The organism is Saccharothrix sp. CB00851 (assembly GCF_001905065.1).
GTDB lineage: Bacteria > Actinomycetota > Actinomycetes > Mycobacteriales > Pseudonocardiaceae > Actinosynnema.
Map to the genome: position 1 here is coordinate 15788 of NZ_LWLC01000039.1, position 56710 is coordinate 72497.

Consider the following 56710-nt stretch of genomic DNA (forward strand, 5'->3'; position numbering starts at 1 on the left):
ATCGAGAAGAGCGACCCGAAGCGGCTGTTCGGCCGCGACGTCGAGGCGCAGACCTGGTCGCTGGACCTGTGACGCACCCCGGGGCCGCCCCCGCGCGGGACGGCCCCGGGTCCTCACCGGTGTCGCGGTGTCACGGCTTGTACCAGGTTTGGTTCGCCCAGCCGTTGCAGTCCCAGATCTGCACCTTGGTTCGTGGCCGCGCTGCGCGAGCGGGACATCGCGACCCTGTTGGTCCTGATCAGGCGCTACGCCGGGTGCAGCCAGAACGACCTGGCGGGCGTCACCGGCATCACGCAAAGCCGGATCAGCGAGTACATGCGCGGGCGGCGGCTGCCCACGCTGGACACCATCGAGCGGATCGCCGACGGCATCGACATGCCGCCCGACTGCCGCGGCCTGCTCGGGCTGGCGCCACACCGCCGCTGACCGCAGGTTCGACATGGTCGAACGGGCAGGCGCTAGAGTGATCTCGTGCCCGGTCCCATCCAGTCCATCGAACGGGCAGCCGCGGTGTTGCGGCTGCTGGCCAGTGGTGCGCGGCGGATGGGGGTCGCGGAACTCGCCCGAGCCCTTGAGCTGCCCAAACCGACCGTGCACGGCATCCTGCGCACGTTGCAGCTGGTCGGGTTCGTGGAGCAGTCGCCGGACACGGGCAAGTACCAGCTCGGCGCGGCGCTGTTCCACATCGGCAGCAGCTACCTCGACGGCAACGAGCTGCGCACCCGCGCGCTGAACTGGTCGGACTCGCTGGCCTCGCGCAGCATGGAGAGCGTCCGCATCGGCACCCTGCACGAGAACCAGGTCCTGGTCGTGCACCACGTGTTCCGCCCGGACAACTCGCGCCAGGTGCTCGAAGTCGGCGCGTTGCTCCCCTCGCACGCCAGCGCGTTGGGCAAGGTCCTGCTCGCCGACGACCCCGTGGGTCTCACCGACGAGGAACCGCTCAAGGCGTACACGGCCGCCACGATCACCGACCTCGACCTGCTCGGCGATGCGTTGGAGCAGGTCAGGCAGCGCGGTTGGGCGTCGGACATCGAGGAGCTGGTCGACGGCGAGGTGTCACTGGCCGCGCCCATCCGGGACCGGCGGGCGGTGACCGTGGGCGCGGTCGGGATCTCCGGGCCCGTCGAGCGGCTGTGCGACGAGCACAAGCAGCCGCGCACTGATCTCGTGTCCTACGTCCGCGAGGCCGCGCGGTCCATCTCGCGCGAGCTCGGCGCCATCCCCTGGTGACGTAGGCGTCTCAGGAGGGTTGACATCTTGTGAGCGGCGGCACAGGATTCACGCGCACCGTACGACATTGTCGAACGGCATTCAGGCCAGAGAGGGCGCGCGGATGACCAACCAGTCGATCTTCATCGGTGAGTTCCTTGGCACCGCACTGCTGTTGCTGCTCGGCAACGGCGTCGTCGCGGGCGTGGTGTTGGCGAAGTCGAAGTCGAACGGCGCGGGCTGGGTGGTGATCACGTTCGGCTGGGGGTTCGCGGTGCTCGCGGGCGCCTACGCGGTCGCACCGCTGTCCGGCGCGCACCTCAACCCGGCCGTGACCGTCGGCCTGGCGATCCACAACGGCGACTGGAGCACCGTCCCGCTGTACGTGGGCGCGCAACTTCTCGGTGCGTTCACCGGCGCGGTCCTGTGCTACCTCGCCTACCTCGGCCAGTTCCGGGCCAACACCGGCGAAGTGCTCGGCGTCTTCGCCACGGGTCCCGAGGTCCGCCACCGCGCGCAGAACCTGACCACTGAGGTCATCGCCACGTTCGTGCTGGTGTTCGTCATCCTGGCGACCGGTCAGACCAAGGGCCTGGAGACCTCGGGCACCGGCGTGCTGATCGTGGCCCTGCTGGTGGTCGGCATCGGCATGTCGCTGGGCGGGCCGACCGGCTACGCCATCAACCCCGCGCGCGACCTCGGCCCGCGGCTCGCGCACGCCGTCCTGCCGATCCCCGGAAAGGGTGGATCGGACTGGGGCTACGCCTGGATCCCCGTGGTCGGTCCGCTGCTGGGCGGAGCATTGGCCGGGCTCGTCGACATCGCCGTCTACTGACATCGCCGTCTACTGGCACCGCCGTCCACCCGACACCTCCCCCTACCGACACCGCCGTCTACCGAGGAGCGTCCATCGTGAGCACCTACATCGCCGCAATCGACCAGGGCACCACGTCGTCGAGGTGCATCGTCTTCGACCACGGTGGCGCGATCGTGTCCGTGGCGCAGAAGGAGCACCGGCAGATCTTCCCCAAGCCGGGCTGGGTCGAGCACGACGCCGAGGAGATCTGGGCCAACGTGCTCGACGTCGTGCACGGCGCCCTGCAGAAGGCGTCGCTGACCGTGCACGACCTGGCCGCCGTCGGCATCACCAACCAGCGCGAGACCACGCTGGTGTGGGACAAGGCCACCGGCAAGCCCGTGCACAACGCGATCGTCTGGCAGGACACGCGCACCGACCAGCTGGTCAAGGAGCTGGGCGAGCAGAACCGGTTCCGGGACAAGTGCGGCCTGCCGCTGGCCACCTACTTCTCCGGGCCGAAGGTCCGCTGGCTGCTCGACCACGTCGACGGCCTGCGGGAGCGGGCCGAGCGCGGCGAGGTGCTGTTCGGCACCATGGACACCTGGCTGATCTGGAAGCTCACCGGCCGCCACGTCACCGACGTCACCAACGCCAGCCGCACCATGCTGATGAACCTGGAGACGCTGGACTGGGACGACGAGCTGGTCGACGCGATCGGCGTGCCCAAGGCGATGCTGCCGGAGATCCGCTCGTCCGCCGAGGTCTACGGCACCGCGACCGGCACGCTGGAGGGCGTCCCGGTGGCGTCCGCGCTCGGCGACCAGCAGGCGGCGCTGTTCGGCCAGACCTGCTACTCGCCCGGCGAGGGCAAGTGCACCTACGGCACCGGCAGCTTCCTGCTGGTCAACACCGGCGACAAGCCGGTCGTCTCGGAGAACGGCCTGCTCACCACGGTCGGCTACAAGATCGGCGACCAGCCGGCCGCGTACGCGCTGGAGGGTGCGATCGCGGTGACCGGCGCGCTGGTGCAGTGGTTCCGGGACAAGATGGGGCTCATCGGCAGCGCACCCGAGATCGAGACGCTGGCCCGGTCGGTCGAGGACAACGGCGGCGCGTACTTCGTGCCCGCGTTCTCCGGCCTGTTCGCGCCGCACTGGCGGTCCGACGCGCGCGGCATCATCGCGGGCCTGACCGGCTACATCGACAAGGGCCACATCGCGCGTGCGGTCCTGGAGGCGACCGCGTGGCAGACCCGCGAGGTCGTGGACGCGATGAACGCGGACTCGGGCGTGGAGCTGACCACGTTGAAGGTCGACGGCGGCATGACGGCCAACAACCTGCTCATGGGCTTCCTGTCCGACGTGCTGGACGTGCCGGTGGTGCGGCCGATCGTCGCCGAGACCACGTGCCTGGGCGCGGCCTACGCGGCCGGTCTCGCGGTCGGCTACTGGTCGGACACCGAGACGCTGCGCGAGAACTGGCACAAGGCCGCCGAGTGGCTGCCCACGATGGACGCGCGGACCAGGGACAAGGGTTACCGGAAGTGGAAGAAGGCGGTCGAGCGGACCGTCGGCTGGATCGACGAGGACGACAACGATGAGTGAGCAACGGGCCAGGGCGCGCGAAGCACTGGGACACGGCGCCTTCGACCTGGTGGTGATCGGCGGCGGCGCGCTGGGCATCGCCACCACGTGGGCGGCGGCCCGGTCGGGGCTGCGGGTGGCGCTGGTCGAGGCGGGCGACTTCGCGGGCGCCACGTCCAGCGCGTCGTCCAAGCTCGTGCACGGCGGCCTGCGGTACCTGGCGATGGGGCCGGGCGCGGTGCCGATGGTGCGGGAGAACCACGCCGAGCGGCGCGCGTTGGGCGACCGCCTGGCACCGCACCTGGTCCGGCCGCTGCCGTTCCTGGTGCCGGTGTACCGGGGTGGGCCGCACTCGCGGTCGGTGCTCGGGGCGGGCGTGGTGCTGTACTCGGCGCTGTCCGGGTTCGGTGACGGCGTGGGCAAGGTGCTGTCGGCGCGGCGGGCCGTGGAGCACGTGCCGCACCTGCGGACGGACGGCTTGCGCGGGGCGGCGCTGTACTACGACCACCAGATGAACGACGCGCGGGTGGCGATCACGGCGGCACGTGCGGCGGCGGAGGCCGGTGCGGTGCTGCTGAACCACGTCGAGGTGGTGGGGCTGCGCAAGCGCGGCTCGCTGGTGACCGGGGTCGAGCTGCGGGACAAGGTCGACGGCGGTGAGTTCGCGGTCGACGCGTCGGTGGTGGTCAACGCGACCGGGCCGTGGCTGGACTCGGTGCGGCGGATGGAGGACGCGGCGGCGGCGCCGAGCATCCGGTTGTCGAAGGGCGCGCATCTGGTGCTGCGGACGGAGGTGCCTTGGCGTGCGGCGATGACCATCCCGGTGGACGACGTGCGGGTGTCGTTCGCGATCCCGTGGGAGGGGCAGCTGCTGCTGGGCACGACGGACGAGGTGTACGAGGGCGATCCGGCGGACGTCCGGTGCTCGCAGGCGGATGTCGACCAGATCCTCGGTGAGGCGTCGGTGGGCATCTCGGCCGAGGCACTGGACCGGTCGCGGTTGACGTACGCGTTCGCCGGGTTGCGGGTGCTGCCCAGAGGTCCGGGTGACAGCGGGTCCGGCGACACCAGCCACGCCAAGCGCGAGACCGTGATCACGCGCGGGCGTGGCGGGATGATCAGCGTGGCGGGCGGGAAGTGGACGACGTTCCGGCGGATCGGGGCTTCGGTGCTGGCGCGGGTCGGCGAGGCGCTGGGGCGGGACCTGTCGCGGGCGTTCGACGGCGTGCCGGCGGCGTTGCCCGGGGCGGCGTTGCCGGAGCGGGTGTCGGCGCAGTTGGGACGGGAGCTGCCGTTGGTGCCGGATGACGTGCTGCGGCACCTGGCCACGCACTACGGGACGGTGAGCCACGAGGTGCTGGCGCTGGCGTCGGACGACCCGTCGCTGCTGGACCGGGTGCACCCGGACGGGCCCGACATCTGGGCTCAGGTGGCGCACGCGCAGCGGTACGAGTGGGCGACGGAGGTGGACGACGTGCTGCGGCGGCGGACCACGGTGGTGGTGCGCGGGCTCGATACGCCGTCGGTGCGTGAGCGCACGGGCCGGTTGCTGGCCAAGGCGATCGCATAGGCAGGGCCACCACAAGCGAAAGCCCCCGGTGTGCGCCGGGGGCTTTCGCGTGCGTCGCGCTATGCCTTGTCGTCGTTCGGCGGCAGGTTGACGTCCGTCACGGGCTTGCGCTTGGTGCCCTTGGCGGGTGGTTCGTCGGCCTTGGCCCCGTCGGCGGGTGCCGCGTCGTCGCCCGGGAGGAGGGCGGCGAGGGCGGCGCCGGTGATGCGGCGGAACGCACGTCGTGGACGGGAGCGTTCGAGGACCGCCACTTCCAGCTTGCCGCGGTCGAGGAGGTCCGGTTTGCCGTTGCCGGTGGTGGTGCTGCCGGAGCTGAGGGCCTTCACCGCGGTGCGGACGGCGTCGGCCAGTGGCTGGCCTTCGGTGTAGGCGTCCTTGAGCGCGGTGCCCGTCGCCTCGGCCTGGCCACCCATCACCACGTACTGCGGCTCTTCCACGATCGAGCCGTCGTAGGTCAGGCGGTAGAGGGTGTCCTGCTCGGGGTCGGTGCCGACCTCGGCGACGCAGATCTCCACCTCGAGGGGCTTGATCTGCTCGGCGAAGATCGAGCCCAGGGTCTGGGCGTACACGTTCGCCAGCGAGCGGCCCGTGACGTCGCGCGGGTCGTTCTGGTAGCCGCGGATGTCGGCGAACCGGATGCCCGCCTGGCGCAGGTTCTCGAACTCGCTGTAGCGGCCGACCGCGGCGAACGCGATGCGGTCGTAGATCTCGGACACCTTGTGCAGGGTCGCGGACGGGTTCTCCGCCACGAACAGCACGCCGTCGGCGTACCGGAGCACGACGACGCTCCGGCCTCGGGCGATGCCCTTCCGGGCGTACTCCGCGCGATCGCGGAGGATCTGCTCGGGTGAGGCGTACAACGGCATCGTCACTGCTGCGGCTCCCGGGCTCGGCGGATGGGGATGGGGATCGGCACGGCGCTCAGCCCGCCGGATTGGCCTTGCGGCCCTCGACGACCGACTCGGCCAGCGCGGCGGCCCGCTCGTCGGACAGGTGCGCCGCGCCCTCGGCCGTGATCGTCACGACCACCGGGTAGATCTTGCGGATCACGTCCGGGCCGCCGGTGCCCGAATCGTCGTCCGCCGCGTCGTACAACGCCTCGATCGCGGTCCTGGTGGCGGCCTCGGCGTCCGCGTCGGGGTCGTAGAGCTTCTTCATCGCCGACTTCGCGAACAGCGAGCCGGAGCCGACGGCCTGGTAGCCCTGCGACTCCTCGTACCGCCCGCCCGTCACGTCGTAGGAGATGATGCGGCCCGCGCGGTCCGGGTCGGGCGCGGCGGTGTCGAAGCCCGCGAACAGCGGCACGACGGCGAGGCCCGCGAGCGCGGCGTCCAGGTTGCCCTTGATCATCGCGGAGAGCCGGTTCGCCTTGCCGTCCAACGACAGCGAGACGCCCTCGATCTTCTCGTAGTGCCGGAGCTCGACCGCGTAGAGCCGGACGATCTCGACCGCGATGCCCGCCGTGCCCGCGATGCCCACCGCCGAGTAGTCGTCGGTGATGAACACCTTCCTCATGTCGCGCTGGGCGATCACGTTGCCCATCGTGGCGCGCCGGTCGCCCGCGATCACCACGCCGCCCTTGAACGTGAGGGCCACGATGGTGGTGCCGTGCGGAGCCTGCACCGCGCTGCCCTCGGGCAGCTTGCGGCTCGACGGCAGCAGTTCGGGAGCCTGGGCGCGGAGGAAATCGGTGAACGACGACGACCCCGGCCTGAGGTAGGCCGGGGGCAACGACGCGGCCGGGTAGTGCCCGGTCGAGCTGTGGTCCATGTGTGCGTTTCTCTCCTGTCCCGCCGGCGGCTTCTTACTCGCCGCCCTTTTGCACGTACGCGCGGACGAAGTCCTCGGCGTTCTCCTCGAGCACGTCGTCGATCTCGTCGAGGATGGCGTCGACGTCCTCGCCGAGCTTCTCCCGGCGCTCCTGGCCGGCCGCGGCCGCGCCGTCGCCGTTCTCGTCGCCGTCACCGCCGCCTTGGCGCTGAACCTGTTCCTGGGCCATGTCGACCTCCCGGTCTTCGGGTCCTGCGAGTTAAACACTACCCACCAGGTACGACATCCGGTGCCTGCCACTCGGGTCTGTTGATCAGCCCCTGGTGAGCGCCTCCACCAGCTGCTCGGCCGTGTCGGATGCCTCCAGCAGCGCTCCGACGTGCGCTTTCGTGCCGCGCAGGGGTTCCAGGGTGGGAATCCGGACGAGTGATTCACGACCGAGGTCGAAGATCACCGAATCCCACGACGCGGCGGCCACCGAAGTGGGGTAGCGCTCCAGGCACCGACCGCGGAAGTACGCCCGGGTGTCCTCCGGCGGCGCGAGGATCGCCGCCCGCACCTCCTCCTCGCTGACCAGGCGTTTCATCGAGCCGCGGGCCACCAGCCGGTTGTACAGGCCCTTGTCCAGCCGCACGTCGGAGTACTGCAGGTCGACCAGCGACAGCCGGGGCGAGCCCCACGCCAGGCCGTCCCGCGCGCGATAGCCTTCGAGCAACCGCAGCTTCGCCACCCAGTCGAGGCGGTCGGCGCACTCCTGCGGGTCGCGGGCCAGCGCGTCGAGCACCTCGCCCCACACGCGCAGCACGTCCCGGTCGCCGTAGCCCTCCTGCTCGACGAACGCCGCGGCGCGCTCGTAGTAGGCGAACTGCAGGTCCAAACCGGTGAACTTGCGCCCGTTGGCCAGCTCGACCTTCGTCTTGAGCGTCGGGTCGTGGCTGATCTGGTGCACCGCCCGGACCGGCTCCTGCAGCCGCAGGTCGTCGAACCGGCGGCCGGCCTCGATCATGTCGAGCACCAGCGACGTGGAGCCGCACTTGATGTAGGTGGAGTACTCGGCGAGGTTCGCGTCGCCGATGATGACGTGCAGCCTGCGGTACTTGTCCGCGTCGGCGTGCGGCTCGTCGCGGGTGTTGATGATGCCGCGCTTGAGCGTGGTCTCCAGGCCGACCTCGACCTCGATGTAGTCCGAGCGCTGGGACAGCTGGTAGCCGGCCTCCTCGCCCGCCGCGCCGATGCCGACGCGGCCGGAGCCGACCACGACCTGCCGTGACACGAAGAACGGGGTGAGCCCGGCGATCACCGCGGTGAACGGCGTGCTGCGCTGCATCAGGTAGTTCTCGTGGGTGCCGTAGCTGGCGCCCTTGCCGTCCACGTTGTTCTTGTACAGCTGCAGCCGGGGCTGGCCGGGGACGGTGGCGGCGCGCATCGCGGCCTCCTCCATCACCCGCTCCCCCGCCTTGTCCCAGATCACCGCGTCGCGCGCGTTGGTGACCTCGGGCGCGGAGTACTCGGGGTGCGCGTGGTCGACGTAGAGCCGCGCGCCGTTGGTGAGGATGACGTTGGCCGCGCCCAGGTCCTCGACATCGCTGTCGCCGGGGTGGCCGCCGGGCGTGCCGAGGTCGAAGCCGCGCGCGTCGCGCAGCGGCGATTCGACCTCGTAGTCCCAGCGCGCCCGGCGCGCCCGCGGTATGTCGGCGGCCGCCGCGTAGGCCAGCACGACCTGTGTCGAGGTGAGCACCGGGTTCGCCGTCGCGTCACCCGGCACCGAGATGCCGTACTCGACTTCGGTTCCCATGATCCGCCGCATGTACGCAGACTACGACCTTCCACCGACACACCGCCCGGACGCAGGTCACGTTTCAGCCGGCCGCGAGTCCGGCGGCGGGCCTGATCCGGGACGCGCCGCGGGCCGGCCCGAACGCCGCGAGGACCGCCAGGAGCACCACTCCCGTGCCGCCGACCAGCAGCGGCGCCACGGCTGCCGTCGGCCAGGCGAACACCCCGACCGCGGCCAGTGCCAGCTCGGCGTAGACGAGGCCGAACAGACCCCCGCCCAGGACCCCTACCAGCGCCAACAGCACCGCTTCGGCCACCACGCCACCTTGCAAACCACCCTTCGTCACGCCCAGCGCGCGCCGCAACGCCATCTCCTTGCGCCGTTCCTGCACGGAGATCGTCAACGCCGTGCCGATACCGGTCACGGCCACCGCGACGGACAGCCCCAGCAGCACCATCAGCATCACGATCCCCAGGTCGAGGTAGCGCTGGTTCTGCGCGTTCGTCTCGGCCCTGGTCTTCACCAGAACGGTGGGCGAGTCGGCCAGCGCCGACCGCACGCCCGCCTCGTAGGCGGCCGGGTCCGCGCCCGGTTCGAACGCCACCAGCACCTTCGACGCGGGTGCCAGGTCCGGGTCGGCCAGCACCACGTCGGCGTCGTCCAGCAGCGAGCCGGTGATCGTGCCGACGAACGTGGCGGTGCGCGGCCCGCCGGGCAGTCCCTCGATCGTGAACGGCCGGCCGAGTTGGGCGCCGAACCGCTCGGCGTACCACTCGTCGAGCATGACGGTGCCCGGCGCGAAGTCCTTGGCGTCGACGTTCTGCCTGATCAGCCAGTCACGCAGGCGTTCGGGGTCGGCGCCGACGACCCAGGTCGGGAACGTGCGGCCCTCGCCGTCCGACTGCTCGGCCTCGACGCCGTGCACCACGACCGTGGCCGCCGCTTCGGGCCGGTTGGCCGCCGCGCCGACAGCACCTGTGAGCGCGCGCCCGCCGGAGTCCGCCACCACTGCGTCGGGCCGCGGCTCGTTGGCGAACTCGTCCTCCATGCGCTGGGCCGAACCGACCGTGACCGCGAAGAACGTGACCATGGCGGCGGCCAGGAGCAGCGGCATCGCCACCGACGCGGACCGCTGCGGCACCCGCCGCACCTCGGCCGCGGCGAGCTTCCACTGCGCGCCGCCGAAGCGGCTCGCGACCGAGCCGAAGATCCGGCCCAACGCGGGCACGACCACCGGTCCGAGAACGCCGAACAGGCCGAACACGGCGATGATGCCGGAGAACAGGATCAGGAAGATCGCCGCCAGCGAGCCCCAGGCGAGCACCGCGAGCGCGGCCAGGACGGCGGCCGTGACGACCAGTGCGATGCCGAAGATCCGCCGACGGCGCACCACGGCCCGGTCGGGCGTCTGGCCTTCGGACGTCCGCAGTGCGGCGAGCGGCGAGATGCGTGCGGCGGCCAGCGCGGGCCGGACCGCGGCGAACGCGCTGAGCGTGGCCGCCGTGACGACGCCGATCACCAGCTGGCCGACCGTGGGCAGCAGCGACGGGCTCAGCTCCACCGCGCCGAGCAGCGAGGACAGGCCGGTGCCGTCGAACAGCCTGGCCAGCAGCCACGCCACCGACCCGCCGAGCACCGCGCCCACCAGGCCCGCGACCACGCCGGTGAGCAGCGCTTCCAGCAGGTTCGCCCAGACCAGCGGCCCTCGGTGCGCGCAAAGGCAGCGCAGCAGAGCGGTGTGCCGCTGGCGTTGCGCGTAGACGGCGCGGTAGGTGGCCGAGGCGACGAAGACGGACGTGGCCAGCGCGAGGATGCTGAACGGCAGCAGCACCGCCGCCAGGTCGTTGTTCGACGGCTCCGCCGCGATCGCCGCCCTGGTGTCCACCTGGAAGCCCGCGCCCGCGGCCCGCGCGACGGCGTCCCGGTCACCGCCGACCACGTAGATCGCCTCGACCCGGGGCTCGCCGCCGAGCTTGGCGGCCAGGCCCTCGCCGACCACGATCATCGGCTCCTCGGCGAGCGAGCCGCGCTTGGTGATGCCCCGGACGACGACGTCCAGCGGCTTGCCCTGCGCGTCGGCGAGCCGCACCGAGGCGCCCGGCTTGAGGCCGTGCTCGTGGGCGGTGACCCGGTCGACCGCGATCTCGCCGTCCGGGCCGGGCGAGCGGCCCTCCAGGATCGGCACGCGGTGCAGGTCCTCGCGGTCCGGCTCGATGTCGGCGGTGGCCCGGCGGTCGGTCGCCCGGCCGCCTTCGTCGAGCAGCAGGTCGGCGCGGACCTCGCGGATCGGCTGCGCCACCGTCACCCCCGCGACCTGCGCCACCCGATCGGCGGTCGCCTGGTCGAGAACCCCTTCGCCGCCGTAGAGCGGCGGGCGGACGACGAGGTCGACGCCGGCGGGCACGGCGGGCGCGCCCTCGTCCGTGGCGCGGACCATCGCGTCGCTGAGCATCAGGGCGGCCAGCAGGCAGGCGACGCCGACCACCAGGGCGACACCGGGCAGCACGGCGCGACCGGGCCGGTTGCGGAACTCGGCGACCGCGAGCCGCAGGGATGTGGGCACAACTCCTCCTCGTGACGCGAACGCCACGACGGTAGGAAGCGGCGGCGTCGGCGAGCGTCGGCCCGAGGTAGCACGGGTCGGTACGACCTGGGGAGGATCTTCACGTGGAGCACGTAGTGGTGGTGGATCCCGACGGCACGCCCATCGGCACGGCGACCCGCGCCCGGATGCGCGCGGAGGGCCTGTGGCACGCGTGTGCGGCGATCGTCGTGCGGTCTCTGGACGGGACGCGGGTGTACGTGCACCGTCGCACCGACAGCAAGGACGTCTACCCCGGCCTGTACGACCCGACGTGCGGCGGCGTCGTGGCGGCCGGGGAGACGCCGGACGAGTGCGCGGTGCGGGAGCTGGCCGAGGAGCTGGGGATCTCGGCGGTGCCGGAGTTCCGGTTCAGGACGCCGTTCGTGGACGGAACCATCCGCTACGTCGCGCACGTTTACGACGTGCGCAGCGACGGACCGTTCACCCACCAGCCCGAAGAGGTGGCGTGGGGCGGCTGGATGGACTTGGACGAGGTGCGGGCTTTGGCGGAGGACCCCGGGTGGCCGGTCGTGCCGGACGGCCGGGCCCTGATCCGGAAGTGGTTCCCATGGGCATGATCTTCGCGATGTCGATCCCCGGCCTCGCCCTCCTGCTGCTCGGCCTCGCCGCCGGTGAGCGGGTGTGGCAGGCGGTGCGCCGGCGCAAGGGCCACCCGGTCGTGACCGCGACCGCGTTCGACGAGTTCACCACCGTGTTCCAGGGCGGCAAGCACATCGAGCTGCGGCAACGCCAGGTGGCGCTGATGCTGGGCGAGGACGAGGAATCCGGCGCCCCGCCACGCGGACCGGTCGACCTCGATTCGGGCAACGTCCGCCTCGCCCGCCCCGCACCCGACTCACCGGCTTAGCCCTCCCGCGCGACACCGGCGCGCCACCGGGCACGCGCCTGGCGCCCACGGCGAGTCGGCGCGGCACGGCGCACGCCCGACACCAACAGCGAGCCGCTACGGCACGACACGTCCGGTGGGTCACGGCGCAGCCCTGATCGAGGTGCTCACCAAGCCGCAGCCGGGCGCCACGGTCGGGGGCGTGGTCACTCCCAGGGCAGTGACGCCCGAGTGGCCCAGTACTGCTCGGGCGGCTCGGCGCAGGCCGCGAGTTCATCCGGTTCCAGGCCCACCTCCCGTGCCTTCAGGTTGGCGTGCAGTTGTTCGGGGCTGGCGGCTCCGGAGAGGACGACGTCCGCCCACGGTTGGGCGCGCACCGCGGCCAGCGCGATGGCGTCCGGGCCGACGCCGTGCCGCTCGGCCAACTCGCGCACGGCCGGCGGCGGGTCGACGGCCAGCCTGCCGTTGGCCACGCCTTCCTTGACGAAGACCTCCGCGCCGGACTCCTTGGCGAACGCCAGCGCCGGCCCCACCGAGGTCTCCAGGACGTTCCAGGTGGACTGGACGCTGTCGAACAGCCGCCGCCCCTCGACGGTCAGCTCCAAAGCCCGCCGCACCACCTCGCCCTGGTGCGGGCCTGAGGTGGAGAACCCGAGCCGGACCCCCGAGTCCCGCAGCCCGCCCAGGGCCAGGAGCAGGTCGGGGTCCCCGAACAGCCGGCTGTCGGACGTCAGCGAGTGCACGTTGTAGAGCCCGACGTGCGCCCCGAGCAGTTCCTCGGTCTCCCGCCACTGCCGGGTGAACTGCTCGACCGAGTGCTCCTTCACCTCGTGCGTGGCCACGTCCCGACGCCAGTCGGCGACGTAGGCGTAACCCCACTTGCTGGACACCTGGACGTCCTGGTGGCCACGGGTGGCCAGCCACTGGGCCAGGAACTCCTCCGCCCGACCGTAGGAGCGGGCCGCGTCCACCCGACGCACCCCCGCCGCGTAGGCCGCGTCCAGCACGGCGTGGCACTGCGCACGCATCGCGTCCACGTCCCGGTGATCGGGCAGCGCGTGCTCGCGGCCGAGGTTGATGTAGGCGGGGCGGCCGAGCGCGGCCAGGCCGAGGGCGAAATCGGGCACGTCCGACACGGTAACCGCCGGCCCCGGAAGGCCGCCCGATCAGCACCACCCCCTCGACCCGGGCCCGGCACGACGCCGGATGCGGAAGGTCATGCGTCACGGCGCAGCAGGGCGACAGCGCCCGCACCGAGTGCCAGCACCACGTAGGCGACCATCACCAGACCGGCTTGGACCGGCGACAGCGGCGTGCCCGACACCTCGCCGGACAGCTGTGGTGCGAGCGAGGGCACCATCACCGAGTACACGCGCTCGTTCCAGGGGGCCGGCAGGATCAGGGTGAGCGAGGGCAGGACGAACAGCAGGGCGCACAGGGACACCAGGACGCCCGCGGTGGAGCGGAGCAGGAAGCCCAGGCCCAGGCCGAGCAGCCCGAGCAGGACCAGTGACGCGGTGTTCGCCAGGAGGATGGGCAGGGCCTCGGTGAACGACGTGTAGGCCGAGATCGGGGCCGGGCGGTCGCCGGTGATCAGCTCGCCCGCCTGGTAGGCGAGGAAGGTCGCGGCCAGGCCCACGACCAGGGACGCGCTCGCCACCACGACGGTCTTGGCCAGCAGGTACGCCTTGCGTTGCGGCACGGAGACCAGTGCGGTTCTGATCATGCCGCTGCCGTACTCCGAGGTGATCGCCAAGGCGCCCAGCACGCCCAGGCAGAACTGGGTGAACGGGATCACCATCACGCCCGGGTCGGCGGCCCCGAACTTCTGCTGGAGGTCCGGCGGCGAGGTGTCCCAGTCAGCGGTCATCAGGTACGACACCAGTGCGCCGCCGAGCAGGGACACGGCGATGGCGACCAGGATGTAGGTGGTCGAGCGGACCGAGCGGAGCTTCAGCCACTCGGAGTTCAGGACGTCGGTCATCGGAAAGTCTCCTTGCTGCGCTGGTCCGCGCTGTCTTCGCTGGTGCGTCGAGGTGGTGAGTCCGGGAAGGCGCCGCGCGGGGTCGCCGGTGGGTGTCCGCCGGAGGCATACGGCACGGGGTGGAGCCCGTGACGCATGGTCGAGGCGGCGAAGTCGCAGGCATCCGGCCCACGCACAAACCGGGCAAAAAGCACCGGCCGATGCCGACCGGAGGCATACGGCACGGGGTGGAGCCCGTGGCGCGTAGTCGGGGCAGCGGTGTCGCAGGTGTTCGGCCCGTGCGCGAGGCGGGCGATGAGGGCCGGCGCTTGCCGGGTGGCGGTCATCGGATGCGTTCCTTGGTGCGGTACTCGACGCTCTCCTCGGTCAGTTCGAGGTAGGCGTCCTCCAGGGAGGCGCTGCGCGGGGTCAGTTCGTGGATCGGGATGCGGTGGTGGGCGGCCAGGTCGGCGATGTCCGGGGCGTCCATGCCGTGCACCAGCAGGGCGCCCGAGTCGGCGCGGGTGGTCGCGCCCGCACTGGTGAGGACGGTGGTGAGCGCGTCCGGCGAGGGCGTCCGGACCAGGACGTCCTTCTTGAACTTCTCCTGGAGGTCCTGCATGGAGGCCTCCAGGATCAGCTTGCCCCGACCGATGACGATCACCCGGTCGGCGGTCAGGGCCATCTCGCTCATCAGGTGGCTGGACACCAGCACGGTGCGGCCCTCCGCAGCCAGGTCGCGCATCAGGTGCCTGATCCAGCGGATGCCCTCCGGGTCCAGGCCGTTCACCGGCTCGTCGAACAGCAGCACGCCGGGGTCGCCGAGCAGTGCGGCCGCGACACCCAGGCGCTGCTTCATGCCCAGTGACAGCGACCCCACGCGTCTCTTCGCCGCGCCGGCCAGGCCGACCTGCTCCAGGGTCGCGACGACCCGGCTGTCCTTGATGCCGTTGCTCCTGGCCAGCACGCGGAGGTGGTCGTAGGCCGAACGGCCGCCGTGCACCGCGCCGGCGTCGAGCAGGGCGCCGACCTGGTGCATCGGCCGCCGGATCCCCGCGTAACGGCGACCGTCGACCAGCGCCTCGCCGCTGGTCGGCCGGTCCAGGCCGAGGATCGCCCGCATGGTGGTGGACTTGCCCGCGCCGTTGGGGCCGAGGAAGCCCGCGACATAGCCGGGTTTCACCTCGAACGAGAGGCCGTCCACGGCCCTCGTGGCGCGGTAGCGCTTGGTCAGTTCCCGCACTTCGATCATGGGGAGGAGCTTGCCGGGGCGAGGCGTGGAGCGGATCGGACCGGGGTCTGCGATTTCACATCGGACCGTGGTCCGACGCCTCCGCCCGCCCCGCCGATTACCGTGCCGACCGTGAGGTCACGAGTCCTGCGGATGCTGCCGACGGCCTACCTGTACGCGCTGGACGTCGCCACCGCCGTGCTGCTGGTCGGGGTGTACCTGGACTTCGCCGAGCAGAACCACGTGCCACCGTGGCTCGGGTACCCGGTGGCGGTGCTGGTCGGCGCGCCGCTGTCGCTGCGCCGCGCGCGTCCCCTGCTCACGCTCGGGATCGTGCTCACGGCGCAGAACGTCGCCACGATCGCCCACATCACGCTGGAGCCCTACAGCGCCACGGCGTTCGCCATGTACATGGTGGCTTCGACCTGCTCACAGCGGGTGGCGGTGGGCGCGCTGGCCACCGCCCTCGGCTCGGCCTGGGTCGTGGTGCTCTTCAGCGAGAAGTGGCCGGAGTCCGCCGGGCTGTGCGTGTTCCTGGCGCTGGTGGTGTGCGCCGCCTGGGCGTTGGGGCGCACCACCCAATTCCGCCGGTCCTACGAAGCCCGCGAGGCCGCCGAGGCGTCGGTGAAGGCCGTCGCCGAGGAGCGCATGCGGATCGCCCGCGAGCTGCACGACGTCGTCGCGCACAGCCTGAGCCTGATCACGGTCAAGGCCGGTGTCGCCGCCCACGTGGCGCCGACGCAGCCCGAGCAGGCCCAGGAGGCGCTGGAGGTGATCGAGAAGGCGTCGCGAGGCACCCTGGTCGAGATGCGGCGGCTGCTGGGCGTGCTGCGGTCGGAGGACGCGGAGGCCGAACTGGCACCCATGCCCGGTATGGGTGATCTGCCCGAACTGGTGAAGCGCGCGTCGCTGGCCGGGGTCGACGTGTCCCTGTCGGTGTCCGGCGAGCTGCCCGACGGGCTGGGGCTGACCGTCTACCGGATCGTGCAGGAGTCGGTCACCAACGTGGTCAAGCACGCCGCACCGGCCGCCTGCGAGGTGTCGATCGTCGTCGGGGAGGCTTCGGTCGAGGTCCGCGTGGTCGACGACGGGCCGGGGGAACGGGTGTTGGCCGGTCGTCGCGGAGGGCACGGGTTGATCGGGATGCGGGAACGGGTGGCGGTCTACGGCGGGACGTTCTCGGCGGGCCCGCTGGCCGGTGGCGGGTTCGGGGTGCGCGCCGAGGTGCCGCTGTCGTGATCGACGTGGTGGTCGTGGACGACCAGGCGCTGCTGCGCGGCAGCTTCCGGGTGCTCGTGGACTCGGCGCCGGACCTGCGGGTGGTCGGCGAGGCCGGTGACGGCGCCGAGGCGGTGTCCGTGGTGCGGGCGACGTCGCCGGACGTGGTGCTGATGGACGTCCGGATGCCGAACCTGGACGGGATCGCGGCCACCCGCGAGATCAGCTCGTTCGCCGCGGCACGGGTGCTGATCCTGACCACGTTCGACCTGGACGAGTACGTGTACTCGGCGTTGCGGGCAGGCGCGAGCGGGTTCCTGCTCAAGGACACTCCCCCGGCCGACCTGCTGGCCGCGATCCGCGTGGTGGCCGCCGGCGACGCCTTGCTGTCACCGTCCGTGACGCGGCGCCTGGTCGCCGAGTTCACCCGCCTGCCCACACCCCGCTCGATCCGCCTCGACGGGATCACCGAGCGTGAGCAGGACGTGTTGCTGCTGATCGCCCGCGGGTTGTCCAACGCCGAGATCATGCGCGAACTGCACCTCTCGGCCGGCACGGTGAAGACCCACATCGGCCGCCTGCTGCACAAGCTCCAAGCGCGTGACCGGGCGCAGCTGGTGATCGCCGCCTACGAGTCCGGCCTGGTCACCGCCCGCTCCTGACCCCCGACACGCGGAAAGCCCGCCCGGCGCGTCGACCGGGCGGGCTTTCCAGGCGGGTTACCGGCTGGCAGTGCGGTCCTACAGGTACTGACCGGTGTTCGTGGCCGTGTCGATGGCCCGACCCGACTCCTGGTTCTTGCCGGTCACGAGCGTGCGGATGTAGACGATCCGCTCGCCCTTCTTGCCCGAGATCCTGGCCCAGTCGTCCGGGTTGGTCGTGTTGGGCAGATCCTCGTTCTCGGCGAACTCGTCCACGATCGCGTCCAGCAGGTGGCGCACCGACAAGCCCGGCTGCTTGGTGTCCAGCAGGCTCTTGATGGCCGCCTTCTTCGCGCGGTCGACGATGTTCTGGATCATCGCGCCGGAGTTGAAGTCCCGGAAGTACAGGACCTCCTTGTCACCGTTGGCGTAGGTGACCTCCAGGAAGCGGTTCTCCTCGGACTCCTCGTACATCCGCTCGACCGTGTGCTGCACCATGCCGTCGATGCAGGCCACCGGGTCGCCGCCGAACTCGGCCAGGTCGTCGGCGTGGATCGGCAGGTCGGGCGTGAGGTACTTGTTGAAGATGTCCTTCGCGCCCTCGGCGTCCGGACGCTCGATCTTGATCTTCACGTCGAGCCGGCCCGGCCGCAGGATCGCCGGGTCGATCATGTCCTCCCGGTTGGAGGCGCCGATCACGATGACGTTCTCCAGGCCCTCGACGCCGTCGATCTCGCTGAGGAGCTGGGGCACGATCGTGGTCTCGACGTCGGACGACACGCCGCTGCCGCGGGTGCGGAAGATCGAGTCCATCTCGTCGAAGAACACGATCACCGGGGTGCCCTCGGACGCCTTCTCCCGGGCCCGCTGGAAGATCAGCCGGATGTGCCGCTCGGTCTCGCCCACGAACTTGTTGAGCAGCTCGGGGCCCTTGATGTTGAGGAAGTAGCTCTTGGCCTCGCGGTGGTCCTCGCCACGGGCGGCGTGGACCTGCTTGGCCAGGGAGTTCGCCACCGCCTTCGCGATGAGCGTCTTACCGCAGCCGGGAGGGCCGTACAGCAGCACGCCCTTGGGCGGGCGCAGCTTGTACTCGCGGAACAGGTCGGCGTGCAGGAACGGCAGCTCCACGGCGTCGCGGATCTGCTCGATCTGCCGGTAGAGGCCACCGATGTCCTCGTACCGGACGTCGGGCACCTCCTCCAGCACCAGGTCCTCGACCTCGGCCTTCGGCACGCGCTCGTAGGCGAAGCCCGCCTTCGAGTCGACCAGCAGGGAGTCGCCGGCCTTCAGCGGCGAGTCCATCAGCGGCTGCGCGAGCCAGACGACCCGCTCCTCGTCGGCGTGACCCACGACCAGGGCACGGCCGATCGAGCTGTCGGCGGTCTCGGACTGCAACACCTCGCGCAGCGTGCAGACCTCGCCGGTGCGCTCGAAGTCGCCGCCCTCGACCACGGTCAACGCCTCGTTCAGGCGCACCGACTGGCCCAGGACCAGCGACGACGTCTCCACCGCCGGTGAGACCGAGACCCGCATGCGACGGCCGGAGGTGAACACGTCCACCGTGCCGTCGTCGAACCTGGCCAGGAACACGCCGTAGCCGCTGGGCGGCTGCGCGAGGCGGTCCACTTCCTCGCGCAGGGCGAGCAGCTGGCTCCGCGCTTCTCGAAGGGTGTCGATGAGCTTCGTGTTGCGCTCGGTCAGTTGGCTGACGCGCTCCGTCGCCTCCGCCAACCGCTGCTCCAGCAGGCGGACGTGTCGTGGGGATTCCGTCAACTTGCGGCGCAGCAACGCGATCTCGTCCTCCAGGAACCTGATCTGCGCTGTCAGCTCACCAGAGTTGTTGCCCTTGTTCAGCTCGCCACCCTCATCGGGCTGGCTGCCGGGATGACCGTGCTGCATGTCGGCACCCTCCTCCCGTGTTCGTACGACAACGGTACCGGCGATCACCGACAAAAGCCGCCACCCAGCGGGTTCCCGGGCGTCGTGTGATCACACAAACCGCCCGCTCGGCCGGACCAACTGCTCCATACCGGTGTCTGCCGGAACCTCCTACCCGCTACCGTGCGTCCCATAACGAGTCCCACGCGCGTAGTCCGGGCAGTGTCCACTGCCACCAGCGGAAAGTTCTAGGAGAACGTGATGTCCGTCCCGCCGCAGCAGCCGGGTCCCTACGGTCAGCAGCCGGGTCAATTTGGCCAGCAACCAGGTCAATTCGGCCAGCAACCGGGGTACGGCCAGCAGCCCGGCGGGTACCCGCCGCCCGGCCAGGGCTTCCCACAGGGTGGGCAGCAACCCGGCTACGGGACGCCTCCGGGTGGTTACCCGCAGCAGGGCCAGCCCGGCCCCGGCCAGCAGCCGTACGGCCAACCCGGCCAGTTCAACCAGCCCGGTTACGGCCAACCGGGTGGTTTCGGTGGCGACCCGTACGGCACGCCGCCGAAGAAGAGCCCCCTGCCGTGGATCCTCGGCGGCGTCGGTGCCGTGGTCGTGATCGCGGTCGTGGTCGTGCTGGTCATGACCATGGGTGGGGGCGGCAACAGCTCGCCCAAGGACGCCGCCGACAGCTACGTCGCCGCCGTCAACTCCCGCGACTTCGACAAGCTCAAGACGCTGACCTGCACCGAGAAGCACGGCACGATCGACGACATCAAGAAGGCGACCGACCCGGGCGCCTTCGCCGCCGAGCTGGAGAAGGAGCTCAAGGACCTGCCTCCGGAGTTCAAGAAGCAGGTCGAGGAGGCCCAGAAGGCGGCGAAGGACATCAAGGTCAACCTGACCCTCGACAAGGTCGAGGAGAAGAGCGACACGGAGGCCACCGCCACCATCTCGGTCAAGTTCTCGGGCGTGCCCGACAGCATGAAGGAGTTCGTCAAGGACGACACCGACACGCTGCCGTTCAAGAAGACCGACGACGGTTGGGTCGCCTGCCCGACCGCGTGACCGACCCCGTTCGACGCGAAACGGCCCCGCACACCTCGTGCGGGGCCGTTTTGGCTGGTCAAAGCCTTGGTCAGCCCTTGGACGGCCGGCGCTGCGGCCGGGGCGGGGTGACGCCGTCGGCCAGCCTGCGGGTGGTCAGCAGGAACGCGGTGTGCCCGATCATCCGGTGCTCCGGCCGCACGGCCAGGCCCACCACGTGCCACGGCCGCACGAGGGTCTCCCACGCGTGCGGCTCGGTCCAGTGCTGCTGCTCCCGGATCGCCTCCGTCACCTTCGACAGCTGCGTCGTGGTCGCCACGTACACGACCAGCACGCCGCCCGGGATGAGGCTGCGCGACACGGCGGGCAGCACGTCCCACGGCGCGAGCATGTCCAGCACGACCCGGTCGACCTCGCCCTCGTGCGCGGCCACGTCGCCCACGGTCAACGACCAGTTGCCCGGCCGCTCGCCAAAGAACTGCTCGACGTTGCGGATGGCGTGGTCGGCGTGGTCCTGGCGCACCTCGTAGGACGTCACGCTGCCCTTCTCGCCGACCGCGCGCAGCAACGAGCAGGTCAGCGCGCCCGAACCGGCACCCGCCTCCAGCACCCGCGCGCCGGGGAACACGTCGCCGTACATGACGATCTGGGCGGCGTCCTTGGGGTAGATCACCTGGGCGCCACGCGGCATGGACAGCACGTAGTCCGACAGCAGGGGCCGCAGCGCGAGGAACGACGTGCCGCCGACGGAGACGACCACGGACCCCTCGGGCTGCCCGATCAGCTTGTCGTGCGGCAACGCGCCGCGGTGCGTGTGGTACTCCTTGCCCGGTTCGAGCACGATCGTGTAGTGCCGTCCCTTCGGGTCGGTCAACTGCACCCGGTCTCCCGGTTGGAACGGACCACTGGCGGTGCTCACCGCGGCGAACCTCCTGCTAAAACGCGTGTCAACAGCGCACGATGGTCGCACGGAGGCCGCACACGGCCCGTAGCGGCCCACCAGCCGACCGCGCTTTCACTCGCCCTGGTCGCCGACCTTCTCCCTGGTCCGACCGCTCAGGCCGCCCTTCGCCAGCTCGGTGACCGTGTGGTACACCGGCCAGCCCAGCAGCCAGATCACACCGACGAGCGTCATGGTGCCCATCTGCCCCCACAGCGCCTGCGTGCGTTCCGGCGTGGCCACCACGTACATGAGCAGCAGCATCACCAAGCAGGCGATCGCCCACGCCACCGCGAACTTGCCCCACTCGCGCCACTCGTAGCGGACCTTCGCCAGGCCGTGCCTGGGCGGTTTGACCGGGGGCGGGCCACCGGCGAACCGGTGGGCGACGCGCTGGTCGGCCCACCGCATCATGCTGTGCCCGAACGCCACGCTCACGCCCAGGTAGATCGCGGCGAGCCCGTGCACGCTCGACGCCTCTCCCCCGGACCGCAGGTCGAACACGGTGGCGACGAGCAGCACCACGTCCACCACCGGAGTGCAGACCAGCAGCACCGCACCCAGCTTGCGCATCCGCAGCACGTACCGGGCCAGCAGCCCGGCACCCAGCACCACCCAGAAACCGATCTCACAAGCCACGATGAGGACGACCAACGGTTCAACCACGTCCGCAATCGTGCCGTCCGGGGATCTTGGGCGCGTCGGCGGAGAGACCGACCCCGCGTCATCAGTTCGTAGGACGCCCCGCGCCCGGCCCTGTGCTGTGATGGCGGGGTGACGCTGCGCCCGGGACACCGAGACGTGCTGGTCGCGGTGGCCTTCTTCGCCCTGGGGCTGCTGGTCCACCGGCTCGGCCTGGACCAGGTGATGGGCAGCCGGGACGGGCACGTCCCGATCGGCACGCGCGTGGCGCTGCTCGCCGTGGCGTGCGCCGGCCAGGCGTTCCGCCACCGGGCGCCGCTGGTGGCGCTGGGCGTGGTCGGCGCTGCCGCGGCGGTGGACCTCTACCTCGGCCTGAGCGCGCCGATGATGATGGTCTGCGTCGATGTGCTGTTCGTGGCCACGCTGAACGGTCCGCGCCGGCTGCACCAGGTCCTCGTCGGCGCGGTGGCCGTGGCGACGGTCGGCATCACGGCGGCGGTCGCGGCAGCGGGTGACTGGCGGCAGTCGTTCTACACCGGGTTGCAGGTGTTCTCGCTGCTCGTGGTGCCGGTGTGGTGGGCGACGAACGTGCGCAGGCACCGGGAGAGCGCCGAGCAGATCGCCCGCATCGCCGAGCTGGACCGGCGGGCCGCGGTGAACGCCGAGCGCAACCGGATGGCCCGCGACCTGCACGACGTGGTGGCCGGGCACATGTCCGCGATCGCGATCCAGTCCGAGGCGGTGCTGTCGCTGCGCTCGGGAGACCCGGAGACCGCTCGCACGGTGCTCAAGTCGGTGCGCGAGAACAGCGTGCGCGCGTTGGCCGAGATGCGGACGATGATCGACGTGCTGCGGGCCGACGAGCCGGTGGACGAGCCGGTGGCGGTGCGGCTGGCGGACGTGGGCAGGCTGGTCGACTCCGCCGCCGCGACCGGGCTCGACGTGGAGTTCCGAGGCGGTGACGTGGGCGAACTGCCGGTGGGCGTGGACGTCGCGGCGTACCGGATCGTGCAGGAGGCGTTGACCAACGCGGTGAAGCACGCGCCGGGTGCGCGCGCGTCGGTGGTGCTCGAACGGCAGGTCAGGCGGTTGGTGGTGGTCGTGCGCAACGACGTGGTGGACGGTTCGCGCGGCGCCGGGACGGGAACGGGGTTGGTGAGCATGGCCGAACGCGCCCACCTGGTCGGCGCGGTGTTCTCCGCGGGCCGCGACGGCGACTGGGTCGTGCGGGCGGAGTTCCCGCTGTGATCCGGGTGGTGGTGGCCGACGACCACGCGGCGATCCGGGCCGGGCTGGTGATGATCCTCGGTGACGCGGACAGGGTCGAGGTGGTGGGCGAGGCCGCGGACGGCGCGGAGGCGGTGCGGCTGGCGAAGCGGCTGGAGCCGGACGTGGTGCTGATGGACATCCGGATGCCCGGCGTGGACGGCATCGAGGCGACCAGGCAGCTCAGCGGCGTGTGCGACGTGCTCGTGCTGACCACGTTCGACCTGGACGAGTACGTGCGCGGCGCGTTGCGGGCCGGTGCGGCGGGGTTCCTGCTGAAGTCCGTGGAGTCGTCCGCCCTGGTGGACGCGGTGCGGCAGGTCGCGGCCGGTGACGGTGTGCTGGCGCCGAGCGTGACGCGGCGGGTGATGCGGGAGTTCGCCTCGTCCGTGCCGCGATCACGCCCGGCCGGGTTGGACACGTTGACCGAGCGTGAGGTGGAGGTGCTGCACTGCCTCGGTGAGGGGCTGTCGAATCACCAGATCGGACGAAAGCTGCACATCGGTGAGACGACGGTGAAGACGCACGTGTCGCGGGTGCTGACGAAGCTGGACCTGCGGTCGCGGGTGCAGGCGGCGATCCTGGCGCAGGAGGCGGGCCTGCTGGACGGTCCGGGCGAGGACCGGGTCAGCGGCGGTCCAGCGCGGCCTTGAGGTCTTCGCGGCGCAGCACGCCCGCGGGCCGTCCTTCGAGGTCGACGACCAGGTACTCCCAGGCGGCCGTGCCGTGCACGCGTTCGACCACCTCGGCGCCGGTCTCGTTCTCCAGCAGCACGGTCTCCGGCCGGATCGGCACGGCGGCCTGCTCGGCGGGCGCGTGCGGCGAGGTGCTGGCCAGCCGGCGCGCCATCTCGCGGTCGAGCAGACCCGCCGCGACGCCGTCCGCGCGGACCAGGACCACGCCCCGGCCGGCGGACGCGGTGAGCGCGCCCGACACCGGGCTCTCGGCGGGCAGTTGGAGCACGGGCCGGACGAGTTCGCCCAGCGTGAGGCCGTCCGGCCAGGTGCTGCGGCGTTCGGCGGTGAACTCGCCACGCGCGCCCGCCAGCACGAACCACGCGGTCAGCAGGCACACGCCGAAGCGGAGCCAGCGGTCCTCGGCGCCGTCGAGCACGCCCCAGACGGCCCAGACGACGAGCAGCGCGGCCACCACGCCGCCACCGATCACGGCGGCCTTCGTGCCCGCCGCACGGCGGCCCGTGACGGCCCAGACGCCCGCGCGCAGGATCCGGCCGCCGTCCAGCGGGAGGCCCGGGAGCAGGTTGAACACCGCGACGGCGGCGTTGGCGAACGCGGTCTGGGCGATCAGCAGCCAGACCGCGTCGGGTTGCGGGATGGCGGACGCGGCCAGCGCGAACACGCCCGCGAGCACGATGGAGACGATCGGCCCGGCGACGGCGATGGCGCCCTCGTGGCCGGGTCGGGTCGGGGTGCGCATCACCTCGGACACGCCTCCGAGCAGGAACAGGCGCAGCCGCCGCACGGGCAGGCCGAGGCGCAGGGCGACCAGGCTGTGGCCGAGTTCGTGCGCCAGCACGGAGAGGCCGAGGAAGATCGCGAACGTGGCGGCGAGCAGCACGCCGGTGAGTCCACCGGTACCGGGCGCGATGCGGCCGACCAGCGGCGCGTAGAGCACCACGATGGCCGCCGAGCCCAGCCACCACGAGGGCGCGAGCAGCACCGGTATCCCGGCCGCGCGGAACAGCGGCAGCCCGCCGTCCCGGCCGACTTGCCGCCGCCAACTCCCCGTCGTCGCCACGTGCCGAGCCTAGGCGGCCGGGTGTATCAGGGCTGTGTTGGATCAGGGCCGTGTCGGGCCGGACGGGTCGCCGATCCGGGCGCGCAGGCCGTCGAGGATGAGGTCCAGGCCGAAGCCGAGCGCCTCGTCCTCACCGCCCCCGGCGGCCTCCGTCAACGCCGCCTTCGTCGCCGGGTAGCGGTCGCCCCGCTCGCGCACGACCTCGGCCAGGATCGCGCCGAACTGCGTCGCGGCGTCGCCGCCCGGCGTGGTCGCCGACTGCTGGGCGATGTTGCGGACGTGCCCCGCGAGCACGGCCAGCACGTCCATCCGCTCGGCGCCGCCCAGGCCGGTGCCGTCGAGCAGGGCCAGCGCGGCTTCCATCCAGGCCAGTTCGTTGGGTCCGACCACCCGCGGTCCGGTGGTGGCCTCCAGCACCCACGGGTGCCGCACGAAGCCCGGTAGCAAGGCCAACGCCCACGAGCGCAGCCGTGCGCACCGGTCGGCGCCGTCCAGGTCGGCGGGCGGGGTGCCCATCGCGAGGTCGGCCATGAGCGCGACCAACTCGGCCTTGCCCGGCACGTACCGGTACAGCGACATCTTCGTGAAGCCGAGTTCGGCGGCGACCCGTTGCATGGACACGGCGGCGAGTCCTTCGGCGTCCGCGACCGCGATGCCGGTGCGGGCGATGAGGTCGTGGTTGAGCGCGGGCTTGGGGCCGCGACGAGGGCCGGGACGGTCGCCCCACAGCAGGTCGAGGCTGCCCGTCAGGTCCATCGCCCCCTCCGGCGTTGCCGTCGCGGAAAACTGCGACCGGGGCGCGTTCGTGGTCTTCAAGTCACCGGTCCTGGACCACGACCGGCGTGACGTGGCCGCGCAGCGGCGGCTGCTGGTCGAGGCGTTCGGCGGGATGGGGTGGGAGACGCCCCGGCTGCTGGCGACCTTGGAGCACACGTCGGAGCTGTACTTCGACTCGATCAGCCGGGTGGACGTCCGGCCGTGGTCACGGGGCCGGGTCGCGCTGGTCGGGGACGCGGCCTGCGGAGCCACCATCGGCGGCATGGGCACGGGCACCGCCGTCGTCGGCGCGTACGTGCTGGCGGGCGAGCTGGCTGCGGACGGCGACCACGAGGCGGCGTTCCGCCGTTACGAGGACCGGATGCGCGACTACGCGCGGCGGTGCCAGAAGGGCGGTGACCGCACGGGCAAGTTCCTGGCGCCCGGGAGCGCGTTCGGCCTGCGTGCGCGCAACACCCTGCTGGGCAACCGGTTCCTGCTCGCCGTGATGCTCAAGGCGGGCAAGGACATCACGAACAAGATCGACCTGCCGGACTACGCGCGCGCCGCCGCCTGACACCCCGAGGTTCGAACCCGATCTTGTCGGGGGGTTGGCCTAGGGTGTCGTCCCATGGCAGTGCCGACGATCACCGAGCGCCCTGTTCGCAGGCCAGCGCTGTCGCCCTCGCGCGCGGGCGACTTCAAGCAGTGCCCGCTGCTCTACCGCTTCCGCGCCGTCGACCGGCTGCCCGAGAAGCCGACCAGGGCGCAGGTGCGCGGCACGGTGGTGCACGCGGTGCTGGAGGACCTGTTCGGGCTGCCCGCCGCCGAACGGCTGCCGGAGACGGCGCGGGCGCTGGTCGGCCCGGCGTGGGAACGGGTGCGGGCCGAGCGGCCGGAGTTCGCCGAGCTGTTCGCCGAGGGCGATCCCGAGCAGGAGCAGTGGCTGGCCTCGGCGCAGGAGCTGCTGGACGGCTACTTCGGGCTGGAGGACCCGCGCCGGTTCGACGCCGACGCCCGTGAGCTGCTGGTGGAGTGGGAGCTGCCCTCGGGGGTGCTGCTGCGCGGGTACATCGACCGCGTGGACGTGGCGCCGACCGGCGAGATCCGGGTGGTCGACTACAAGACCGGCGCCGCGCCGCGCGAGGTCGGCGAGGCCAAGGCGTTGTTCCAGATGAAGTTCTACGCGCTGGTGCTGTGGCGGCTGCGCGGCGTGGTGCCGCGCCAGCTGCGGCTGATGTACCTGGCCGACCGGCAGGCGTTGGCCTACCAGCCGGACGAGGCGGAGCTGGCCCGGTTCGAGCGCACGCTGGAGGCGATCTGGGACGCGATCCTGCGCGCGGCGAAGTCGGGTGACTTCCGGCCGAACCCGAGCAGGCTGTGCGACTACTGCGACCACAAGGCGTTGTGCCCGGCGTTCGACGGCACGCCGCCGCCGTACCCGGGCTGGCCGGAGCCGGACGCCGGGGTGGAGACCGTGCTGGACCGGGCCGACTGACGAGGGTTCTGCTTCATGGACGCGTTCTACGAGTTGCTGGACGACGACAGGTTCGCCGCCACCGGGCACACCACCGGGCCGTGGGGCAATGACAGCCAGCACCTGGGCCCGCCGTCCGCGCTGCTGGTGCGGGCGTTGGAGCGGTGCGCGCCGCGGCCGGAGGCGGTGCTGTCGCGGGTGGGGTTCGAGGTGCTGGGCCCGGTGCCGGTGGCCGAGCTGACCGTGACCGCGTCGGTGCTCCGGCCGGGGCGTTCGGTGGAGCTGCTGACGGCCGAGCTGGCGCACGAGGGCCGTCCGGTGCTGCGGGCGAACGCGTGACGGATCGTGGCGGGCGACACGGCGGCCGTGGCGGCGGGCGAGGGCGAGGGGCTCGTCCCGCCGGCGGAGTGCGAGCCGATGACGATCCCGGAGCACTGGCAGGGCGGCTACCTCGCCGCCATGGAGTGGCGTTCGGTGACCGGCGGCATCTTCGCACCCGGTGACGCGGTGGTGTGGGCGCGGGCGCAGGTGCGCGTGGTGGCCGGTGAGGAGCCGAGCCCGGCGCAACGCCTGTTCACCGTGGCCGACTCGGCGAGCGGCGTGTCCAGCCGGCTGGACATCCGCACGTGGTACGCGATCAACACCGACCTGACCGTGCACCTGCACCGGGAGCCGGTCGGCGAGTGGTTCGCGCTGGACGCGCGGACGGTGATCGGGCCGTCGGGCGTCGGCGTGGCGAGCAGCGTGCTGCACGACGGGCACGGGCCGGTGGGGCGCAGCGCGCAGTCGTTGTTCGTGCGGGAGCGCTAGAGCACCGCGAGGTCACGGCGCGGCCACGCCCGCCTCGCCGTCGTGCGGCTCCCTGTGCGGGACCGTGGTCGCCGGCGGGTGCATCGCGCGGCCGGGAGCGAGTGCGTCGTCCAGGTCGCGGGGATTCGCCGTGATGCGCTGCCACGCGAAGCGCTGCGATCCGTTCCGCGGTCTGAGGTGGACGGCGCGGCGGCCGGGGGTCGTGACCTGCTCTACGCGTGGGTCTCCTGCGGGGGCGGTTGACCCGGCAGTCGCTCTGCCCCACACCCCGTCAACCAGGCCCACGGTCGCAGCCGGCACGCGTCGCGCGCACCATGGGGCCATGAGGTTCGCGGACCGCTTCGACGCCGGCCGGGTGCTCGCCCGGGCGCTGGCCGACGAGTCGTGGACCGATCCCCTGGTGCTCGGCCTGGCGCGCGGCGGCGTGCCGGTGGCGTTCGAAGTCGCCTCGGCGCTCGGTGGTGAGCTGGGCGTGGCGGTCTCGCGGAAGATCGGCGCGCCCGGTCACCCCGAGTACGGCATCGGCGCGGTCACCGCGGAGGGCGAGCCGATCTTCGACGACGACGCCCTGCGCGTGCTCGGCCTGACCCGCGAGGACCTGGCCGAGGCGTGCGAAGCCGAACGGCGGGAGGCCCGGCGGCGGCTGGAGCTGTACCGGGACGGCCCGGTGCGGCTCGAAGGCCGTGACGTGCTGGTCGTGGACGACGGCCTGGCCACCGGCGTCACGGCCCGCGCCGCGCTGCGAGAAGCCCGGGCAGAGCACCCCCGGCGGCTGGTGCTCGCGGTGCCGGTGGGCGCGGCCGACTCCGTGCGCGCCCTCCGAGCGGACGCCGACCTGGTGGTCTGCCCCCACCCGCGGACGGACTTCCGCGCGGTCGGCCGGTTCTACGGGCACTTCGACCAGACGACGGACGACCAGGTCGTCGAGCTGCTACGTGGTCAGACCGCGCGGTAATGCTCGACCGTCGGGAACGGGTCGTAGAAGTGGTGCAGCAGCGCCTTCCACCGCGGGTACAGCGGCCCCTGCCGGAAGCCGACCGTGTGGTCCTCCAGCCGTTCCCACCGCACCAGCAGGAGGTAGCGGGACGGGTGCTCGACCGAACGCCGCAGGTCGAGCGAGACGAACCCGGGCGACGCCGAGATGACCTCGCGGGCCTGCTCGAACGCCCGCTCGAAGTCCGCCTCCAGGCCGGGGCGGACGTCGAGCGCGGCGACTTCCAGGATCACAGGTGCTTGTAGACGTCTGCGAGGGTGAGGCCGCGACCGAGCATCAGCACCTGCACCCGGTACAGCAGCTGGGAGACCTCTTCGGCCAGGCGCTCGTCGGACTCGTGCTCCGCGGCGATCCAGACCTCGCCCGCCTCCTCCAGCACCTTCTTGCCCTGCGCGTGCACCCCGGCCTCCAGAGCCGCGGCGGTGGCGGAGCCCTCAGGGCGGGTGCGTGCGCGTTCGCTCAGCTCGGCGAACAGCTCGTCGAAGGTCTTCACGGGGTCTGATCCTCCCATCCCCCGAACGGCCGCAGGAACCCAGGCCCCGCGGGGATCAGATCCCGTAGTGCGGGCTGGTGAACGGCCACGCCTCGGCGATCCACTTCGGCACGAACGCGTCCAGCGCGCGCTCCAGGTCGGTGCCCACGTGCGCGTCCACGACCCACCACGAGATCTGCGCGTCGTCGGCGCGCTCGGGGTCCTCGACCGGGTCGATGTAGACGCAGCCGAGCAGCTCGGTCTCGTCGGCGTTGAACAGCGCGTAGTTGAACGACTCGTGCGCGTCCTGCTCGCGTTCGTGCCGGGCCAGGTCGACGCGGTCCTGCTCGTGGGTCATGTCGGCGAGCGGCCAGCCCCACTTCTCGCCGTACAACGACCACAGCCGCTCCCGGGAACCCATCACCGCGGGGTAGTCGATGTCCACATCGGACTCGCGGATGGGCCGCAGGTGGTGTTCGGCGTCGAGCGGAACGCGGGTCGGGTGGGCGTAGTCAGCGGGCAGCCAGGGCATGCGCGGATTCTGCGCGGGCGGTACCGGAACCGCCAGCGAAAAACCGTTGGCGCGACTTCGGTCACACCGTGACACTGCACCGATGACCGATGGGCTGGTGCTGCGGACCGCGCGCCCGGACGACCTCGACCAGATCGGCGCGCTGCTGGTCGAGCGAGGTGAGCCGGCGGACGCCGTCGACCACCGCCTGGTGGTCGAGGACCCGGACGCGGGCTGGGAGTCGTGCGCGGTGGTCGTGGACGGCGACAAGGTCGTGTCCACCGCGACCCTGCTGGACGAGACGCTGGTGCTCGACGGGGTGCAGATCCCGGCGGGCCAGGTGGAACTGGTCGCCACCGACCGAGCTTACGAGGGTCGCGGGCTGGTGCGCGCGCTGATGGGGTGGGCGCACGAACGGTCCGCCGCACGCGGCCACCTGGTGAACGTGATGCTCGGCATCCCGTACTTCTACCGCCAGTTCGGCTACACGTACGCGATCCCGATCTCGGCCACCCGACCGGTCACGGGGCGTCCCGACGGCGCCGGGCACGCGGTGCGCGAGGCGGGCGTCGAGGACATCCCGGTGATGGCCCGGCTCCAGGACGCCGAGCAGGCGCGGGCCGACCTGCGGATGCCGCACTCCCACGGCCTGTGGCGGTGGCTCGTGGCGCGGGACGGCAGCACGGAGTGGCTGGTGGAGCGGGACGGCGTGCCGGTCGCCACGGGTCGCACCACGCCGCCGGAGGAGGGCGTGCGGCTGGCGGAGGCGGCGGCTGTGGACGAGGCGGCGGCGCACGCGCTGCTCGCGTTGACCGAGGCGACCGAGGTGACGGAGCGGCCGGGGTCGGTGGCGGGTGAGGCGTTGGAGCCGTTCCTCGGGCCCGCGCCGGAGGAGGCGAACTCGCACTACGTCCGGATCGGCGACCCGGTGGCGCTGCTGGAGCACCTGCGGCCGGTGTTCGGCTGGCGGTTGGCGGACGGCGGTTTCGGTGACGGGGAGGGCGAGGCGGTCGTGTCGTTCTACCGGTCGCACGTGCGGCTGCCGTTCAAGGCGGGCGAGGTCGGGCCGGTCGTGGTCGGCGGGACGATGCAGGCGCCGGGCGCGGCGGGCGGCGCGGGCGTGGCGCCGGACATGCTGGCGTCGCTGTTGTTCGGCCCGCACGGGCTCAAGGGCCTGACCGCGCGGTTCCCGGACGTATACCCGGGCCCCAACGCCGACCTGATGTGCACCCTGTTCCCGCCGGTGCGCAGCGACATGATGACGTTCTACCTGTCCTGACGTCCCTGGCCCCGGCGCACTAGCCGCCTTGCGGGTAACCCGCGAACTCGACGCCCATCGCCACGCCGGCGAGCACGAGCAGCGCGCCGGCGGCGGTGAGCGCGCGGCGGTAGCCGGTGTCACCGAGGCGGCGGCGTCCGCGGGCGACGAGCACGGCGATCACGACCTTGCCGCCGACCAGGGTCAGGTAGAAGCCGATCACCAGCGCCGCGCCCGCGGCCGCCGACGCGCGCCACGTGGTGATGGTGAGCGGTCCGAGCGCGGTCGCCCACGCGATCCACGGGTGCGGGCTGAGCAGGTTCACCAGCACCGCTCGACGCAGGGCGAGGGCTCCGGCGGCCTTCGCGGAACCGGAATTGTCGTACCCCGCCGGTAGAATCGAGTTCAGGGTTCCCCTGGGCGGCGACCCCTGCGCAGCGTGGAACTCGGGCGAGGCCGGTTCGGGGGTTGAGGGGCGATCGGTCAGTGACGCCGATCGGGCCTCACGGACGGTCTGCACGCCGGTCCACACCACGAACACCGCGCCCACGACGCCGAGCACGCCCAGCGCCCGCGCGGGCAGGCGGTCCAGCAGGAGCAAGGTCACCGCGACCACCACGGCGTCCGACAGCAGCGGCGCGCAGGCGGTCAGCACGCCGGACTTCCAGCCCGAGCGCAGCGCCGACGTCACCACCAGCACCAACAGCGGGCCGGGGCTGATGCTCGCGGCCAGGCCGAGGGCCAGTCCCCACCCCAGTGCGTCCACGGCGGCAGACTAGGCCACGTGTCCGAGTTCGCCCGAGTCCTGGCCACCCTGCGGCAGATCCGCGGCCTCAGCCCGTTCTTCGCCCTCGACGTCGGCCGGCCCGACGACGGCTGGCACGACGGCGAGGCCCTGTCGCACGGCCCCGCCCTGCCCGACGCCCTCGACCGGATCAGCGACCGCTACCGCACCACCGAACGGCGGGTCGCCGCGTCGCTGTTCTTCCTCGGCTACACGGCACGGCTGCTGAGCCCGGTGGTCGCGGCCCGCGCGGTCGGCGGGGTCGCGCCGGACGTCCGCCCGGCCAACGTGTGGTGGCGGTACCGCCCGGAAGGCCTCCAGGTCCGCCTGAAGGATCCGCTGGCGGGCGTCGGCATCGCCGAGTCGATGGAGCCGGTGGTGGAGGCGGTGCACGCGTGCACGCCGGTGGCACGCGGCCTGCTGTGGGGCAACGCGGGGTCGTCCGTCGCGGGCGCGCTGCGCACGGTCAGCCGCAGCGGCGTCGACTGCGGCGCGTTGGCCGGCGAACTGTTCGCCGACCCGCCGCTGAAGGACACCGGCGAGTTCATCCCGTTCCCCGGTGAGGTGGTGTTCCGGCGGCGCAGTTGCTGCCTGTACTACCGGCTCGACGGCGGCGGCACGTGCGGCGACTGCCCGTTGACGCCCCGCTGAACCCCTCCGGCGTGAAGTGCACGACAACTCGTCTGGTCGGTTGTGCCCCGACCACGATCGACTCTACGGTTCGCAACGCCGCAGTGGACGGGAAGCCGGTGTGAATCCGGCGCGGTCCTCGCCACTGTGACCGGGGAGCCAACCCGCCGAGAACGTCACTGGCCGCGTGCGGCGGCTGGGAAGACGCGGGGACGGTGTCGATCCGGGAGTCAGGAGACCGGCTGCGGCACGAGTTGTTGTTGACCTTCCACGAGGTATGGAGGAGGCGTCATGACGAGCCCCGCGCACCACCTTTCCGTCACCGTCCCCAAGTGGGCCTACGCCGTCGCGCTGGTCGCGCTGAGCGTGACCTGGCTGGTCCTGCAGGAGAACGGCATCGCGCTCGGCCACGCCGCCGAGACCGTGCACGAGTTCTTCCACGACGGGCGCCACGCGCTCGGCGTCCCGTGCCACTAGGCCGGGTCGACATGCCGACGTACAAGGGTCTGCTGGCGCGCGGTGTCGGCGCGGGCGCGGTGTCCGGGCTGCTCGCGGGCCTGGTCGGCGTGCTGGTGGTCGAGGCGCCGATCCGGGCGGCGCTGGCCGTCGAACAGGCGCGGCCCGCGGAGCCCGGCGCGGGTCACGGGCACGGCGAGCTGTTCAGCCGCGGCACGCAGGTGGTCGGCGGTGTGCTCGCCGCGGTGGTGGTGGGTGTGGCCGTCGGCGCGCTGTTCGCCACCGCGTACGCGGGGTCGCGGCGCTGGTTCGTGTCCAAGGCGCCGTTCGTGCGGGCGGTGTCGCTGTCGGCGGCGGCGTTCGGCGCGGCGGCGTTGCTGCCCGCGGTGAAGTACCCGGCCAACCCGCCGGGCGTGGGTGCCGCGGACACCGTGGAGTACCGCACGGTGCTCTACCTGGGGCTGATCGCGGCCGGGCTGCTGGTCGCGGTCGGCGCGAGCCAGCTGGCTTCCCGGTTGGGCGGGCTGACGCCGCCGGTCCGCGCGACCGCCGTGGCGTCGGTCGTGCTGGCGGCGGTGGTCGTGCTGCTCGTCGCGTTCCCGGCGACGCCGGACGTCGTGCCGTCCGACGTGCCGGGTGGCGTGCTGTGGGAGTTCCGGCTGGCCTCACTCGCCGAGACGGCCACGCTGTGGCTGGGTCTCGGCGTCGTGTTCGGCCTGCTGGTCGACCCGGCGACACGTCGGGTGAAGCGGGTGTCCGCGGTCTAGTCAGCGCTCCAGCAGCAGGGTGAGCGTCTCCAGTTCCACCCCGACCAGGGATTCGCGGAACACGCGGCGCTCGCCCTGCTCCACCGGCACGTCGCACGGCACGACCAGCACCGTGCAGCCGGCGGCCACGGCGGAGGCCACGCCGGTCGGCGAGTCCTCGACCGCGACGCACCGGGTCGGGTCGATGCCGAGCAGCCTGGCGGCCTTCAGGTACGGGTCGGGCAGCGGCTTGTTGCGGTGGTCGACCTCGTCACCGCACACCGTGACGTCGAACAGGTCCCGGCCGATGGTGTCCAGCGCGACCTCGGTCAGCCGCCGTTCGGTCGAGGTGACCAGCGCCATCGGCACACCGGAGTCCCGCACCGCCCTGAGCGCCTCGGCCGCGCCCGGCCGCCACGGCAGGCCTGCCCGGAACAGCTCCTCGGTGCGCCGGCTGATCCACGCCGCGCCGTCGGCGAGGTCGGCGTCGGTCGGCACGACCCCCGCTTCGGCGAACAGCAGCCCCATGGTGCGGGCCGTGCTGGAACCGACCAGCGCCTGCCTCGTCGCGAGCGACAGCGTGCCGCCCAGTTTCTCCACGAACTCGGTGAGCGGGATGTCCCACAGCTTCTCCGAGTCCAACAGGGTGCCGTCCATGTCCCACAGGACGGCCGCGGGCTCACCCACGTGGTTCTCCATTCATCCGGTGCTTTCCGCCGCGCCGACGGTCGACGAACCCTGCGATACCCCTAACCACCAGGTAGAAGCCGCCCAGCAGCGGCACACCCAGCGGCAGGATGGTCCAGATCGGGTCGTTGGGGAACTCCTCGGTGCGGAAGCGGTCGGGGTCGCCGCGGTCGTGGATCACGGTCACCCGATCACCCACGGCGTAGAGGGGGTGGCCTTCCATGACCAGGACCCCGGTCCGGGGGACGCCGTTCACCGGGTAGCGGACGTCCGCGGTGGCCGGCAGCTTGCCGCCGGGGTTGACCCGCACCACCTCCCCGGTCGTGCGGACGCCTGTGCGTGCCAGGTCCGTGGCGACGGCGTCCAGCAGCGCCACGCCGCCCACGAAGCCCGAGAGCAGTACGAGGCCGGCGACCAACGGGATCACCCACGCGAACGATTGCCGTTTCACGCGTCGGAGTACTTCGCCACACCCACGCCACCTTCGAGGAGGACCTTCACCTGTTCAGCGTAAGTGCACCGGAGCGTTGTGAACGGAGCGTGACCAAGGGTGGGCGGTGTGGTGCCGGGGCCGACGGCGAACCTGCCGCCGTCCTCGTCGGCCACCTCACGTGCGGGTTCGGCACCCCGACGGGACGGCTCGAAGATCTTCTCGGCGATGCCGAACCCGCCCGGGTCGGCCCCGAAGGAGTCGGTCTCCGCGGCGTCCGCGCCGGCTTCGGGGTAGCCGGGGCGCACCCGGGGCACGACGGCCGGCCCGGTCACGTTCAGCGGCTCGTCGCGACCCTCGTGACCTGCGGAGTCGTCCGAGGTCGGGTCGGCGGAGCGGAGCGTGGTGCCCGTCGCGCCGTCCGCGACGGGGACGCGGTCGGCGAGCGCGCCGGGGGAAGGCGGCGTGACACGATCCGACATGCGCCAAGCCTACGGCGTCGGGTGTGCGCCAGTGGTCGTAGTCTGGCCGCGTGACCGATCCGGACCAGGCCGCCCAGACCCCCTTCGACCCCAGCAAACCGCTCACCAACCCGATCATGGTGGCGGCGTTCGAGGGGTGGAACGATGCTGGCGACGCCGCCAGCACGGCGATCGAACACCTGCAACTCACGTGGGACGCGACGCCGTTGGCGGAGATCGATCCGGACGACTACTACGACTTCCAGGTGACTCGCCCCACAGTCCGCCTGGTGGACGGTGTCACCCGACGGGTTGAATTCCCGACGACCCGCCTGTCGGTGTGCCGTCCGCCCGGGTCGTCCACCGACGTGGTGCTCGTGCACGGGATCGAGCCGAACATGCGGTGGCGGAAGTTCGCGTCCGAGCTGCTGGGGCACATCGAGGACCTGGGCGTGACGACGGTGGTCACGCTGGGTGCGCTGCTGATGGACACGCCGCACACCCGGCCGGTGCCCGTAACGGGGACGGCGTACGACGAGGCGGCGGCGGCGAAGTACGGGCTGGAGCGGTCCCGGTACGAGGGGCCGACCGGGATCGTCGGTGTGTTCCAGGACCTGTGCGTGCAGGCCGGTGTGCCCGCGATCTCGTTCTGGGCGGCCGTGCCGCACTACGTCTCCCAGCCGCCTTCGCCGAAGGCGACGCTCGCCCTGCTGCACCGGGTGGAGGAGGTGCTGGACGTCGAGGTGCCGCTCGGCGCCCTGCCGGAACAGGCCGAGGAGTGGGAGCGCACGGTCAGCGAGATGGCCGACGAGGACGAGGACGTGCGCAACTACGTGCGGGCGCTGGAGGAGCGCGGCGACGCGGAGATCCAGATCACCGAGGCCAGCGGTGACGCGATCGCCGCCGAGTTCGAGCGCTACCTGCGCCGCCGCGGCCGTGGTCCGGGCCGTGGCCCGACGGGGATGTGACGCCGGCCGGCCGGACCAGCGCTTCGCCCGAGTCCTCCGGCCGGGATCCGGCATGGAGGTGACACCGGCCGGCCGGGTCGGGCTGGTGGGGATCTGCACGGCACGGCTGACCGGGTGGTCGATCGACCGGTTCGGCGCTCGGCGGGGCGCTGCTGGTCGGGGTCGGGGTGCTGCCGTCGGTGGCGTTCGTGCCGCAGTACCACGCGGACCCGGTCAGTGCGTTCCTCGTGCCCGCCGGGCTGGTGCCGGCCGTTCCGCCCGTGCTGCTGCACCGCGACCGGTCGCGAGGTCCAGCGTCGCCAGCGCCAGCACACCGGCCGCCAGGTAGAGCGCGGCCTGGGCGTTGAGCAGCGCGGACAGGCCCACCACGGGCGTGAGCACGCCCGCCAGCACCATGCCGAGCGCCTGACCGCCGTCGTAGAGGCTGACGAACGTCGCCATCACCCGGCCGCGCACCTCGTCGGACGCGTGCAGTTGCAGCACCGACACCATCCCGGCGCCCGCGATCACGCCCGGCACGCCCACCACCACGAACGCGGCCAGGTAGAACACCAGCGCCGTGGTCACGTGCGGCCCGTTCCAGCCCAGCGCGGCGACCACGGCGAAGCCGACCAGCGACACGCCCAGCAGCCTGCCGGGTGCGAGCCGACGCGCGAGCACGCCGACCAACAGGCCACCGAGCAGCCCACCAACCGCCTGGACACCGCGCAGCAACCCCACCTCGGCCGCTCCCCCGCCGAGCCGTTCGGTCACGAACACCACGAACAGCACCACGAACAGGCCCTGGCCGGTGGCCATCAACCCGACCACGGCCACCATCGGCCGCAGCGGGCCGCGGATCTCGCGCAGCCCGTCCAGCCAGGCGCGCCACGCGGGCTTCCCCGCCTCGCGCACCGGGTCCGCGGTCCCCAGCGTCGCCAACAGCGCCGCCGCGAGCAGGAACGACGCCACGTCCGCCAGCACCACGCCCGGCAACCCGGTGTAGCCGAGGAGCAGTCCGCCCAGCGACGCCCCGACCAGCCGTGCCAGGTTGCCGTTCAACCCGATCAGCCCGTTGGCCGCCGGCACCTGCTCCCGCGGCACGAGCGTCGGCAGCAACGCGTTCTTGGCCGGTTCGAACAGCGCCGCCAACCCGGCCTGCACCGCCGTCACCACGTTCACCAGCACCAGGTCGCCGGTCAGCAGCGGCAGCAGGGTGACCGCCTGCGCGAGGCTGACCAGCAGCATCAGTCTGCGCCGGTCGAACCGGTCGGCCAGCACCCCGGCCAGCGGCGACAGCGCCAGGCTCGGCAGCAGCGCCACCACGAACGTCGTCGCGGTCGCCGCCGCGGAACCGGTGCGCTGGTAGACGTACACCGGCAGCGCGACCAGCAGCACCCAGTCGCCGATCTCGGACACGAACCCGGCGATCCACAGCCGCCGGAACGCGGGCACACCCAGCGGGCCGGTCATCGCGGGAACGCCCGGATGCCGACGTGCGCGGGCAGGGCACCCTCCGGCACGTCCTGGCGCACCGGCACCAGGTACGGGCGTAGGATGTCGTCGATCATGCCGAGCAGGCCGACCAGCTCCTCGGCGGTCACGTTGACCGTGTAGCCGTGCATCGCGGAGGCTTCGAGCCACTCGCGCGGCAGTTCGTGCTGCCGGTCCAGGAAGCGCTGGACCAACCGGTTGTCCTCGTTGAGCGCCAGCGCGAGCACCGCGTCCTGTTGGCTGCGGACCTCCGGGTCGTCGTCGAACGCGCCGACGTCGTAGCCGACCGAGGTGGCCCGCCACGGCCGTTCCCGACCGTCACCGGCCTCGACCCGCTCCACGAACCCGGACTTCGCCAGCTGCCGCAGGTGCCAGCTGCAGTTGGAGGCCGTCGAGCCGACCGCCTCGGCGCACTCGCTCGCCGTGCGGGGACCGACCGCCAGCAGGTGGTTCAGCAACGACACGCGCAGCGGGTGCGCCAGCGCCTTCAGCGCGTCGACATCGGTGACCCGTCGGGGTCCTGGGAGATCCATGACCCCGACGGTAGACCTGAAAGGGTTCTTTTGAAAGTCTTCTTTCAGGTTCTCAGCCGACGTCCCTCCGGCGGAACCCGGCGAACCCGGCCGCCACCAGCGCCGCCGCGACGAGCGTCAGCCACAGCAACGGGGTCGCGGTGACCTCCGCGCCCGGCACCTTGGGGATGTGCGTGAACGGCGAGAGGTCCATCGCCCACTGGTCGAGCTGGAGCACCGGCCCCAGCTGGCCCAGCACCAGGAACACCACGATCACCGCCCAGCTCGCCGACGCCAGCTTCGGCACCAGCGCGAACAGCACCAGCGCGAGGCCCGCGACCACCCACACCGCCGGCACGTGCGTCAACGCGGCGCCGGCCAGCGCCACGACCTGCCCGGCGACGTCGCCGACCCGCGCGCCGTGCACCAAGCCCGCGCCCGCACCGGCTGCGGCCAGCACGACGGCGGTGCCGACGGTGGCGAACAGCAGGTGGCTGCCGACCCACGCGTACCGGCTGACCGGGGTGGCCAGCACGGGCTCGGCGCGGAGTTCGGTCTCCTCGGCGCGCAGCCGCAGCGTCGCCTGCACCACGTAGATCGCGCTGAACAGGGCGATGATGCCGAGGATCGACGCCAGGTAGACGTCCACGATCGCGCCGGAGCCGCCCATCTGCGAGATGATCTTCTCCAGCGCCGGGTTGCCGTTCAGCATCTCCTCGACCGCGCCGCCGACCGACCCGTAGATCGCGCCGAGCCCGAACAGGCTGATCGTCCAGCCGATCAGCATGCCCCGCTGCAACCGCCAGGCCAGGCCGAACGCGCTGCCCAACGAGGCGGGCGCGCGGTCGGGGCCGAGCCGGGTCGCCAGCAGCCCGCCGCCGATGTCACGCTTGGTGATCAGCGTCGAGGCGGCCACCAGCAGGACCGCGAACAGCGCCAGCGGGAGCAGCAGCACCGCGTACCGGTCACCGGCGAACGCCCTCGTCTGCTGGAACCAGCCCAGCGGCGACAGCCAGCCGAGCCAGGTCGGGCCCTCGTCACCGGCCGCGTCACCGACGGCGCGCAGCAGGTAGGAGCCGCCGAGCACGGCGCCGGAGATCGAGTTCGCAACGCGGGCGCTCTCCGACAGCTGCGCGCTGACCGCGCCGACACCGGTGAACACCCAGCCGACCGACGCGAGCGCGAGGCCGAACGCGAACGACCCCGCCGCGTCCTGCCCCAGGCCCACCAGTCCCAGCGCGATGAGCAGGCCGATCACGGTGCTCGCCGCCAGCGCCACGACCACCGCCGCGGCCAGCGGCGCGTGCCGGGAGACCACGGTCGAGCCGATCAGCTCCAGCCGGCCGGTCTCCTCCTCGGCCCTGGTGTGCCGGGTGACCAGGAACATGCTCATCAGCCCGACCAGCAGCGCGCCGAACACACCCCACCGCCAGGCCAGCAGGCCGCCGACGGCGGACGCGTCGAAGATCGGGCCGAGCATCGCCAGGAACGCCGGGTTGCCGCTCGCCGTCGCGGCCAGCTGCTGCCGCGCCTCGACCGCACCGTAGAGCTGTTCCAGGGACGAACCAGTGGCCACCGTGATGCCGACCAGGCCGACGACCCAGACGGCCAGCAGCAGCCGGTCGCGGCGCAGCGCCAGGCGCACCAGCGAGCCGAGGCCGGTCACGACGACATCGCCCCTTCGACCGTGCCGCCGGACGGCAGCTCGTCCTCGTAGTGGCGCAGGAACAGCTCCTCCAGCGTCGGCGGCTGGCTGGTCAACGCGCGCACTCCGCTGCCGACCAACGCGCGCAGCGCCGTGTCCAAGTGGTCGGTGTCGACCTCGAACCGCACCCGCGTGCCGTCGACCGCCAGGTCGTGCACGCCGGGCAGGCCGGCCAGCCCGTCCGGCGCGCCGACCAGCTCGGCCGAGACGCTGGTGCGGGTGAGGTGGCGCAGGTCGGCCAGCGTGCCGCTCTCCACCGTGCGGCCGTTGCGGATGATGCTGACCCGGTCGCACAGGGCCTCCACCTCGGCCAGGATGTGGCTGGACAGCAGCACGGTCCGCTCGCCGCGCAGCTCGTTCACCGCCTCCTGGAACACCGCCTCCATCAGCGGGTCCAGCCCGGAGGTCGGCTCGTCCAGGATCAGCAGCTCCACGTCCGAGGCCAGCGCCGCGACCAGGGCCACCTTCTGCCGGTTGCCCTTGGAGTAGGTGCGACCCTTCTTGCGCGGGTCCAGCTCGAAGCGCTCCAGCAGCTCGGCGCGGCGCTTCTCGTTCAGCCCACCGCGCAGCCTGCCCAGCAGGTCGATCACCTCGCCGCCGGTCAGGTTGGGCCACAGGTTCACGTCGCCGGGCACGTAGGCGAGCCTGCGGTGCAGCTCGGCGGTATCGCGCCACGGGTCGCCGCCCAGCAGCGACGCGGCACCCGAGTCTGCGCGCAGCAGGCCCAACAGGACCCGGATGGTGGTCGACTTGCCCGACCCGTTGGGGCCGAGGAAGCCGTGCACCTCCCCCTCGCGGACGGTCAGGTCCAGACCGTCCAGTGCACGCGTCGGGCCGAAGGTCTTGACCAGGCCCGACACGGATATCGCAGCAGTCATGCCCGGTAAGTTACAGTCATTTCACAAAGTCGTGAAGTTAAGGAAGCGTATAAACTGCCCCCGGTTCGAGGTACCACGAAGGGATGATCCGGCGGTGACTCAGGTGGGCGAGCGGGACGAGCAGGCGGTGCTGCGCTTCATCGAGCGCTTCTCCTCGGTGTTCACCGAGTCGGGCATGGCGAGGATGCCCGCCCGCGTGTTCGTCGCGCTGCTGGCCGCCGACTCCGGCGAGATGACCTCCGCCGAGCTGGCCGACCTGCTGCGCGTCTCCCCCGCCGCCATCTCCGGCGCGGTCCGGTACCTCACCCAGGTCGGCCTGGTGAGCCGGGAGCGGGAGACCGGCACGCGCCGCGACATCTACCGCGTGCTCGACGACCTCTGGTACGAGGCGCTGTTCCGCCGCGACGAGATGCTCCGCCGCATGACCGGTCCGCTCAAGGAGGGCATCAGCGCGCTCGGCGCCGACACGCCCGCGGGCCTGCGGATTTCCGAGACCCTCATGTTCTTCGAGTTCTTCCACGCCGAGCTGCCGAACATGCTCAAGCAGTGGCGGGCGTACCGGGACGAGCGACTGGGCGCACGGGACTCGGCCGACCGGCCCTGACGGGCGGTACCGATACCTTTCGATTCGACGTAGTTACGACTATCGGCGCTAACGAGCGGTCGGTTTTCTCCCGACCATGCAAGTGACCAGGTCGCTCCACCCGTTCGCGCGGACGTCCCACCCCTGCATCGCACGGCCGACCGGCGCACCCGCCCGGCACGGCCGCGCAGCCCTGCCCAAAGGGAGAACCCTGCCATGGGAGACGCCCGAACCACCAGAAGACTGGCCGTGCTCGGCCTGGCCGCCGTGTCGGCCGCCGCGCTGGCCTTCTCGAACGCCGGAGTGGCGGCCGCCGACGCCGACGTGCTCGGCGCGGAGCGCGCCGACGCCGTCCCCGGCTCCTACATCGTGGCCCTCAACGACGCGATGTCGGCGAGGTCGGCGTCCGCGTCGACCGCGTCCTCGCTGGTCGACAAGTACGGCGGCCAGGTCCGCGTGGCCTGGCAGCACGCGCTCAACGGCTTCCACGCCACCATGTCCGCGGCACAGGCCAGGCGCCTGGCCGCCGACCCGCGGGTCGCGTTCGTGCAGGCCGACCTGCCGATCTCGATCGGTGCCGTCCAGCAGAACCCGCCGTCCTGGGGCCTGGACCGCATCGACCAGCGCAGCCTGCCGCTGGACAGCGCCTACAACTACTCGACGACCGCGAGCAACGTGCGGGCGTACATCATCGACACCGGCATCCGGACCACGCACTCGGACTTCGGCGGCCGGGCCACCTGGGGCACCAACACCGTCGACAGCAACAACACCGACTGCAACGGCCACGGCACGCACGTCGCCGGCACGGTCGGCGGCACGGCCCACGGTGTCGCCAAGGGCGTGCAGCTGATCGCGGTCAAGGTGCTCAACTGCGCCGGTTCCGGCACCACGGCGGGCGTGGTGAACGGCGTCAACTGGGTCACCCAGAACGCCGTCAAGCCCGCGGTCGCGAACATGTCGCTGGGCGGCGGCGTCGACACCGCCCTCGACACGGCGGTGCGCAACTCCATCGCCGCGGGCATCACCTACGCGGTGGCGTCGGGCAACTCCAACGCCAACGCGTGCAACTACTCCCCGGCCCGGGTCGCCGAGGCGCTGAGCGTGAACGCGTCCACCAACACCGACGCGCGCGCCTCGTTCTCGAACTACGGCACCTGCACCGACCTGTTCGCGCCCGGCCAGAACATCACCTCGGCCTGGCACACCAACAACACGTCCACCAACACGATCAGCGGCACGTCGATGGCGGCGCCGCACGTCGCGGGCGCCGCCGCGCTGTACCTGGCGGACAACCCGGCCGCGACCCCGCCGACGGTGAACGCGGCGATCGTCGCCGCCGCCACCGCCGACAAGATCACCAGCCCGGGCACCGGTTCGCCGAACAAGCTGCTGTTCACCGGCACGGCGACCCCCGGCGGCCCGGCCGTGACCAACCCGGGCAACCGGTCGACCGTCGTCGGCACGGCGGTCAGCCTGCAGCTGTCCGCGACCGGCGGCACCGCGCCGTACGCGTTCTCCGCCACCGGTCTCCCGGCCGGCCTGTCGATCAGCTCCTCGGGCCTGATCAGCGGCACGCCGACGACCGTGGGCACGTACTCGGTGACGGCGACCGTGACCGATTCGGCGTCGCGCACCGGCAGCACCACGTTCTCGTGGGCGATCACGTCCACCGGCGGCGGCTGCGCCCCGGTCACCAACGGCACCGACGTGACGATCGGCGACAACTCCGACGTCAGCAGCCCGATCTCGCTGACCTGCGCCGCCAACGCCTCGGCCACCACCACCGTGCAGGTCACCATCGTGCACACCTACATCGGTGACCTGATCGTGGACCTGGTCGCGCCGGACGGCTCGGTCTACAACCTGCACAACCGCAGCGGTGGCGGCACCGACAACATCAACCGCTCGTACACCGTGAACGCCTCCTCCGAGGCCGCCGCGGGCACCTGGAAGCTGCGCGTCCGCGACGTGGCGTACTTCGACACCGGGTACCTCAACAGCTGGACGCTCGACGTCTGAGCCTGACCAGCGGTGGGGCCGCCTCCCGACCGGGTGGCGGCCCCGCTCCCCGAGGTCAGACGTCCACGCCCAGCAGCGAGTCGACCGCCGCCCGGAACAGGGTCGGGCCGGTGTGGTCCGAGCCGCCGGTCGACAGGGCCTCGGCCGCCCACGCGTCCAGCGCGGCCAGCGCCCGGGGCGTGTCGAGGTCGTCGCTGAGGTGGTCGCGCAGCCGGGCCACGGTGGCGACCGCGCTCGGCCCCGTCGGCAGGGCCGCCGCCAGCCGCCACTTCGCGAGCCTGGCCTCGGCCTCGGCCAGCAGTTGCGCGCTCCACGGCCGGTCGGTGCGGTAGTGGCCGGCGAACAACGCCAGCCGCACCGCGTTCGGGTCGACCTTCTCCGCCCGCAGCTTGGACACGAACACCAGGTTGCCGCGCGACTTGGACATCTTCTCGCCGTCCAGCCCGATCATGCCCGCGTGCACGTAGTGCCGGGCGAACGGGTGCTGGCCGGTCACCGCCTCGGCGTGCGCGGCGGAGAACTCGTGGTGCGGGAAGATCAGGTCCGAACCGCCGCCCTGCACGTCGAACGACGTGCCGAGCCGGTTCAGCGCGATGGCGCTGCACTCGATGTGCCAGCCTGGCCTGCCCTCACCCAGCTCCGACGGCCACGACGGCTCACCCGGTCGGGCGGCCCGCCACAGCAGCGCGTCCAGCGGGTGGCGCTTGCCCGGCCGGTCCGGGTCGCCGCCCCGTTCGGCGAAGTACCTGCCCATCGTCTCCAGGTCGTAGTTCGACTCGTAGCCGAACCGCCCGGTCGCCGCGTGGTCGAAGTACACGTCCGGGTACTGAGGGTCGTCGACCCGGTACGCGTAGCCACCGGCCAGCAGCTTCGCGATGACCTCGACCACCTCGGGGATCGCGTCGACCGCGCCCACGTAGTCACGCGGCGGCAGCACGCGCAGCGCCACCATGTCCTCGCGGAACAGTGCGGTCTCCCGCATGCCGAGGACCACCCAGTCGTCCTGGTCGCGCTCGGCCCGCTCCAGCAGCGGGTCGTCGATGTCGGTCACGTTCTGCACGTAGTGCACGTCGTGGCCGTTGTCCAGCCACACCCGGTGGACCAGGTCGAATGCCAGGTAGGTGGCCGCGTGACCCAGGTGCGTCGCGTCGTAGGGGGTGATGCCGCAGACGTACAGCCTGGCGGTGGCGCCGGGAGCGGTCGGGCGCACCTCGCCGGCGGCGGTGTCGAACAGCCGCAACGGACGCGGCTCCCCCGCTACCCGCGGGACAGGAGTGGATGACCAGGTCTGCATGTCAACGACCCTAACTCGCGTGCCGGACCAGGGACGAAACGTCCGCCCCGCGGGAATACGGGCGTACGCTCGGCAGGAGACGTGGGAGATGGTCGCGATGATCCTCGACATCGTCATCGGCGCACTGGGCGTGCTCGCGGTCGGGCTCGCGAGCAGCGCCCGCATCGTCAGGCAGTACGAGCAGGGCCTGGTGTTCCGCTTCGGGCGGGTGCGGCCCCAGCTGCGCGGGCCGGGGCTGACCATGGTCGTGCCCGGCGTCGACCGGCTGCGGAAGGTGAACCTGCAGATCGTCACCCAGCCGATCCCGGCGCAGGACGGCATCACCCGCGACAACGTGACCGTGCGCGTGGACGCCGTCGTCTACTTCAAGGTGATCGACCCGGTGCGGGCCGTGGTCACGGTCGAGGACTACCGGTTCGCCATGCTCCAGGTCGCGCAGACGTCGTTGCGCTCGATCATCGGCAAGAGCGAGCTCGACGACCTGCTGTCCAACCGGGAACGCCTCAACCAGGGCCTGGAGCTGATGATCGACAACCCGGCGGTGTCCTGGGGCATCGAGATCGACCGGGTCGAGATCAAGGACGTGGCGCTGCCGGAGAGCATGAAGCGGTCCATGTCGCGGCAGGCGGAGGCCGAGCGGGAGCGGCGGGCGCGCGTCATCACCGCCGACGGCGAGTTGCAGGCGTCGAAGAAGCTGTCCGAGGCCGCCGCCGCGATGGCCGCCACGCCCGCCGCGCTGCAGCTCAGGCTGCTGCAGACCATCGTGGAGGTGGCGGCGGAGAAGAACTCGACGCTGGTGCTGCCGTTCCCGGTCGAACTGCTGCGCTTCCTCGAACGGGCTACCGGCTCGATAGAACAGCAGGTCAGCGTGCCCAGGCAGGGCTGAGCGTTTGCCGGGTGCCCCGGGCCGGGGGACGATGTGGTCTGGCTCACGTCGTCGGGACGAGGGAGGCGGCATGACCGCGCTCAAGCCGGAACCCGTGATCACCCACCCGGGTGCGGCCCGACGACGGGCCAAGGGCGCCGTGCTGCTGGGGCTGCTCCGCACGACCGACCCGAAGCAGATCGGGCTGCTCTACCTCGGCACGTCGTTCGTGTTCTTCATGGTCGGCGGCGTGATGGCGCTGCTCATCCGCGGCGAGCTGGCCCGGCCGGGAATGCAGTTCCTGTCCAACGAGCAGTACAACCAGCTGTTCACCATGCACGGCACGATCATGCTGCTGCTGTACGCGACGCCGATCCTGTTCGGGTTCGCCAACTACGTCCTGCCGCTGCAGATCGGGGCGCCGGACGTGGCGTTCCCCCGGCTCAACGCGCTCTCGTACTGGCTGTTCCTGTTCGGCGGGCTGACCGTGATGGCCGGGTTCCTCACCCCGGGCGGCGCGGCGGACTTCGGCTGGACCGCGTACACGCCGTTGAGCAGCGCGGTGCACGCGCCGGGCGTCGGCCCCGACCTGTGGATCATGGGCCTGGCGGTGTCCGGCCTGGGCACGATCCTCGGCGGGGTCAACATGGTGACCACGGTGTGCTGCCTGCGCGCGCCCGGCATGACCCTGTTCCGGATGCCGATCTTCACCTGGAACATCTTCGTCACCAGCCTGCTGATCCTGATCGCGTTCCCGATCCTCACCGCCGCGCTGATGGGGCTGGCCGCCGACCGGCACCTCGGCGCGCACGTGTTCGACCCGGCCAACGGCGGCGTGATCCTGTGGCAGCACCTGTTCTGGTTCTTCGGCCACCCCGAGGTCTACATCGTGGCGCTGCCGTTCTTCGGCATCGTGAGCGAGATCTTCCCGGTGTTCAGCCGCAAACCGCTGTTCGGCTACAAGGGGCTGGTGTTCGCCACGTTCGCCATCGCCGCGCTGTCGGTGGCGGTGTGGGCGCACCACATGTTCGCCACCGGCGCGGTGCTGCTGCCGTTCTTCTCGCTGATGACGTTCCTCATCGCGGTGCCGACCGGCATCAAGTTCTTCAACTGGATCGGCACCATGTGGAAGGGCCAGATCACCATGGAGACGCCGATGCTGTTCAGCATCGGGTTCCTCATCACGTTCCTGCTCGGCGGGCTGACCGGCATCATCCTGGCCTCGCCGCCGCTGGACTTCCACGTCACCGACACGTACTTCGTGGTGGCGCACTTCCACTACGTGCTGTTCGGCACGATCGTGTTCGCCACGTACGCAGGGCTGTACTTCTGGTTCCCCAAGATGACCGGGCGGATGCTGAACGAGCCGCTGGGCAAGCTGCACTTCTGGACCACGTTCCTCGGGTTCCACCTGACGTTCCTGATCCAGCACTGGCTGGGCAACATCGGCATGCCGCGCCGGTACGCCGACTACCTGGAGTCGGACGGGTTCACCCTGATGAACACCATCTCCACGATCGGGGCGTTCCTGCTGGGCGCGTCCGTGCTGCCGTTCGTGTGGAACGTGCTGCGCAGCTACCGGTTCGGCGACCCGGCCGAACGCGACGACCCGTGGGGCTTCGGCAACTCGCTCGAATGGGCGACAAGCTCACCGCCGCCGCGGCACAACTTCACCGAACTGCCCCGGATCCGGTCCGAACGGCCCGCGTTCGAGCTGCACTACCCGCACATGGTCGAGCGGATGCGCGACGAGTCGCACTTCTCCCTGAGGCCGGGCAAGCACCGGGCCGAACCGGACACGCTCACGGAGAAGGCCCTGGCCCCGACCGAACGGGAGCACGAGACCAAGGACGAGATCAAGGAAGACCGGCGGGACTGAGGCCGGCGCCGGGAGGTCGGCGCCAGGCCACCGCGCGGCTCGGCACCGGTCAGCGGCGCTTGCGCGACCTCAGGTAGTCGCTGACCACGGCCGCGCCCAAGCCGTCCTCGTCCGGTGCGACGACCCGGCCGCCGGACCGCCGGGCCACCGCGTCCACGAACCTGGCCAGCCTCGGGTCGTCGCCCAGCCGGAACACCGTGATCGACGCGCCGAGCCTGGCCAGGGCGTCGACCTCCACCAGGGTCTTGCCGATGGTCCGCTCCAGCGGCGGGTAGTGGAACTCGGCGTCGCCGGTCGCCTCCAGGTGCGCGGTCGGCTCGCCGTCGGTCACCACCAGCACGACCGGCTGCGCGTCGGGGTGCTTGCGCACGTGCCTCCCGGCGAGCAGCAGCGCGTGGTGCAGGTTCGTGCCCTGCTCCCACACCCCTTCCAGCGCGGTGAGCTGCCCGATGTCGACGGTCTCGGCGTGCCGGCCGAACGTGATCAGCTCCAGCGCGTCGGTGCGGAACCGGGTGCGCACCAAGTGGTGCAACGCCAGCGCGGTGCGCTTCATCGGCACCCAGCGGCCGTCCTGCACCATCGACCAGGACGTGTCCACGCACAGCGCGACCGCCGCCCGTGACCGCTGCGCGGTCTCGCTGACCTCGACGTCGACCACGTCGAGCCGGACGGGCCCGCCCGCCGACCGCAGCACCGCGTTGGTGACCGTGCGCGGCACGTGCCACGGCTCGGTGTCACCGAACTGCCACGGCCGCGTGGACCCGATCAGCTCACCGGCCGCACCGGCGGACGAGTTGTCCCGCTGACCCTGTTCGCGCGCCCTGTCGAGCACGCCGCGCAAAGCCGCCTCGCCCAACCGCCGCAACGCCTTCGGCGTCAACCGCAGCGTGCCGTCCGGTCCGCGTTCCAGCAGGTTCTGCGACCGCAGCTCGCGTTCCAGCTCGGCCAGGCGCCGCGCGTCCACGCCCGCCTCCGGGCCGAGCTGCCGGACCAGCGCCTCCAGGTCGATGTCCTCCAGCCGGGCACCGGGGTATGCCTGCGACAACTGCTCGGCCAGCGCGTCCATCTCGGCGAGGTCCGCCATCGCCTGCGCGCCCTCGCCCAGCCCCAGCGGGTTGTTGCCGCGGAACCGCGCCGAACCGGTCCAGTCCTCGCCCGGCCGCAGCCCTTGCAGCAGGGCGTCCAACCGGGACAGCTGCGCGCCGACGCCCGAGTTGCCGAAGGCCTGCTGGGACAACGCGGACAGCTGTTCGCGCTGCTCGTCGGACATCGAGTTCATCATGCGCTGGGCGGCGGCGGACCGGGCGGCCAGCGCGTCGACCAGCTCGTCCACCGACTTCGGGTTCTCCGGGAAGAACTCGCCGTGCTCCCGCATGAACCGCTCGAACCGCTCGCCCGTGTCCTCGCCGGCGGCGTGCGCGGCGAGCAGGTCGTTGAGGTCGTCGAGCATGTTCTGGATGCGCCGCACGTCCTCGGGCCGGACGTTCTCCATGGCCTGCTTCATGCCCTGGAACCGCTGGTCCATCAGCTCGCGGCCGAGCAGGGTGCGGATCTGCTCGTAGGACTCGCGGGCCCGCGGCGAGCGCCAGTCGTACTCGGCCAGCTCGCTCACGGCCGCCGCGGTCGACTGCGGCAACGCGTCCAGCTGGGCCTCGCGGAACCGGGCCTCGTCGTCCGGGTCGGGGAACAGCGCGGCCCGTTCGGCGGCCAACGCCTCCGCCAGCAGCCGCTGGATCTCCTGCAGCGTGCCGTCCAGCCGGTGGCGCCGGGTGAGGGCGGCGCGCTTCTGCCACAGCCGTGCGGTCAGGTCGTCCAGGCCTCGGGTGCCCGGCAGGCCTCGGCGCAGCAACTCGCGCAGCGCCGAGGCCGGTGAGGCGCCCTCCATGACTTCGCGGCCGAGTTCGTCCATGGCCGCGCGCAGGTCGGTCGGCGGGGCGAGCGGGTCGGGCCCGTCGACGTACCGGCCGTAGCGGTAGCTGCTCATCCGTACACCGTTCGGTCGTCGTCGCCGCTGCTCTTGGAGAGCTGACGGGTGAGGTAGAGCGATTCCAGCGCCAGCTCGACGGCCGACGCGATGCGTCCCGCCGGGTCCTTGGGTCCGGCGCCGACCCGTTGTGCCACGTCGTGCAGCACGGGCAGTTCCGGCAGGGCGGCGAGCAGGTCGCCGGGGTGCACGCGTTCACCGGTGGCGACCGGGTGGCCGTCGGACACCAGCTCGGCCAACGGGCGCAGGTCGACCCCGGCGAACGTGGACCGCGCCGTGTCCGCGACGGCCCGGCGCAGCAGGTGGACCAGCACCTCCTGCTCGCGGCCCTCCTCACCGGCCTCGAACTCCAGCTTGCCGCGCAGCACCTCGGGCACCGACTCCAGGTCGACCGGGCGGGCGATGGGCGGGTTCTCGCCGATCAGCGCGCTGCGGCGCAGGGCGCTCGCGGCCACCGTCTCCGCCGCCGCGACCGCGAACCTGGCCGAGACGCCGGAGCGCTGGTCGATCGAGGACGACTCGCGCAGGTGCCGCACGAACCGGGCGATGACCTCCAGCAGGTGGTCGCCGACCTCGGCGACCAGCTGGGCCTCCTGGCGGACCAGGTCGACCTCGGCGGAAATCTCCAGCGGGTAGTGGGTGCGGATCTCGGCGCCGAAGCGGTCCTTGAGCGGGGTGATGATCCGGCCGCGGTTGGTGTAGTCCTCGGGGTTGGCGGTGGCGACGAGGAGGACGTCCAGCGGGAGCCGCAGCGTGTAGCCGCGGATCTGGATGTCGCGTTCCTCCATCACGTTCAGCAGGGCGACCTGGATGCGTTCGGCGAGGTCGGGCAGTTCGTTGACGGCGATGACGCCGCGGTGGGAGCGGGGCAGCAGGCCGTAGTGGATGGTCTCCGGGTCGCCGAGGCTGCGGCCCTGGGCGACCTTGACCGGGTCGACGTCGCCGACCAGGTCGCCGACGCTCGTGTCCGGCGTGGCGAGCTTCTCGGCGAACCGCTCGTCGCGGTGCTTCCAGCTGACGGGGAGGTCGTCGCCCAGTTCCTCCGCGCGGCGCTTCGACTCGGGCGTGATGGGGTCGAGCGGGTCCTCGTTCAGCTCGGCGCCGTCGATCACCGGGGTCCACTCGTCCAGCAGGCCGACGATGGTGCGCAGGAGCCGCGTCTTGCCCTGCCCGCGTTCACCGAGGAGCACCACGTCGTGGCCCGCGAGGAGGGCGCGCTCCAGCTGCGGCAGGACGGTGCGGTCGAAGCCGACGATGCCGGGCCACGGGTCGCGGCCGTCGCGGAGGGCGGCGAGGAGGTTCTCCCGGATCTCGGCCTTGACCCCGCGCGGCACGTAACCGGCCGCGCGGAGGGCGCCTGCGGTGGTGGGAAGGTCAGAGGTCACCCCACCGAAGTTACGCACTGACGGGCCGTCGGTCGACGTGGAGCCACTCCACCTCGCGCTGTGCCGCCGGAACGGACTCGAACGGCCGGAATTGTCGGACCCCTCTGGGAGAATGAAGACAAGGGATCCCCTGGGCGGGGACTCCTGCGAAGGCATGCCCTTGCGTTGAACGCGGCGCGGTCGGGGCGGCGCGGTCGGAGCGGCGCGGTCGGAGCGGCGCGGGGGTCAGCGGGACAGGGTTAGGAGTTCGGTGAGGGCGGCCTCGTTGTCCAGGTGGGCGATGGCGATCATCGGGGCGAGGGCTCGGCACCACTCGTGCAGGCGGTCGGGGTTCAGGCCGGCGGCCTGGGCGGTGGTGGTGGCGCGGGTGGTGATGCCTTCGTGGCCGGCGGCGGCCAGGGCGTAGTCCACGACGTCGAAGCACGGGTCGCCCACGCACGGCCGGGGGTCGATCGCCACCAGGCCCCGGTGTGGGCCGCCGTCGAGGACGTTGCCCAAGTGCAGGTCGCCGTGCAGCAGCACGTGGGGTTGGGTGTCGAGCAGTGCGCGGCAGCGGTTCAGGGCTTTGGTCCACGTCCGGTCGGTGATGTGGGCGGCGATCGCCGGTTCGGTCAGGCGGCGGCCGATCCGGGCGAAGGCCTCCTCGCAGCGGGCGCGCAGGTCCTGCCACGGACCGCCCGCGTCCGGCACGGTGTGCAGTGCCGTCGCCAGGTCGGCCCACTCCTGCGGTGACGGCGGGGTGGGCAGCTCGTCCGCCGGCGTGCCGGGGCGGACGGCCTCCATCAGCAGCACGCCGTCCGCCTCGGCCAGCACGGCGGGCACGCGGCCGGACGGGGCGAAGGACCGCAGCACGGAGGCCTGCTCGGCCAGGAAAGCGGGGTCCGGGCTCAGCTTCAGGACCACCGGCTCCCCCATCCGGTCACCCGCCACCACGACGGACGAGGCACCCGGCGGCATCACGTCGCCCAAGGTGAGACCCCAGCGCGCGGCGGCCTGTGCCGCCTGCTCGGGCACCCGGGCGCACCACTCGGCCACGGAAGGGCCGAACCGCCGGGTCAACCGGGCGGTGATCTCCTCGATGTCCACCCGTGCCACGTTAAGGACGAGCACAAACGAATAAACGCCCGTGGGCGGCGCCCGGGAAGGACGCCGCCCACGAGTGTGCAGAGCTATTCAGTTGTCGTGCCAGTCAGCCGTTGGTCACAGCGCCGGGTAGGCGTTGGCCATGAGCTCCTGGAACTGGGCCGAGAACCAGTGGCCCGACACCGGGGCGCCCGCCAGGGCACCCGAGGGGTTGTTGCCGTTGCGCACGTTGCCGCCGTAGGTCGGGTCGCACATGCGGTCGAAGCCCTTGCCCTCGTTGTTCGGGATCTCGGTGCTCGAACCGTCGGACTCACCCGGCGGCTTGATCCAGACGTAGGCGTCGATGTTCGGCTTCGGCGCGGCCTGCGGCCGCTCGCCCAGACCGGCACCGGCCTGGTTGCACCAGTTGCCCTTCTGGTAGCGGCGGTCGATGCGCGACTGGTTCACGTAGTCGTCCGCGTTGGTCGCGGTCGACTTGCCGGTGGGCCGGTTCGGGCCACCCCAGCCGTTGCGCGAGGTGTCGATCAGCATGCCGATGCCGCTGTCGAAGCCCTGCTTGACGAGTTCGGCACGCATCGCCGTGGCGAAGCCGAGCTCACCGTTGAAGTCGTTCCAGTCGACCCACTTGGCCTGCTCCTTCACCGGGCGGCCGCCGACGACGTCGTCGACCGTCCAGTACGGCTCCTCCAGCGCGGAGTAGTTCGCGGTGTTGGTGATGAAGCCGTGGATCTTGTCCTTGGTGGCGCCGTTCTTGCCGAGCAGGGACGCGAACATCTTCGCCGAGGCGTAGAAGTTGTCGTACTCGGGAACGGTGTCGCCCCAACCGATCCAGCCGTGGTGGCCGGAGTCGATGTAGTTGTAGACGTTCGAGATCGCGCCCAGCTTGCCGATGGCGTACGAGACACCCTCGACGTAGTTGCCGTTCGCCTTCATGATGTCGCAGTTCGGCGTGGCCGTCGCACGAGGCGTCACGTTCGTGACCAGGTTCGGCAGCGAGTCGATCTCGATGACCGCGACGATCCGCAGCTTGGAGTACTTCGGGTCGCCGACGATGCTCGTGATCTTGTCGATGTACTCGGTCTTGTAGCGGTCGATCTCGTCGGCCTTCAGCTCACCGTTCGAGGCCAGCGCGGCGCAGTCGCGGCCGGGCAGGTTGTAAACGACGAACTGGAAGACCAACTGGCCATCCGCACGCGCCGCGCGCTGCTTCTCGGCCTCGTCGAGGTGGTCGGCCAGACCCATGCTGCCGGTCGTCGGCGAGTCGTTGCCCTCGATCGCGCTGGTCCGGTCCATCCACACACCGGTCGGCTGGTTCGCGATCCGCGAGCCACCCGGCTCGGCGGCGGCGCGAGCCGACCACTGCGGGTTCACGTAAACGCCGGCACCCACGTACGGGTTGTCCACCCGCGGACCACCGGGGTTGTTGCTCGTGGTGGTGGTCGTCGTGGTGCTGGTGGACGTCGAGGTGCTGGTCGACGTGGTCGTGCTGGTCGTGGTCGTGGTGCTGATGTTGCCCGTGCACACCGTCCCGTTGAGGCGGAACGTCGTGGGCGCCGGGTTGGACCCGTTCCACGAACCGTTGAAGCCGGGCGTGACCGACGCGCCGGTGCCGAGGTTCGCGCTCCAGGAGGGGTTGCGGACCGTCACGCGGCTCCCGGACTGGGAGAACGTGCCGTTCCAACCCTGCTGGACCGTCTGACCGGCGGCGAAGTCCCACTCCAACGTCCAACCGCCGGAAATGGCGTCACCCAGGTTGGTGACCGTGACGTTGGCGCCGAATCCGCCTTGCCACTGGCTACTGATCTGGTACGAAACCCGACAACCGGCGGCGGCGTTGGCGGTGGCCGTCGAAGCCACCACCCCGGCGACGGACAGGGCCGCCACCGAGGTCACCGCCAATGCCCCGGTCAGTTTCCGGGAACGTACGAACGTGCGCAGACTCATGCATCGCCTCCTTGCGAGCAACCCGCCATCTGGGAGCGCTCCCAGCGATTTCGCCGAATCGGGATTCGACGCGAGACCGAAACAGCTTCCTGGGAGCGCTCCCAGACGTACCGTAACGCACGACACCTCGTGTTGACGAGGGGTTGACCTGAACATAATCCGTGGCTATACCCGAGCGCGTACCCTGCCCCAGGGCCACTGACCTGCGCTTACCGTACTTCAGCCGCCGATGGGATTGCTACGTCAGCTTCAGCCCGAATCGATTCGGAGCGCGAACGGCCGCTGGCCGGATCACCTGTTCGGCCGATTGCCGACGCGGTTCGGGAGTAAGTTCCGCGGCGAATATTCGACCCGGTCTCGCACCAACGGAGAACAAGGCATTTCGAAGATCACCGAATAGCTGTCGAATATTCGACGGCGGCTACCGCCTAATGGCGGCCGGCGCCCTGATCCGAAAGGACCCGGACGGCTTCGTCCACGGCCGCCAGCCGAGCCCGGCGGACGGCCTCGGACAACGGCCGCAGCGCCTCGTCCCGGGCCCTCGTCGCGGTCGCCGACACGGCTCCGCCCGGCGCGTCGGACGCCGCCACGGTGAGGATCGCGGCGACTTCGGCGGCACGCTGGAGCACCCGCAGCGAGCGGGACGGCATCCCGGCGGGCCACTCCACCGCCGAGTGCTCCGCGGACAGCGCGGCGATCTCGGCCCGCACGTTGGGCCGGTGCCGCGCCACGTCCAGCGTCACGAGAGCGGTGGCCGCCTCCCGCATCGCCGACGACAAGCCGTGCTCGGCCTCGCCGATCGGCACGTGCTCGCCGGCGGGCGCGGTCGGCAGGTCGAACACGGTCCACCGCAGGACGCCGTCGGCCACCAGCTTCGGCACCAGCCCCACGCCCACCTCGGGCAGCACGGCGGCCTCGCCCGCGCGCAACGCCGACTTGCCGAGCGGCCCGTTCGCGCCCAGCCCGCGCACGTCACCGGGCACCGGGATGACCAGGCGGGCCGTGGTCGCGGACGCGCGGCGCAGCGACGCCAGCAGCAGCGCGGGGCCTACCGGGGCCTCGTCGGGGCCGGGCAGGTCGAGGGCCGTCGCGGTGCCGTCGTCATCGGCCACCACTTCGTGCAGCCCGGCCCAGAACCCCAAGGCGTCGAGGACGTCGTCGGCCGCGGCCGCACCATGCAGCCAGGCTGACGTCCAGACGACCAGCGTCGCACTCGCACAAGACACGCCTACCGAGGGTACGCGGGCCCCGGCGACAGCTCAGGACGCCGGGCCGACGTGTTCCACCAGCAGGGACCGGAACTTCCCGACCGCTTCGGCGTCGGCGAACGCGCGGTGCGGCACGGCGTAGACGGCGGTCGTGCCGGTCCGCAGCACGAAGCCGCGCGCCGTCTCCACCCAACCGGGCAGCTCTGCCCAGCTCAGCTCGCTGCGCGCGGCCTCGCCGACGGACATCCGCAGCGAGTGCGCGTCCGCCGTGCCGGTCACCGTCTTGGCCGCGAGGGGATGGTTGTGGAAGTTCACCGCGGTGCCCACCGGGACGAGTGCGATGATGATCACAGCGAGCACGAGCCCGAACACGCCCGCCCACGTCATGCCCATCACCAGCACGACGACGCCCAGCACGCCGAGCACCGCGGCGAACCACGGCGCCCACCGGTACAGCGGCACGGCGATGCGCAGCGCGTCACGCCAGTCGGCTGGGCGGGGCGACCAGCTGAAGTCCACGCTCATCGACCGGGCCGTTTCACGGGCTCGCAGCACCGGGTGGCGCAGAACGCGCCGTCGACCGTGCGGCCCAGCGCCGGGAAGTCCGACAGCTTGCGCACCGGCGCGTCCGCCACGTGCTCGGCGACGAGTTCCGCCACCAGCCGGGCGAACCTGGGGTCGTCGTTGGGCGTGGCCGCGCGGGCGAAGCCCATGCCCAGCTCCTCAGCGCGCTCACGGGCCTCGGTGTCGAGATCCCACACCACTTCCAGATGATCGCTGACGAACCCGATCGGGCACACCACCACGTTGCGCACACCCTTGTCGAAGAGGGTGTCGAGGTGGTCCACGATGTCCGGCTCCAGCCACGGCACCTGCGGCGGCCCGGACCGCGACTGCCACACCACGTCGTGCTCGGCCACCCCGACGGCCTCCGCCACCAGCCGGGACGCCTCCGCGACCTGCCGGGAGTAGAGGTGACCGCCGTCCTCGGGCGGCCCGGCGGCCTTGTCCGCCGACACCGGCACCGAGTGCGCGGTGAACACCACCCGGTAGTCGTCGCCGGGCAACGTGGCCGCGGCGGCGCGCACGGCGTCCGCGAACGACTCCACGAACAGCGGGTGGTCGAAGAACTGGCGCAGCTTCACCAGCTCGGGCGCGTCCTCCACGGCCGCGCGGGCGCGCAGGATGTCCTCGTCGTACTGCCGGCACGCCGAGTAGCCGCCGTAGGCGCTGGTCGGGAAGACGAGCGCGCGCTTAACGCCGTCCGCCTTCATCTCGGCCAGCGTGTCCTCGACCATCGGGTGCCAGTTGCGGTTGCCGAAGTAGATCGGCAGGTCGACCAGGCCGCGCACGGCCTCGATCGCGGCGCGGTTGAGCGCGTTGATCGGCGAGACGCCGCCGAAGTGCTGGTAGTGCTGCTCGACCTCGTCCAACCGTTCGGGTGGGACGCCCCGGCCACGGGTCACGTTCTCGAGGAAGGGGCGGACGTCGTCGGGTCCTTCCGGTCCGCCGAAGGACAGCCAGAGCAGCGCGTCGTAACTCACCCGGACATCCTCGCGCCGCCGCTCGACGGCCGCACAACCGGGTACGGGTGATCGGTAGCCGGGCCGGTGGCGCGTGACGTTGGGCGAGCGCGTGACGTTGGATGAGAGCGTGACGTTGGGCGAGAGCGACCGCCGATTCGCGTCGATTTGACATGGGGCCCCTTACCTTGATCTTTAACCTGTCGCCTTGG

At 71.8% G+C, this 56710-nt stretch carries 56 protein-coding genes, 1 pseudogene and 1 riboswitch; of the genes and pseudogenes, 25 read left to right on the plus strand and 32 right to left on the minus strand.

Features of this window, described 5'->3' with window-relative positions; all coding sequences use genetic code 11:
• Positions 1-192: 192 nt before the first annotated feature.
• The 5 genes from A6A25_RS32470 to A6A25_RS32490 all read left to right on the plus strand — a co-directional run bounded on the left by A6A25_RS32470 (position 193) and on the right by A6A25_RS32490 (position 5164).
• Positions 193-426: a helix-turn-helix domain-containing protein gene (locus A6A25_RS32470; protein WP_073896782.1), complete on the plus strand. Its 234-nt coding sequence runs from the start codon at positions 193-195 to the stop codon at positions 424-426.
• Positions 427-471: 45 nt separating this feature from the next.
• On the plus strand, positions 472-1233 hold the full coding sequence (locus tag A6A25_RS32475; protein ID WP_073896784.1) for an IclR family transcriptional regulator: 762 nt from the start codon (positions 472-474) through the stop codon (positions 1231-1233).
• A gap of 67 nt (positions 1234-1300) precedes the next feature.
• Positions 1301-2047: an MIP/aquaporin family protein gene (locus A6A25_RS32480; protein WP_338013241.1), complete on the plus strand. Its 747-nt coding sequence runs from the start codon at positions 1301-1303 to the stop codon at positions 2045-2047.
• A gap of 77 nt (positions 2048-2124) precedes the next feature.
• Positions 2125-3615 carry a glycerol kinase GlpK gene (gene glpK / locus A6A25_RS32485; protein WP_198932938.1) on the plus strand — a complete coding sequence of 497 codons (1491 nt, stop codon included), beginning with the start codon at positions 2125-2127 and terminating at the stop codon, positions 3613-3615.
• The gene (locus A6A25_RS32490) at positions 3608-5164 is read left to right on the plus strand and encodes a glycerol-3-phosphate dehydrogenase/oxidase (protein WP_073896788.1); all 1557 of its coding nucleotides are present in this window, start codon (positions 3608-3610) and stop codon (positions 5162-5164) included. Before glpK ends, A6A25_RS32490 begins: the two co-directional genes overlap by 8 nt.
• A gap of 59 nt (positions 5165-5223) precedes the next feature.
• On the opposite strand, the gene prcA is transcribed toward A6A25_RS32490, so the two are convergent.
• From prcA to A6A25_RS32515, 5 genes are all read right to left on the minus strand, one after another.
• A complete protein-coding gene (gene prcA, locus A6A25_RS32495; protein WP_073896790.1) occupies positions 5224-6036 on the minus strand; it encodes a proteasome subunit alpha in 813 nt (270 codons plus the stop codon).
• Positions 6037-6085: 49 nt separating this feature from the next.
• Positions 6086-6934 (minus strand): proteasome subunit beta, encoded by an 849-nt coding sequence (prcB, locus tag A6A25_RS32500; protein ID WP_073896791.1) that lies wholly within the window; start codon positions 6932-6934, stop codon positions 6086-6088.
• Positions 6935-6968: 34 nt separating this feature from the next.
• Positions 6969-7163, minus strand: coding sequence for a ubiquitin-like protein Pup (locus tag A6A25_RS32505; RefSeq protein WP_033441451.1), 195 nt, complete (start codon positions 7161-7163; stop codon positions 6969-6971).
• Between the two features lie 84 nt (positions 7164-7247).
• Positions 7248-8741, minus strand: a complete 1494-nt coding sequence (gene dop, locus A6A25_RS32510) for a depupylase/deamidase Dop (protein ID WP_073896793.1) — start codon at positions 8739-8741, stop codon at positions 7248-7250.
• Between the two features lie 52 nt (positions 8742-8793).
• Positions 8794-11274, minus strand: coding sequence for an FtsX-like permease family protein (locus A6A25_RS32515; RefSeq protein WP_073896794.1), 2481 nt, complete (start codon positions 11272-11274; stop codon positions 8794-8796).
• 104 nt (positions 11275-11378) lie between these two features.
• On the opposite strand from A6A25_RS32515, the gene A6A25_RS32520 reads away from it, so the two are divergent.
• A complete protein-coding gene (locus tag A6A25_RS32520; RefSeq protein ID WP_073896796.1) occupies positions 11379-11873 on the plus strand; it encodes an NUDIX hydrolase in 495 nt (164 codons plus the stop codon).
• Complete coding sequence (locus A6A25_RS32525; protein ID WP_073896797.1) at positions 11864-12163, plus strand: DUF6191 domain-containing protein; 300 nt, start codon at positions 11864-11866, stop codon at positions 12161-12163. Before A6A25_RS32520 ends, A6A25_RS32525 begins: the two co-directional genes overlap by 10 nt.
• 185 nt (positions 12164-12348) lie before the next feature.
• On the opposite strand, the gene A6A25_RS32530 is transcribed toward A6A25_RS32525, so the two are convergent.
• From A6A25_RS32530 to A6A25_RS32540, 3 genes are all read right to left on the minus strand, one after another.
• The gene (locus A6A25_RS32530) at positions 12349-13269 is read right to left on the minus strand and encodes an aldo/keto reductase (RefSeq protein WP_073896867.1); all 921 of its coding nucleotides are present in this window, start codon (positions 13267-13269) and stop codon (positions 12349-12351) included.
• A gap of 89 nt (positions 13270-13358) precedes the next feature.
• On the minus strand, positions 13359-14126 hold the full coding sequence (locus tag A6A25_RS32535) for an ABC transporter permease (RefSeq protein ID WP_073896799.1): 768 nt from the start codon (positions 14124-14126) through the stop codon (positions 13359-13361).
• Between the two features lie 322 nt (positions 14127-14448).
• Positions 14449-15357 carry an ABC transporter ATP-binding protein gene (locus A6A25_RS32540; RefSeq protein ID WP_073896800.1) on the minus strand — a complete coding sequence of 303 codons (909 nt, stop codon included), beginning with the start codon at positions 15355-15357 and terminating at the stop codon, positions 14449-14451.
• A gap of 111 nt (positions 15358-15468) precedes the next feature.
• On the opposite strand from A6A25_RS32540, the gene A6A25_RS32545 reads away from it, so the two are divergent.
• Positions 15469-16575: a sensor histidine kinase gene (locus A6A25_RS32545; protein ID WP_143193554.1), complete on the plus strand. Its 1107-nt coding sequence runs from the start codon at positions 15469-15471 to the stop codon at positions 16573-16575.
• Positions 16572-17216 (plus strand): response regulator, encoded by a 645-nt coding sequence (locus tag A6A25_RS32550; RefSeq protein WP_073896803.1) that lies wholly within the window; start codon positions 16572-16574, stop codon positions 17214-17216. Before A6A25_RS32545 ends, A6A25_RS32550 begins: the two co-directional genes overlap by 4 nt.
• A gap of 78 nt (positions 17217-17294) precedes the next feature.
• Here A6A25_RS32550 and arc read toward each other — a convergent pair whose 3' ends face one another.
• Positions 17295-19094 (minus strand): proteasome ATPase, encoded by a 1800-nt coding sequence (gene arc, locus A6A25_RS32555; RefSeq protein ID WP_073896805.1) that lies wholly within the window; start codon positions 19092-19094, stop codon positions 17295-17297.
• A 240-nt stretch (positions 19095-19334) separates the two neighbouring features.
• Here arc and A6A25_RS32560 point away from each other — a divergent pair, with 240 nt between their 5' ends.
• Positions 19335-20135, plus strand: coding sequence for an Rv0361 family membrane protein (locus tag A6A25_RS32560; protein WP_073896807.1), 801 nt, complete (start codon positions 19335-19337; stop codon positions 20133-20135).
• Between the two features lie 70 nt (positions 20136-20205).
• On the opposite strand, the gene A6A25_RS32565 is transcribed toward A6A25_RS32560, so the two are convergent.
• A complete protein-coding gene (locus tag A6A25_RS32565) occupies positions 20206-21033 on the minus strand; it encodes a tRNA (adenine-N1)-methyltransferase (RefSeq protein ID WP_073896808.1) in 828 nt (275 codons plus the stop codon).
• Positions 21034-21129: 96 nt separating this feature from the next.
• Positions 21130-21720 carry a hypothetical protein gene (locus A6A25_RS32570; RefSeq protein WP_073896810.1) on the minus strand — a complete coding sequence of 197 codons (591 nt, stop codon included), beginning with the start codon at positions 21718-21720 and terminating at the stop codon, positions 21130-21132.
• A 108-nt stretch (positions 21721-21828) separates the two neighbouring features.
• Here A6A25_RS32570 and A6A25_RS32575 point away from each other — a divergent pair, with 108 nt between their 5' ends.
• Together A6A25_RS32575 and A6A25_RS32580 are read left to right on the plus strand one after the other, a co-directional pair.
• Complete coding sequence (locus tag A6A25_RS32575; protein ID WP_143193555.1) at positions 21829-22944, plus strand: sensor histidine kinase; 1116 nt, start codon at positions 21829-21831, stop codon at positions 22942-22944.
• A complete protein-coding gene (locus tag A6A25_RS32580; RefSeq protein WP_073896813.1) occupies positions 22941-23615 on the plus strand; it encodes a response regulator in 675 nt (224 codons plus the stop codon). The genes A6A25_RS32575 and A6A25_RS32580 overlap by 4 nt, the downstream gene beginning before the upstream one ends.
• On the opposite strand, the gene A6A25_RS32585 is transcribed toward A6A25_RS32580, so the two are convergent.
• Both A6A25_RS32585 and A6A25_RS32590 read right to left on the minus strand, forming a co-directional pair.
• On the minus strand, positions 23590-24720 hold the full coding sequence (locus A6A25_RS32585; protein WP_073896815.1) for a site-2 protease family protein: 1131 nt from the start codon (positions 24718-24720) through the stop codon (positions 23590-23592). The two genes, A6A25_RS32580 and A6A25_RS32585, sit on opposite strands and share 26 nt — an antisense overlap.
• Before the next feature lie 42 nt (positions 24721-24762).
• On the minus strand, positions 24763-25476 hold the full coding sequence (locus tag A6A25_RS32590; RefSeq protein WP_073896817.1) for a TetR/AcrR family transcriptional regulator: 714 nt from the start codon (positions 25474-25476) through the stop codon (positions 24763-24765).
• 49 nt (positions 25477-25525) lie between these two features.
• Here A6A25_RS32590 and A6A25_RS32595 point away from each other — a divergent pair, with 49 nt between their 5' ends.
• From A6A25_RS32595 to A6A25_RS32610, 4 genes and pseudogenes are all read left to right on the plus strand, one after another.
• Entirely contained in the window at positions 25526-26053 is a 528-nt protein-coding gene (locus tag A6A25_RS32595; protein ID WP_073896819.1) for a hypothetical protein, read from the plus strand.
• 54 nt (positions 26054-26107) lie between these two features.
• Positions 26108-26974: a RecB family exonuclease gene (locus tag A6A25_RS32600; RefSeq protein WP_073896820.1), complete on the plus strand. Its 867-nt coding sequence runs from the start codon at positions 26108-26110 to the stop codon at positions 26972-26974.
• A gap of 15 nt (positions 26975-26989) precedes the next feature.
• Positions 26990-27763: pseudogene (locus tag A6A25_RS32605) on the plus strand (thioesterase family protein).
• A 322-nt stretch (positions 27764-28085) separates the two neighbouring features.
• Complete coding sequence (locus A6A25_RS32610; RefSeq protein WP_083668857.1) at positions 28086-28718, plus strand: phosphoribosyltransferase; 633 nt, start codon at positions 28086-28088, stop codon at positions 28716-28718.
• On the opposite strand, the gene A6A25_RS32615 is transcribed toward A6A25_RS32610, so the two are convergent.
• The 3 genes from A6A25_RS32615 to A6A25_RS32625 are packed head-to-tail and all read right to left on the minus strand — an operon-like array spanning position 28703 to position 29761.
• A complete protein-coding gene (locus tag A6A25_RS32615; protein WP_073896822.1) occupies positions 28703-28990 on the minus strand; it encodes an antibiotic biosynthesis monooxygenase family protein in 288 nt (95 codons plus the stop codon). The two genes, A6A25_RS32610 and A6A25_RS32615, sit on opposite strands and share 16 nt — an antisense overlap.
• Positions 28987-29250, minus strand: coding sequence for a phosphoribosyl-ATP diphosphatase (locus A6A25_RS32620; RefSeq protein WP_073896824.1), 264 nt, complete (start codon positions 29248-29250; stop codon positions 28987-28989). The genes A6A25_RS32615 and A6A25_RS32620 overlap by 4 nt, the downstream gene beginning before the upstream one ends.
• Before the next feature lie 55 nt (positions 29251-29305).
• A complete protein-coding gene (locus A6A25_RS32625; protein WP_073896826.1) occupies positions 29306-29761 on the minus strand; it encodes a GNAT family N-acetyltransferase in 456 nt (151 codons plus the stop codon).
• An 82-nt stretch (positions 29762-29843) separates the two neighbouring features.
• Here A6A25_RS32625 and A6A25_RS32630 point away from each other — a divergent pair, with 82 nt between their 5' ends.
• Entirely contained in the window at positions 29844-31019 is a 1176-nt protein-coding gene (locus tag A6A25_RS32630) for a GNAT family N-acetyltransferase (protein WP_073896828.1), read from the plus strand.
• Between the two features lie 19 nt (positions 31020-31038).
• On the opposite strand, the gene A6A25_RS32635 is transcribed toward A6A25_RS32630, so the two are convergent.
• Positions 31039-31764, minus strand: coding sequence for a LysE family translocator (locus A6A25_RS32635; protein ID WP_073896830.1), 726 nt, complete (start codon positions 31762-31764; stop codon positions 31039-31041).
• An 18-nt stretch (positions 31765-31782) separates the two neighbouring features.
• Here A6A25_RS32635 and A6A25_RS32640 point away from each other — a divergent pair, with 18 nt between their 5' ends.
• The 3 genes from A6A25_RS32640 to A6A25_RS32650 all read left to right on the plus strand — a co-directional run bounded on the left by A6A25_RS32640 (position 31783) and on the right by A6A25_RS32650 (position 33635).
• Positions 31783-32433: a (2Fe-2S)-binding protein gene (locus A6A25_RS32640; protein WP_073896832.1), complete on the plus strand. Its 651-nt coding sequence runs from the start codon at positions 31783-31785 to the stop codon at positions 32431-32433.
• 64 nt (positions 32434-32497) lie between these two features.
• A riboswitch (cobalamin riboswitch) is annotated at positions 32498-32673 on the plus strand.
• Positions 32674-32703: 30 nt separating this feature from the next.
• Entirely contained in the window at positions 32704-32889 is a 186-nt protein-coding gene (locus A6A25_RS32645; protein WP_073896834.1) for a CbtB-domain containing protein, read from the plus strand.
• A gap of 11 nt (positions 32890-32900) precedes the next feature.
• Positions 32901-33635: a CbtA family protein gene (locus A6A25_RS32650; protein ID WP_073896836.1), complete on the plus strand. Its 735-nt coding sequence runs from the start codon at positions 32901-32903 to the stop codon at positions 33633-33635.
• Here the strand turns inward: A6A25_RS32650 and A6A25_RS32655 are convergent, their stop codons facing one another.
• From A6A25_RS32655 to A6A25_RS32665, 3 genes are read right to left on the minus strand one after another with little or no spacing between them, the layout of a single operon-like run.
• On the minus strand, positions 33636-34313 hold the full coding sequence (locus tag A6A25_RS32655; RefSeq protein WP_073896838.1) for an HAD family hydrolase: 678 nt from the start codon (positions 34311-34313) through the stop codon (positions 33636-33638).
• The gene (locus A6A25_RS32660; RefSeq protein WP_143193556.1) at positions 34294-34728 is read right to left on the minus strand and encodes a DUF3592 domain-containing protein; all 435 of its coding nucleotides are present in this window, start codon (positions 34726-34728) and stop codon (positions 34294-34296) included. The genes A6A25_RS32655 and A6A25_RS32660 overlap by 20 nt, the downstream gene beginning before the upstream one ends.
• A gap of 20 nt (positions 34729-34748) precedes the next feature.
• The gene (locus A6A25_RS32665) at positions 34749-35213 is read right to left on the minus strand and encodes a homocysteine S-methyltransferase family protein (protein WP_073896841.1); all 465 of its coding nucleotides are present in this window, start codon (positions 35211-35213) and stop codon (positions 34749-34751) included.
• Between the two features lie 50 nt (positions 35214-35263).
• Here A6A25_RS32665 and A6A25_RS32670 point away from each other — a divergent pair, with 50 nt between their 5' ends.
• Positions 35264-36160, plus strand: a complete 897-nt coding sequence (locus A6A25_RS32670; RefSeq protein WP_073896843.1) for a PAC2 family protein — start codon at positions 35264-35266, stop codon at positions 36158-36160.
• 213 nt (positions 36161-36373) lie between these two features.
• On the opposite strand, the gene A6A25_RS32675 is transcribed toward A6A25_RS32670, so the two are convergent.
• The 4 genes from A6A25_RS32675 to A6A25_RS32690 are packed head-to-tail and all read right to left on the minus strand — an operon-like array spanning position 36374 to position 40728.
• Positions 36374-37612, minus strand: a complete 1239-nt coding sequence (locus A6A25_RS32675; RefSeq protein WP_073896844.1) for an MFS transporter — start codon at positions 37610-37612, stop codon at positions 36374-36376.
• Positions 37609-38166 carry an ArsR/SmtB family transcription factor gene (locus tag A6A25_RS32680; protein WP_073896846.1) on the minus strand — a complete coding sequence of 186 codons (558 nt, stop codon included), beginning with the start codon at positions 38164-38166 and terminating at the stop codon, positions 37609-37611. The genes A6A25_RS32675 and A6A25_RS32680 overlap by 4 nt, the downstream gene beginning before the upstream one ends.
• Before the next feature lie 52 nt (positions 38167-38218).
• The gene (locus tag A6A25_RS32685; RefSeq protein ID WP_073896847.1) at positions 38219-39811 is read right to left on the minus strand and encodes an ABC transporter permease; all 1593 of its coding nucleotides are present in this window, start codon (positions 39809-39811) and stop codon (positions 38219-38221) included.
• On the minus strand, positions 39808-40728 hold the full coding sequence (locus tag A6A25_RS32690; protein ID WP_073896849.1) for an ABC transporter ATP-binding protein: 921 nt from the start codon (positions 40726-40728) through the stop codon (positions 39808-39810). Before A6A25_RS32690 ends, A6A25_RS32685 begins: the two co-directional genes overlap by 4 nt.
• Positions 40729-40822: 94 nt before the next feature.
• Here A6A25_RS32690 and A6A25_RS32695 point away from each other — a divergent pair, with 94 nt between their 5' ends.
• On the plus strand, positions 40823-41332 hold the full coding sequence (locus A6A25_RS32695; protein WP_083668858.1) for a GbsR/MarR family transcriptional regulator: 510 nt from the start codon (positions 40823-40825) through the stop codon (positions 41330-41332).
• A 195-nt stretch (positions 41333-41527) separates the two neighbouring features.
• Positions 41528-43333: a S8 family serine peptidase gene (locus A6A25_RS32700; protein WP_073896850.1), complete on the plus strand. Its 1806-nt coding sequence runs from the start codon at positions 41528-41530 to the stop codon at positions 43331-43333.
• Between the two features lie 55 nt (positions 43334-43388).
• Here A6A25_RS32700 and mshC read toward each other — a convergent pair whose 3' ends face one another.
• The gene (gene mshC / locus A6A25_RS32705) at positions 43389-44627 is read right to left on the minus strand and encodes a cysteine--1-D-myo-inosityl 2-amino-2-deoxy-alpha-D-glucopyranoside ligase (protein WP_073896852.1); all 1239 of its coding nucleotides are present in this window, start codon (positions 44625-44627) and stop codon (positions 43389-43391) included.
• Positions 44628-44724: 97 nt separating this feature from the next.
• Here mshC and A6A25_RS32710 point away from each other — a divergent pair, with 97 nt between their 5' ends.
• Together A6A25_RS32710 and ctaD are read left to right on the plus strand one after the other, a co-directional pair.
• A complete protein-coding gene (locus A6A25_RS32710; RefSeq protein WP_073896871.1) occupies positions 44725-45513 on the plus strand; it encodes an SPFH domain-containing protein in 789 nt (262 codons plus the stop codon).
• Between the two features lie 70 nt (positions 45514-45583).
• The gene (gene ctaD, locus A6A25_RS32715) at positions 45584-47371 is read left to right on the plus strand and encodes an aa3-type cytochrome oxidase subunit I (RefSeq protein WP_073896853.1); all 1788 of its coding nucleotides are present in this window, start codon (positions 45584-45586) and stop codon (positions 47369-47371) included.
• A gap of 49 nt (positions 47372-47420) precedes the next feature.
• On the opposite strand, the gene A6A25_RS32720 is transcribed toward ctaD, so the two are convergent.
• The 7 genes from A6A25_RS32720 to A6A25_RS32750 all read right to left on the minus strand — a co-directional run bounded on the left by A6A25_RS32720 (position 47421) and on the right by A6A25_RS32750 (position 56519).
• Positions 47421-49355 (minus strand): vWA domain-containing protein, encoded by a 1935-nt coding sequence (locus tag A6A25_RS32720; RefSeq protein WP_073896855.1) that lies wholly within the window; start codon positions 49353-49355, stop codon positions 47421-47423.
• Complete coding sequence (locus tag A6A25_RS32725; protein WP_073896857.1) at positions 49352-50740, minus strand: sigma 54-interacting transcriptional regulator; 1389 nt, start codon at positions 50738-50740, stop codon at positions 49352-49354. The genes A6A25_RS32720 and A6A25_RS32725 overlap by 4 nt, the downstream gene beginning before the upstream one ends.
• A 225-nt stretch (positions 50741-50965) precedes the next feature.
• Positions 50966-51835, minus strand: a complete 870-nt coding sequence (locus A6A25_RS32730; RefSeq protein ID WP_198932940.1) for an aminoglycoside phosphotransferase family protein — start codon at positions 51833-51835, stop codon at positions 50966-50968.
• A 105-nt stretch (positions 51836-51940) separates the two neighbouring features.
• Positions 51941-53767 carry a glycoside hydrolase family 6 protein gene (locus A6A25_RS32735; protein ID WP_073896859.1) on the minus strand — a complete coding sequence of 609 codons (1827 nt, stop codon included), beginning with the start codon at positions 53765-53767 and terminating at the stop codon, positions 51941-51943.
• 428 nt (positions 53768-54195) lie between these two features.
• Positions 54196-54993, minus strand: coding sequence for a hypothetical protein (locus tag A6A25_RS32740; protein ID WP_073896861.1), 798 nt, complete (start codon positions 54991-54993; stop codon positions 54196-54198).
• Positions 54994-55026: 33 nt separating this feature from the next.
• Positions 55027-55500, minus strand: a complete 474-nt coding sequence (locus tag A6A25_RS32745; RefSeq protein WP_143193558.1) for a YcxB family protein — start codon at positions 55498-55500, stop codon at positions 55027-55029.
• Positions 55497-56519: a ferrochelatase gene (locus tag A6A25_RS32750; RefSeq protein ID WP_073896864.1), complete on the minus strand. Its 1023-nt coding sequence runs from the start codon at positions 56517-56519 to the stop codon at positions 55497-55499. The genes A6A25_RS32745 and A6A25_RS32750 overlap by 4 nt, the downstream gene beginning before the upstream one ends.
• Positions 56520-56710 lie beyond the last annotated feature (191 nt).

What these genes read in the sequence shown, in the direction of transcription:
- A6A25_RS32525 (WP_073896797.1), top strand. Translation starts at nt 11,864, where the DNA reads ATGGGCATGATCTTCGCGATGTCGATCCCCGGCCTCGCCCTCCTGCTG.
- A6A25_RS32630 (WP_073896828.1), top strand. Translation starts at nt 29,844, where the DNA reads ATGACCGATGGGCTGGTGCTGCGGACCGCGCGCCCGGACGACCTCGAC.
- A6A25_RS32490 (WP_073896788.1), top strand. Translation starts at nt 3,608, where the DNA reads ATGAGTGAGCAACGGGCCAGGGCGCGCGAAGCACTGGGACACGGCGCC.
- A6A25_RS32560 (WP_073896807.1), top strand. Translation starts at nt 19,335, where the DNA reads ATGTCCGTCCCGCCGCAGCAGCCGGGTCCCTACGGTCAGCAGCCGGGT.
- A6A25_RS32655 (WP_073896838.1), bottom strand. Translation starts at nt 34,313, where the DNA reads ATGGAGAACCACGTGGGTGAGCCCGCGGCCGTCCTGTGGGACATGGAC.
- A6A25_RS32625 (WP_073896826.1), bottom strand. Translation starts at nt 29,761, where the DNA reads ATGCCCTGGCTGCCCGCTGACTACGCCCACCCGACCCGCGTTCCGCTC.
- A6A25_RS32610 (WP_083668857.1), top strand. Translation starts at nt 28,086, where the DNA reads ATGAGGTTCGCGGACCGCTTCGACGCCGGCCGGGTGCTCGCCCGGGCG.
- A6A25_RS32680 (WP_073896846.1), bottom strand. Translation starts at nt 38,166, where the DNA reads ATGGATCTCCCAGGACCCCGACGGGTCACCGATGTCGACGCGCTGAAG.
- A6A25_RS32540 (WP_073896800.1), bottom strand. Translation starts at nt 15,357, where the DNA reads ATGATCGAAGTGCGGGAACTGACCAAGCGCTACCGCGCCACGAGGGCC.
- A6A25_RS32710 (WP_073896871.1), top strand. Translation starts at nt 44,725, where the DNA reads ATGATCCTCGACATCGTCATCGGCGCACTGGGCGTGCTCGCGGTCGGG.
- A6A25_RS32675 (WP_073896844.1), bottom strand. Translation starts at nt 37,612, where the DNA reads ATGACCGGCCCGCTGGGTGTGCCCGCGTTCCGGCGGCTGTGGATCGCC.
- A6A25_RS32720 (WP_073896855.1), bottom strand. Translation starts at nt 49,355, where the DNA reads ATGAGCAGCTACCGCTACGGCCGGTACGTCGACGGGCCCGACCCGCTC.
- A6A25_RS32645 (WP_073896834.1), top strand. Translation starts at nt 32,704, where the DNA reads ATGACGAGCCCCGCGCACCACCTTTCCGTCACCGTCCCCAAGTGGGCC.
- dop (WP_073896793.1), bottom strand. Translation starts at nt 8,741, where the DNA reads ATGCGGCGGATCATGGGAACCGAAGTCGAGTACGGCATCTCGGTGCCG.
- A6A25_RS32690 (WP_073896849.1), bottom strand. Translation starts at nt 40,728, where the DNA reads ATGACTGCTGCGATATCCGTGTCGGGCCTGGTCAAGACCTTCGGCCCG.
- arc (WP_073896805.1), bottom strand. Translation starts at nt 19,094, where the DNA reads ATGCAGCACGGTCATCCCGGCAGCCAGCCCGATGAGGGTGGCGAGCTG.
- A6A25_RS32745 (WP_143193558.1), bottom strand. Translation starts at nt 55,500, where the DNA reads ATGAGCGTGGACTTCAGCTGGTCGCCCCGCCCAGCCGACTGGCGTGAC.
- A6A25_RS32535 (WP_073896799.1), bottom strand. Translation starts at nt 14,126, where the DNA reads ATGACCGACGTCCTGAACTCCGAGTGGCTGAAGCTCCGCTCGGTCCGC.
- A6A25_RS32650 (WP_073896836.1), top strand. Translation starts at nt 32,901, where the DNA reads ATGCCGACGTACAAGGGTCTGCTGGCGCGCGGTGTCGGCGCGGGCGCG.
- A6A25_RS32600 (WP_073896820.1), top strand. Translation starts at nt 26,108, where the DNA reads ATGGCAGTGCCGACGATCACCGAGCGCCCTGTTCGCAGGCCAGCGCTG.
- A6A25_RS32700 (WP_073896850.1), top strand. Translation starts at nt 41,528, where the DNA reads ATGGGAGACGCCCGAACCACCAGAAGACTGGCCGTGCTCGGCCTGGCC.
- A6A25_RS32735 (WP_073896859.1), bottom strand. Translation starts at nt 53,767, where the DNA reads ATGAGTCTGCGCACGTTCGTACGTTCCCGGAAACTGACCGGGGCATTG.
- A6A25_RS32590 (WP_073896817.1), bottom strand. Translation starts at nt 25,476, where the DNA reads ATGGACCTGACGGGCAGCCTCGACCTGCTGTGGGGCGACCGTCCCGGC.
- ctaD (WP_073896853.1), top strand. Translation starts at nt 45,584, where the DNA reads ATGACCGCGCTCAAGCCGGAACCCGTGATCACCCACCCGGGTGCGGCC.
- A6A25_RS32665 (WP_073896841.1), bottom strand. Translation starts at nt 35,213, where the DNA reads ATGTCGGATCGTGTCACGCCGCCTTCCCCCGGCGCGCTCGCCGACCGC.
- prcB (WP_073896791.1), bottom strand. Translation starts at nt 6,934, where the DNA reads ATGGACCACAGCTCGACCGGGCACTACCCGGCCGCGTCGTTGCCCCCG.
- A6A25_RS32505 (WP_033441451.1), bottom strand. Translation starts at nt 7,163, where the DNA reads ATGGCCCAGGAACAGGTTCAGCGCCAAGGCGGCGGTGACGGCGACGAG.
- mshC (WP_073896852.1), bottom strand. Translation starts at nt 44,627, where the DNA reads ATGCAGACCTGGTCATCCACTCCTGTCCCGCGGGTAGCGGGGGAGCCG.